The sequence below is a fragment of the uncultured Modestobacter sp. genome, assembly GCF_947486615.1.
Classification (GTDB): domain Bacteria; phylum Actinomycetota; class Actinomycetes; order Mycobacteriales; family Geodermatophilaceae; genus Modestobacter.
In genome coordinates, this window is the sequence record NZ_CANKUD010000006.1 from 228,539 (window position 1) to 286,209 (window position 57,671).

52 protein-coding genes and 1 tRNA gene (1 of these 53 cut by a window edge) are annotated in these 57,671 nt (G+C 73.7%); 39 read left to right on the forward strand and 14 right to left on the reverse strand.

What is annotated here, in order from left to right; genetic code table 11:
* On the reverse strand, window positions 1–734 hold the 5' portion of the coding sequence (gene mqo, locus Q1A09_RS13475) for a malate dehydrogenase (quinone) (RefSeq protein ID WP_299955720.1). It extends 754 nt beyond the left edge of the window; only the first 734 of its 1,488 coding nucleotides appear in the window; it begins with the start codon at window positions 732–734; its stop codon lies off the left edge, out of view.
* Between the two features lie 312 nt (window positions 735–1,046).
* Here mqo and lspA point away from each other — a divergent pair, with 312 nt between their 5' ends.
* The 6 genes from lspA (at window position 1,047) to Q1A09_RS13505 (ending at window position 8,589) form a co-directional block, all read left to right on the forward strand.
* Window positions 1,047–1,616: a signal peptidase II gene (gene lspA, locus Q1A09_RS13480; protein ID WP_299955721.1), complete on the forward strand. Its 570-nt coding sequence runs from the start codon at window positions 1,047–1,049 to the stop codon at window positions 1,614–1,616.
* 76 nt (window positions 1,617–1,692) lie between these two features.
* Entirely contained in the window at window positions 1,693–2,658 is a 966-nt protein-coding gene (locus tag Q1A09_RS13485) for an RluA family pseudouridine synthase (RefSeq protein ID WP_299955722.1), read from the forward strand.
* A gap of 12 nt (window positions 2,659–2,670) precedes the next feature.
* Complete coding sequence (locus tag Q1A09_RS13490; RefSeq protein ID WP_299955724.1) at window positions 2,671–3,468, forward strand: CPBP family intramembrane glutamic endopeptidase; 798 nt, start codon at window positions 2,671–2,673, stop codon at window positions 3,466–3,468.
* A complete protein-coding gene (locus tag Q1A09_RS13495; protein WP_299955726.1) occupies window positions 3,465–3,929 on the forward strand; it encodes a GNAT family N-acetyltransferase in 465 nt (154 codons plus the stop codon). The genes Q1A09_RS13490 and Q1A09_RS13495 overlap by 4 nt, the downstream gene beginning before the upstream one ends.
* Before the next feature lie 211 nt (window positions 3,930–4,140).
* The gene (dnaE, locus tag Q1A09_RS13500) at window positions 4,141–7,710 is read left to right on the forward strand and encodes a DNA polymerase III subunit alpha (RefSeq protein ID WP_299955728.1); all 3,570 of its coding nucleotides are present in this window, start codon (window positions 4,141–4,143) and stop codon (window positions 7,708–7,710) included.
* Window positions 7,711–7,932: 222 nt separating this feature from the next.
* The gene (locus tag Q1A09_RS13505) at window positions 7,933–8,589 is read left to right on the forward strand and encodes a hypothetical protein (protein WP_299955730.1); all 657 of its coding nucleotides are present in this window, start codon (window positions 7,933–7,935) and stop codon (window positions 8,587–8,589) included.
* 99 nt (window positions 8,590–8,688) lie between these two features.
* Here Q1A09_RS13505 and Q1A09_RS13510 read toward each other — a convergent pair whose 3' ends face one another.
* Window positions 8,689–9,618, reverse strand: coding sequence for an LON peptidase substrate-binding domain-containing protein (locus Q1A09_RS13510; RefSeq protein ID WP_299955732.1), 930 nt, complete (start codon window positions 9,616–9,618; stop codon window positions 8,689–8,691).
* A gap of 82 nt (window positions 9,619–9,700) precedes the next feature.
* Between Q1A09_RS13510 and hisD the strand changes: the two genes are divergently transcribed.
* From hisD to hisH, 7 genes are all read left to right on the forward strand, one after another.
* Window positions 9,701–11,005 (forward strand): histidinol dehydrogenase, encoded by a 1,305-nt coding sequence (hisD, locus tag Q1A09_RS13515; RefSeq protein ID WP_299955734.1) that lies wholly within the window; start codon window positions 9,701–9,703, stop codon window positions 11,003–11,005.
* A complete protein-coding gene (locus tag Q1A09_RS13520; protein ID WP_299955735.1) occupies window positions 11,002–12,108 on the forward strand; it encodes a histidinol-phosphate transaminase in 1,107 nt (368 codons plus the stop codon). The genes hisD and Q1A09_RS13520 overlap by 4 nt, the downstream gene beginning before the upstream one ends.
* 4 nt (window positions 12,109–12,112) lie before the next feature.
* Window positions 12,113–12,709, forward strand: a complete 597-nt coding sequence (gene hisB / locus Q1A09_RS13525) for an imidazoleglycerol-phosphate dehydratase HisB (protein WP_299955737.1) — start codon at window positions 12,113–12,115, stop codon at window positions 12,707–12,709.
* Entirely contained in the window at window positions 12,706–12,885 is a 180-nt protein-coding gene (locus Q1A09_RS13530; RefSeq protein WP_299955739.1) for a hypothetical protein, read from the forward strand. Before hisB ends, Q1A09_RS13530 begins: the two co-directional genes overlap by 4 nt.
* A 96-nt stretch (window positions 12,886–12,981) precedes the next feature.
* Window positions 12,982–13,437, forward strand: a complete 456-nt coding sequence (locus tag Q1A09_RS13535) for a GNAT family N-acetyltransferase (protein ID WP_299955741.1) — start codon at window positions 12,982–12,984, stop codon at window positions 13,435–13,437.
* The gene (locus Q1A09_RS13540; RefSeq protein ID WP_299955743.1) at window positions 13,434–14,027 is read left to right on the forward strand and encodes a nucleotidyltransferase family protein; all 594 of its coding nucleotides are present in this window, start codon (window positions 13,434–13,436) and stop codon (window positions 14,025–14,027) included. The genes Q1A09_RS13535 and Q1A09_RS13540 overlap by 4 nt, the downstream gene beginning before the upstream one ends.
* Before the next feature lie 17 nt (window positions 14,028–14,044).
* Complete coding sequence (gene hisH / locus Q1A09_RS13545; RefSeq protein ID WP_299955745.1) at window positions 14,045–14,683, forward strand: imidazole glycerol phosphate synthase subunit HisH; 639 nt, start codon at window positions 14,045–14,047, stop codon at window positions 14,681–14,683.
* A gap of 10 nt (window positions 14,684–14,693) precedes the next feature.
* Here hisH and Q1A09_RS13550 read toward each other — a convergent pair whose 3' ends face one another.
* Genes Q1A09_RS13550 through Q1A09_RS13560 form a run of 3 tightly spaced genes read right to left on the reverse strand, consistent with a single transcriptional unit; the run spans window position 14,694 to window position 16,835 of the window.
* Window positions 14,694–15,398, reverse strand: coding sequence for a class I SAM-dependent methyltransferase (locus Q1A09_RS13550; protein ID WP_299955747.1), 705 nt, complete (start codon window positions 15,396–15,398; stop codon window positions 14,694–14,696).
* Between the two features lie 47 nt (window positions 15,399–15,445).
* On the reverse strand, window positions 15,446–16,219 hold the full coding sequence (locus Q1A09_RS13555; protein ID WP_299955749.1) for an SDR family NAD(P)-dependent oxidoreductase: 774 nt from the start codon (window positions 16,217–16,219) through the stop codon (window positions 15,446–15,448).
* 16 nt (window positions 16,220–16,235) lie between these two features.
* Entirely contained in the window at window positions 16,236–16,835 is a 600-nt protein-coding gene (locus tag Q1A09_RS13560) for a nitroreductase family protein (RefSeq protein WP_299955751.1), read from the reverse strand.
* Between the two features lie 60 nt (window positions 16,836–16,895).
* Between Q1A09_RS13560 and priA the strand changes: the two genes are divergently transcribed.
* Genes priA through hisF form a run of 3 tightly spaced genes read left to right on the forward strand, consistent with a single transcriptional unit; the run spans window position 16,896 to window position 18,807 of the window.
* Window positions 16,896–17,630, forward strand: coding sequence for a bifunctional 1-(5-phosphoribosyl)-5-((5-phosphoribosylamino)methylideneamino)imidazole-4-carboxamide isomerase/phosphoribosylanthranilate isomerase PriA (gene priA / locus Q1A09_RS13565; RefSeq protein ID WP_299955753.1), 735 nt, complete (start codon window positions 16,896–16,898; stop codon window positions 17,628–17,630).
* Window positions 17,627–18,016: a RidA family protein gene (locus tag Q1A09_RS13570; protein ID WP_299955755.1), complete on the forward strand. Its 390-nt coding sequence runs from the start codon at window positions 17,627–17,629 to the stop codon at window positions 18,014–18,016. Before priA ends, Q1A09_RS13570 begins: the two co-directional genes overlap by 4 nt.
* Complete coding sequence (hisF, locus tag Q1A09_RS13575) at window positions 18,013–18,807, forward strand: imidazole glycerol phosphate synthase subunit HisF (protein WP_299955757.1); 795 nt, start codon at window positions 18,013–18,015, stop codon at window positions 18,805–18,807. The genes Q1A09_RS13570 and hisF overlap by 4 nt, the downstream gene beginning before the upstream one ends.
* Before the next feature lie 138 nt (window positions 18,808–18,945).
* On the opposite strand, the gene Q1A09_RS13580 is transcribed toward hisF, so the two are convergent.
* Both Q1A09_RS13580 and Q1A09_RS13585 read right to left on the reverse strand, forming a co-directional pair.
* Entirely contained in the window at window positions 18,946–19,674 is a 729-nt protein-coding gene (locus Q1A09_RS13580) for a bifunctional 2-polyprenyl-6-hydroxyphenol methylase/3-demethylubiquinol 3-O-methyltransferase UbiG (protein ID WP_299955759.1), read from the reverse strand.
* Window positions 19,675–19,732: 58 nt separating this feature from the next.
* Window positions 19,733–20,362: a TIGR03085 family metal-binding protein gene (locus tag Q1A09_RS13585; RefSeq protein WP_299955760.1), complete on the reverse strand. Its 630-nt coding sequence runs from the start codon at window positions 20,360–20,362 to the stop codon at window positions 19,733–19,735.
* 253 nt (window positions 20,363–20,615) lie between these two features.
* Here Q1A09_RS13585 and Q1A09_RS13590 point away from each other — a divergent pair, with 253 nt between their 5' ends.
* The 18 genes from Q1A09_RS13590 to Q1A09_RS13675 all read left to right on the forward strand — a co-directional run bounded on the left by Q1A09_RS13590 (window position 20,616) and on the right by Q1A09_RS13675 (window position 44,423).
* Entirely contained in the window at window positions 20,616–22,412 is a 1,797-nt protein-coding gene (locus Q1A09_RS13590) for an ABC transporter ATP-binding protein (RefSeq protein ID WP_299955762.1), read from the forward strand.
* A complete protein-coding gene (locus tag Q1A09_RS13595; RefSeq protein ID WP_299955763.1) occupies window positions 22,409–24,241 on the forward strand; it encodes an ABC transporter ATP-binding protein in 1,833 nt (610 codons plus the stop codon). The genes Q1A09_RS13590 and Q1A09_RS13595 overlap by 4 nt, the downstream gene beginning before the upstream one ends.
* Before the next feature lie 59 nt (window positions 24,242–24,300).
* A complete protein-coding gene (locus Q1A09_RS13600; protein WP_299955765.1) occupies window positions 24,301–24,726 on the forward strand; it encodes a hypothetical protein in 426 nt (141 codons plus the stop codon).
* A gap of 68 nt (window positions 24,727–24,794) precedes the next feature.
* Complete coding sequence (locus tag Q1A09_RS13605) at window positions 24,795–25,229, forward strand: hypothetical protein (protein WP_299955767.1); 435 nt, start codon at window positions 24,795–24,797, stop codon at window positions 25,227–25,229.
* 198 nt (window positions 25,230–25,427) lie between these two features.
* Window positions 25,428–25,934: a hypothetical protein gene (locus tag Q1A09_RS13610; protein ID WP_299955769.1), complete on the forward strand. Its 507-nt coding sequence runs from the start codon at window positions 25,428–25,430 to the stop codon at window positions 25,932–25,934.
* A 10-nt stretch (window positions 25,935–25,944) separates the two neighbouring features.
* On the forward strand, window positions 25,945–27,600 hold the full coding sequence (locus Q1A09_RS13615) for an FAD-binding dehydrogenase (RefSeq protein WP_299955771.1): 1,656 nt from the start codon (window positions 25,945–25,947) through the stop codon (window positions 27,598–27,600).
* Between the two features lie 24 nt (window positions 27,601–27,624).
* Window positions 27,625–28,419: a hypothetical protein gene (locus Q1A09_RS13620; RefSeq protein WP_299955773.1), complete on the forward strand. Its 795-nt coding sequence runs from the start codon at window positions 27,625–27,627 to the stop codon at window positions 28,417–28,419.
* A gap of 32 nt (window positions 28,420–28,451) precedes the next feature.
* Window positions 28,452–28,826, forward strand: coding sequence for a phosphoribosyl-AMP cyclohydrolase (gene hisI / locus Q1A09_RS13625; RefSeq protein ID WP_299955775.1), 375 nt, complete (start codon window positions 28,452–28,454; stop codon window positions 28,824–28,826).
* Complete coding sequence (locus Q1A09_RS13630) at window positions 28,810–30,327, forward strand: anthranilate synthase component I (RefSeq protein ID WP_299955777.1); 1,518 nt, start codon at window positions 28,810–28,812, stop codon at window positions 30,325–30,327. Before hisI ends, Q1A09_RS13630 begins: the two co-directional genes overlap by 17 nt.
* Window positions 30,324–30,947: a TIGR02234 family membrane protein gene (locus Q1A09_RS13635; RefSeq protein WP_299955779.1), complete on the forward strand. Its 624-nt coding sequence runs from the start codon at window positions 30,324–30,326 to the stop codon at window positions 30,945–30,947. Before Q1A09_RS13630 ends, Q1A09_RS13635 begins: the two co-directional genes overlap by 4 nt.
* A 264-nt stretch (window positions 30,948–31,211) precedes the next feature.
* Window positions 31,212–32,021, forward strand: coding sequence for an indole-3-glycerol phosphate synthase TrpC (gene trpC / locus Q1A09_RS13640; protein ID WP_299955780.1), 810 nt, complete (start codon window positions 31,212–31,214; stop codon window positions 32,019–32,021).
* Between the two features lie 79 nt (window positions 32,022–32,100).
* Window positions 32,101–33,537, forward strand: a complete 1,437-nt coding sequence (gene trpB, locus Q1A09_RS13645) for a tryptophan synthase subunit beta (RefSeq protein WP_299955782.1) — start codon at window positions 32,101–32,103, stop codon at window positions 33,535–33,537.
* Window positions 33,534–34,334, forward strand: coding sequence for a tryptophan synthase subunit alpha (gene trpA, locus Q1A09_RS13650; protein WP_299955784.1), 801 nt, complete (start codon window positions 33,534–33,536; stop codon window positions 34,332–34,334). The genes trpB and trpA overlap by 4 nt, the downstream gene beginning before the upstream one ends.
* Window positions 34,331–35,422 (forward strand): prolipoprotein diacylglyceryl transferase, encoded by a 1,092-nt coding sequence (gene lgt / locus Q1A09_RS13655; RefSeq protein ID WP_299955786.1) that lies wholly within the window; start codon window positions 34,331–34,333, stop codon window positions 35,420–35,422. Before trpA ends, lgt begins: the two co-directional genes overlap by 4 nt.
* 406 nt (window positions 35,423–35,828) lie before the next feature.
* Window positions 35,829–40,514 (forward strand): glutamate synthase large subunit, encoded by a 4,686-nt coding sequence (gltB, locus tag Q1A09_RS13660; protein WP_299955788.1) that lies wholly within the window; start codon window positions 35,829–35,831, stop codon window positions 40,512–40,514.
* Window positions 40,507–41,994 carry a glutamate synthase subunit beta gene (locus tag Q1A09_RS13665; RefSeq protein ID WP_299955790.1) on the forward strand — a complete coding sequence of 496 codons (1,488 nt, stop codon included), beginning with the start codon at window positions 40,507–40,509 and terminating at the stop codon, window positions 41,992–41,994. Before gltB ends, Q1A09_RS13665 begins: the two co-directional genes overlap by 8 nt.
* Window positions 41,995–42,123: 129 nt before the next feature.
* Window positions 42,124–43,539, forward strand: coding sequence for a pyruvate kinase (gene pyk / locus Q1A09_RS13670; RefSeq protein WP_299955792.1), 1,416 nt, complete (start codon window positions 42,124–42,126; stop codon window positions 43,537–43,539).
* Window positions 43,536–44,423 carry an acyl-CoA thioesterase II gene (locus Q1A09_RS13675; RefSeq protein ID WP_299955794.1) on the forward strand — a complete coding sequence of 296 codons (888 nt, stop codon included), beginning with the start codon at window positions 43,536–43,538 and terminating at the stop codon, window positions 44,421–44,423. Before pyk ends, Q1A09_RS13675 begins: the two co-directional genes overlap by 4 nt.
* A 79-nt stretch (window positions 44,424–44,502) precedes the next feature.
* On the opposite strand, the gene Q1A09_RS13680 is transcribed toward Q1A09_RS13675, so the two are convergent.
* Window positions 44,503–46,530 carry an aminotransferase class V-fold PLP-dependent enzyme gene (locus Q1A09_RS13680; protein WP_299955796.1) on the reverse strand — a complete coding sequence of 676 codons (2,028 nt, stop codon included), beginning with the start codon at window positions 46,528–46,530 and terminating at the stop codon, window positions 44,503–44,505.
* Between the two features lie 129 nt (window positions 46,531–46,659).
* Window positions 46,660–46,736: transfer RNA gene (locus Q1A09_RS13685), tRNA-Leu, on the reverse strand.
* A 69-nt stretch (window positions 46,737–46,805) separates the two neighbouring features.
* On the opposite strand from Q1A09_RS13685, the gene Q1A09_RS13690 reads away from it, so the two are divergent.
* The 4 genes from Q1A09_RS13690 to Q1A09_RS13705 all read left to right on the forward strand — a co-directional run bounded on the left by Q1A09_RS13690 (window position 46,806) and on the right by Q1A09_RS13705 (window position 50,049).
* Window positions 46,806–47,429 (forward strand): ANTAR domain-containing response regulator, encoded by a 624-nt coding sequence (locus tag Q1A09_RS13690; protein ID WP_299955799.1) that lies wholly within the window; start codon window positions 46,806–46,808, stop codon window positions 47,427–47,429.
* Window positions 47,430–47,653: 224 nt separating this feature from the next.
* Entirely contained in the window at window positions 47,654–48,985 is a 1,332-nt protein-coding gene (locus tag Q1A09_RS13695) for an ABC transporter substrate-binding protein (protein ID WP_299955801.1), read from the forward strand.
* 102 nt (window positions 48,986–49,087) lie between these two features.
* Window positions 49,088–49,408, forward strand: a complete 321-nt coding sequence (locus tag Q1A09_RS13700) for a hypothetical protein (RefSeq protein WP_299955803.1) — start codon at window positions 49,088–49,090, stop codon at window positions 49,406–49,408.
* A complete protein-coding gene (locus Q1A09_RS13705) occupies window positions 49,405–50,049 on the forward strand; it encodes a hypothetical protein (protein WP_299955805.1) in 645 nt (214 codons plus the stop codon). Before Q1A09_RS13700 ends, Q1A09_RS13705 begins: the two co-directional genes overlap by 4 nt.
* Here the strand turns inward: Q1A09_RS13705 and Q1A09_RS13710 are convergent.
* The 5 genes from Q1A09_RS13710 to Q1A09_RS13730 form a co-directional block, all read right to left on the reverse strand.
* Complete coding sequence (locus Q1A09_RS13710) at window positions 49,968–50,828, reverse strand: ABC transporter ATP-binding protein (RefSeq protein ID WP_299955807.1); 861 nt, start codon at window positions 50,826–50,828, stop codon at window positions 49,968–49,970. The genes Q1A09_RS13705 and Q1A09_RS13710 overlap by 82 nt on opposite strands.
* Window positions 50,825–51,835 (reverse strand): ABC transporter ATP-binding protein, encoded by a 1,011-nt coding sequence (locus Q1A09_RS13715; protein ID WP_299955808.1) that lies wholly within the window; start codon window positions 51,833–51,835, stop codon window positions 50,825–50,827. The genes Q1A09_RS13710 and Q1A09_RS13715 overlap by 4 nt, the downstream gene beginning before the upstream one ends.
* Window positions 51,825–52,823, reverse strand: a complete 999-nt coding sequence (locus Q1A09_RS13720) for a branched-chain amino acid ABC transporter permease (protein ID WP_299955810.1) — start codon at window positions 52,821–52,823, stop codon at window positions 51,825–51,827. Before Q1A09_RS13720 ends, Q1A09_RS13715 begins: the two co-directional genes overlap by 11 nt.
* A gap of 4 nt (window positions 52,824–52,827) precedes the next feature.
* Entirely contained in the window at window positions 52,828–54,198 is a 1,371-nt protein-coding gene (locus Q1A09_RS13725; protein WP_299955812.1) for an ABC transporter permease subunit, read from the reverse strand.
* A gap of 186 nt (window positions 54,199–54,384) precedes the next feature.
* Window positions 54,385–54,789 carry a PaaI family thioesterase gene (locus Q1A09_RS13730; protein WP_299955814.1) on the reverse strand — a complete coding sequence of 135 codons (405 nt, stop codon included), beginning with the start codon at window positions 54,787–54,789 and terminating at the stop codon, window positions 54,385–54,387.
* A 91-nt stretch (window positions 54,790–54,880) separates the two neighbouring features.
* On the opposite strand from Q1A09_RS13730, the gene polA reads away from it, so the two are divergent.
* Entirely contained in the window at window positions 54,881–57,613 is a 2,733-nt protein-coding gene (gene polA / locus Q1A09_RS13735) for a DNA polymerase I (RefSeq protein ID WP_299955816.1), read from the forward strand.
* Window positions 57,614–57,671: the final 58 nt, after the last annotated feature.

The window sequence follows — 57,671 nt, forward strand, 5'->3', positions numbered from 1 at the left end:
CCCGCACCGACGAACAGGAACCGGCTCCGCACGGTGCGCTTCTTGCCGCTGGTGAGGTCGGTGACGGTGGTCGCCCAGCGGCCGTCCCGCTCCCGGCGGACCCTGCGCACCCGGTGCTGCAGGTGCAGCTGCACCCCGCGACCGACGGCGTCGTCCAGCAGCAGCCGGGTGAGCGCGCCGAAGTTGACGTCGGTGCCGGCCAGCGACCGGGTGGCCGCCACCGGCTCGCCGTCGGCCCGGTCGGCCATCATCAGCGGCAGCCACTCGGCCAGGACGGCGGGGTCGTCGGTGAACTCCAGGCCGGCGAACAGCGGCTGCGGGGCCAGCGCCTCGTAGCGGTTGCGCATGTACCGGTGGCCCTCGGTGCCGGTGACGAAGCTGACGTGCGGCACCGAGGTGATGAAGGTCTTGGGGGAGTCGGTCAGCCCGCTGCGCACCAGGTGCGACCAGAACTGGCGGGACACCTGGAACTGCTCGTTGATGCCGACGGCCTTGGCCGGGTCGACCGTGCCGTCGGGGCGGGCCGGGGTGTAGTTCAGCTCGCACAGCGCGGAGTGCCCGGTGCCGGCGTTGTTCCACGGACCGGAGCTCTCCCCGGCCACCTCGGTGCCGGACTCGAACACCTGGACGGTCCAGTCCGGCGCGACGATGCCGAACAGGGCGGCCAGCGTCGCGCTCATGATGCCGCCGCCGACGAGGACTACGTCGGGGTTCGAGGAACCATCCGTGGTCAAGATCTGCCTCCGAGACGTCAAGTGCGTACCGACCCATCGTCGTCCGACCCTCAGGACGACACGGCCCGAACCCGGTGCTCCCCCCGATCTGAGGGGATGAGATGCATCACAACCGCTGTCCCGAGGGTCCTCTGCGCCCAGTCGGAGCGCATCGCGGCGGGAGGACAGCCTCGCACCGCCGGCCGACCGCGGCGCGGGCCTCCTGGGGCGTGCCGCGGTTGCCGGGGCAGCGTGGCAGCCGGCTCCCTCCTGCTCCGCCGCTATCGTCGTCGATGGACGTGGCCACCGGGGCCGCCAGCGGGGAGGACGGCGATGTCCGAGCAGCCCGAGACCTCGACGCCCCCGTCGGCGGACGCACCCACCCCCGCGCGCCGGCCGAAGGCGGCCCTGCTGCTGGGGCTGGCCGCCGGCATCCTGGCCCTGGACCTGGCCACCAAGCTGCTGGTGGTCGCCACGCTGTCCGACCGTGAGCCGCTGCGGCTGCTGGGCGGCGCGGTCTACCTGACCGAGGCGCGGAACACCGGCGCGGCGTTCTCCTTCGCCGAGGGCGCCACCGTGGTGTTCACGCTGATCGCCGTGGCCGTCGCCGTGGTCATCGTCCGCAGCGCCCGCAAGCTGTTCTCCACCGGCTGGGCCGTGGCGCTCGGGCTGGTCCTCGGCGGGGCGCTGGGCAACCTGATCGACCGGGTGTTCCGCGACCCGGGCTTCCTGCGCGGCGGGGTCGTCGACTTCGTCTCGCTGTTCGACCCCTACGGCGAGGTGTGGCCGATCTTCAACGTCGCCGACTCGGCGATCGTCTGCGGTGGGGTGCTGGGAGCGCTGCTCGCCTTCCGCGGCATCGAGTTCGACGGCAGCCGGGCCTCGGACAGCACCGAGGACTGAGCCGTGGCCCCGCCCAGAGGCTCGCCGCGAGCGTGCGAGCGGTGAGGGGGACGGCGTCCTTCTGCACAATGGGGCGGTGACCAGCTCTCCCGGCCCGACCTCGACCGACGGCCGCCGGGGGGAGCTCCGTTCGCTGCCAGTGCCCGACGGGCTCGAGGGCCAGCGGGTCGACCAGGCACTGACCCGGCTGTTCGGGCTCACCCGGGCCGTGGCCGCCGAGCTGGCCGACGCCGGCGCGGTCGTCGTCGACGGGCGGGCCCGGGGCAAGGGCGACCGGCTGTCCGGGGGCAGCTGGCTGGAGGTCGAGCTGCCGCCGCCGCCGGGCGAGCCGGTGGCCCCGCAGCCGGTCGACGGGCTCACCGTCGTCCACGACGACGACGACGTGGTGGTCATCGACAAGCCGGTCGGTGTCGCCGCGCACGGCAGCCCGGGCTGGGACGGCCCGACCGTCACCGGCGGGCTGGCCGCGGCCGGCTACCGGATCAGCACCAGCGGTGCGGCCGAGCGGCAGGGCATCGTGCACCGGCTGGACGCCGCGACCACCGGGCTGATGGTGGTGGCGAAGAGCGAGCGCGCGTACACCCTGCTCAAGGCGGCGTTCAAGGAGCGCACCGTCGACAAGGGCTACCAGGCGCTGGTGCAGGGGCACCCCGATCCGTCCAAGGGCACCATCGACGCCCCCATCGACCGGCACCCCAAGCACGACTGGCGGTTCGCCGTGGTGACCGGCGGCCGGCCCTCGGTCACCCACTACGAGGTGGTCGAGGCGTTCCCGGCGGCCAGCCTGGTCGACGTGCACCTGGAGACCGGGCGCACCCACCAGATCCGGGTGCACTTCTCGGCGCTGCGGCACCCCTGCGTCGGTGACATGACCTACGGCGCGGACCCCACGCTCGCCGCCCGGCTGGGCGTCTCCCGGCAGTGGCTGCACGCCGTCCGGCTGGGCTTCGCCCACCCGGCCGACGGGCGCTGGGTGGAGTTCACCAGCGACCACCCCGCCGACCTGGCCGGGGCGCTGGCCGTCCTGCGCGCCGAGAACTGAGCCCCGCCCCTCGTGACCGCAGCGACCGCCCTGCCCGCCTCCTTCGCCGACTTCGGTCCGGCGCAGCTGGCGGCGGGGATCGTCGCGGTCTACCTGGTCGTCGGGGAGCCGTTCGTGGGCTACGTGCTGCACCGGCGCTTCGAGGGCCGGCTGCGCACCGACCCGGCCGCCCGCCGGTCGTTCTACCGCCGGCTGCTGGTGCTCGAGTGGGGGCTGGCCCTCGTCGTCCTGGTGGTCTGGCTGGCCGCGCCCGGGGTCTCGGCGGGCGAGGTCGGCCTGGTCTGGCCGACCCGCTGGCCGGGCCCGTTCACCTGGGCCGCGGTGCTGGTGCTGGTGCTCCTGGTGCTGCTGTCCACCCGGGCGCTGCGCGGGGGAGCGGTGGCCGGCCCGCCGCCGGAGGCGCTGCGCCGGACCCGACCGGGGGAGGCCCGGCACGCCGAGCCGCCCGGGCACGCCACCCTCGCGCTGCTGCCCCGCAGCCGATCGGAGCGCCGGCTCTTCGGCCTGGTGGGGGTGACCGCCGGGGTGTGCGAGGAGTGGCTGTACCGCGGCTTCTTCCTCGCCGTGGTGGCCGCGCTGGTGCCGGCGCTGCCGGTCGGCCTGCTGGTGCTGGTCGCCGGTGCCGCCTTCGGCCTGGCGCACGCCTACCAGGGGCTGACCGGGGTGCTGACCACCGGCGTGCTGGGCGGCGTCCTGGCCGCGGTCTACCTCGGCACCGGGTCGTTGCTGCTGCCGGTGCTGCTGCACGCGGCGATCGACCTGCGCTTCCTGCTGGTGCCCTCCTCGGCGCTCCCGGCGGCGCTGCGGTGAGCGCACCCCGGGCGACGGTGGCCACCGCCGAGGACTGGCCGGAGGTGACGGCGCTGCGGCACCGGGTGTTCGTGGCCGAGCAGGGCGTCCCCGCGGAGCTGGAGCACGACGACGCCGACACGACGGCCGTGCACGCGGTCGGCCGGGACGAGGCCGGCCGGGTGGTGGCCACCGGCCGGCTGCTGCTGGACGCCGCCGGGCCCGGCCGTGCCGTGATCGGCCGGATGGCCGCCGACGCCGCGGTGCGCGGCCGCGGGCACGGGGCCGCGGTGCTCGCCGCCCTGCACCGGGCGGCCGCGGAGCACGGGCAGGTGGAGGTCGAGCTGCACGCGCAGGCGACCGCGCGCGGCTTCTACGAGCGGGCCGGGTACCGCACCGTCGGTGCGGAGTACCTGGAGGTCGGGATCGCCCACGTCACCATGCGCCGCCGCCTCGACGCGGAGCGCGCGGGGCAGGTGTGACGGAGTGGTCCGGATCGCGGAGACACGTCCTGTCGGACCCTCGGCGTAGGACTCCGGAGGTGCGAGGATCGGAGGACCGGTCACCGCACCGAGCCCAGTCGTAGAGCAGCACCGAACGGCCTTCCCCGCCGGTCACCCAGAACCACCCGCCGCCCCTGCCCACCCGCCGGTGAGCAGGCGGTGTGCACGACCGTGAGGAGCACCCCACAGCATGAGCAGCGCCCCGTCGTCCGAGAACTTCGTGCACCTGCACGTGCACACCGAGTACTCGATGCTCGACGGGGCCGCGAAGCTCGGTGAGGTGACCAAGGCCGCCGCTGCGGAGGGCATGCCGGCGCTGGCGATGACCGACCACGGCAACGTGTTCGGCGCCTACGACTTCTACAAGCAGGCCAACGCCGCCGGGGTCAAGCCGATCATCGGCATGGAGGGCTACTACACGCCCGGCTCCCGGTTCGACCGCGCCCCGTTCGACTTCGGCGACAAGCTGATCGACGAGGAGGGCGACGGCGGGTCCAACCGTGGCAAGGCCGCCTACACGCACATGACCCTGCTGGCCAAGACCACCGAGGGCATGCACAACCTCTTCCGCATCTCCTCGCTGGCCAGCCTGGAGGGCCAGTACCGCAAGCCGCGCTTCGACCGCGACCTGCTGGAGCGGTACGGCAAGGGCCTCATCGCCACCACCGGGTGCCCGTCCGGTGAGGTCAACATGTGGCTGCGGGCCGGCAAGGTCGACAAGGCCCGCCAGGCCGCCGCGGACTTCCAGGACATCTTCGGCAAGGAGAACTTCTACGCCGAGATCATGGACCACGGGCTGTCCATCGAGAAGAAGACCAAGCCCGCCCTGCTGGAGATCGCCAAGGAGCTGGGCATCCCGCTGCTGGGCACCAACGACCTGCACTACACCCACCGCGAGGACGCGCAGGCGCACGACGCCCTGCTGTGCATCCAGACCGGCTCACGGCTCAACGAGCCCAACCGGTTCAAGTTCAACGGCGACGGCTACTACCTGAAGTCCGCCGCCGAGATGCGCGCGCTGTTCCGGGAGCACCCCGAGGCCTGCGACAACACACTGCTGATCGCCGAGCAGTGCGAGGTGCACTTCACCGAGGGCGCCGACCTGATGCCCCGCTTCCCGCTCCCCGAGGGTGAGGACGAGACCTCCTGGTTCATCAAGGAGGTCGAGGTAGGGCTGCACAAGCGCTACCCGGCCGGCATCCCCGACCACGTGCGCAAGCAGGCCGACTACGAGGTCGGGATCATCACCCAGATGGGCTTCCCGGGGTACTTCCTCGTGGTCGCCGACTTCATCAACTGGGCCAAGGACAACGGCATCCGGGTGGGCCCCGGCCGTGGCTCGGCCGCGGGCTCCATGGCCGCCTTCGCCATGGGCATCACCGACCTCGACCCGCTGGCGCACGGGCTGATCTTCGAGCGGTTCCTCAACCCCGAGCGCGTCTCCATGCCCGACGTCGACATCGACTTCGACGACCGCCGCCGCGGCGAGGTCATCCAGTACGTCTCGCAGAAGTACGGCGAGGAGCGGGTCAGCCAGATCGTCACCTACGGCACCATCAAGGCCAAGGCCGCGATCAAGGACGCCGCCCGGGTGCTGGACCGGCCCTACTCGGTGGGCGACGAGCTGACCAAGCTGATGCCGCCGGGCGTCATGGGCAAGGACATCCCGCTGTCGGGGATCTTCGACCCCAAGCACGACCGCTACAAGGAGGCCGGGGAGTTCCGGGCCCGCTACGAGTCCGACCCGGGTGCGGCCGAGGTCGTCGACCAGGCCCGCAAGCTCGAGGGCCTGAAGCGGCAGTGGGGCGTGCACGCGGCCGGGGTGATCATCGGCCGCTACCCGCTGATCGACAGCATCCCGATCATGCGGCGCGAGGCCGACGGCGCGATCATCACGCAGTTCGACTACCCGACCTGCGAGACGCTCGGCCTGCTCAAGATGGACTTCCTGGGCCTGCGCAACCTCACCGTGATCGACGATGCGCTGCGCAACATCGTCATCAACGGCAAGGAACCGGTCGACCTCGACGAGATCAGCAAGGACCTCACCGACCCGAACACCTACGCGCTGCTCTCCCGCGGGGACACCCTGGGCGTCTTCCAGTTCGACGGCGGCCCGATGCGGTCGCTGCTGCGGCTGATGCGGCCGGACAACTTCGAGGACATCTCCGCCGTCGGCGCGCTCTACCGGCCCGGCCCGATGGGCGCGAACTCGCACACGAACTACGCGCTGCGCAAGAACGGCCAGCAGGAGATCACCCCGATCCACCCCGAGCTGGCCGAGCCGCTCGCGGAGATCCTGGGGCAGACCTACGGCCTGATCGTGTACCAGGAGCAGGTCATGGCGATCGCGCAGAAGGTCGCCGGGTACTCCCTCGGCAAGGCCGACCTGCTGCGGCGCGCGATGGGCAAGAAGAAGAAGTCGGTGCTGGACGCCGAGTACGTCGGCTTCGAGGCCGGCATGAAGGCCAACGGCTACTCCGCCGCGGCGGTCAAGACGCTCTGGGACATCCTCGTCCCGTTCGCCGACTACGCGTTCAACAAGGCGCACTCGGCGGCCTACGGCCTGGTCTCCTACTGGACCGCCTACCTCAAGGCCAACTACCCGGCCGAGTACATGGCCGGCCTGCTCACCAGCGTCGGCGACGACAAGGACCGCCGGCCGGTGTACCTGGCCGAGTGCCGCCGGATGGGCATCAAGGTGCTGCCGCCGGACGTCAACGAGTCCTCCTGGGACTTCACCGCCGTCGGCAACGACATCCGGTTCGGGTTGGCCTCGGTGCGCAACGTGGGCACCAACGTGGTGGAGTCGATCGTCCGGGCGCGCGAGGAGAAGGGCGCGTTCAAGGACTTCGCCGACTTCATGCGCAAGATCGACACGGTCGCCTGCAACAAGAAGGTCATCGAGTCCCTCGCCAAGGCCGGCGGGTTCGACTCCCTGGGCCACTCCCGGCAGGGCATCGCGGCGATCCACGTCCAGGCCGTCGACTCCGCGATGAGCCTCAAGCGCAAGGAGGCCGAGGGGCAGTTCGACCTCTTCGGCAGCTTCGGCGAGGACGGCGGCGGTGAGCTCGGCGATCCGCTGAGCGCCGCGCTGGACATCCCGATCCCGACCGCCGACTGGTCCAAGGCCGAGCGGCTGGTCTTCGAGCGCGACATGCTCGGCCTCTACGTCTCCGACCACCCGCTGCACGGCGTGGAGCACGTGCTGACCTCGCACGCCGACACCGCACTCGCCGAGATCATCGCCGGGGGAGTGGAGGACGGTGCGAACGTGACCATCGCCGGCATCCTGACCGCGGTCGGCCCGCGCACCAACAAGCAGGGCGCCCCGTGGGCGATCGCGACCATCGAGGACCTCGAGGCCGGCCTGGAGGTGCTCTTCTTCCCGAAGACGTGGGCCCAGGTGTCGGACAAGGTCGTCCGGGACCAGATCGTGGTGGTCAAGGGGCGGATCAGCCGCCGCGACGACACCCCGTCGCTGTTCGCCTCCGAGGTGACCGTCCCCGAGCTCACCGAGGGGCCGCGCGGGCCGGTGCTGGTCTCCATGCCCGCCGCCCGCTGCACCCCGCCGGTGGTGGAGCGGCTGCGTGAGGTGCTGGGCAGCCACCCGGGCACCACCGAGGTGCAGCTCAAGCTGCTCAACGGCGGCCGGGAGACGGTGCTGCGGCTGGACCAGGGGCTGCGGGTGCGCCCGAGCACCGCGCTGATGGGCGACATCAAGGCCCTGCTGGGGCCCACGAGCGTCGCCCTGCTGTGAAGAAGGTGGAAGGACCCCCGTGCCCCCCACCACTCGCGAGCTCGCGGCGGGACCCCGCACGGGGGCCGGGCCTCATTCCTCGCCCGCTCGGCACGAGCCTCTGGACGGGGCCGCCGGGGCGGGCCACGGGGCGCAGGTGAGGATGGGGCGGTGAGCGATCCTCGTCCGGCCGGTCCGGGTCGGCCGTTCCCCTCCGGTCCCGCGGTGCCGACCGGACGGCCGGTGCCTGCTCCGCCGGTCGCGGTCGGGCCGTCGACGACGAGGCCGGGCTGGCTGCCGGCCCGCCCGGCGGGGACGCCCGGACTGCGGGACAGCCGCGCGGACCTGCGCCCGGCACTGGTCACCGTGCTCGTGCTGGCCGTCTCCGGACTGGTCGCCGGGGGGCTGTGGCTGTGGCTGGCCCCGCGCGCCGACTACCGGGTCACCGACGCGGGCGTCGTCCCGGTGGACGGGCCGGTGTCGGCGGAGATCTTCATGGCCGACGACGGCGTCTTCGTGCTCCTGCTGGCTGCCCTCGGGCTGCTCGCCGGCCTCGCGGGCTGGTTCCTGCTGCGCCGCTACCGCGGGGCACTGACCCTGGCCGCACTGGCCACCGGGTCGCTCGCGGCCGGCGTCGTCGCCTGGCAGCTCGGCGAGCGGCTGGGCGCCGGGCCCACCGAGGCCCAGCTGGCCGAGGTCGGGACGACGGTCACCACCGGGCTCGACCTGGGTGCCGCTGCCGCGCTCGCGGTCGGCCCGTTCTTCGCCGTCCTGGCCTACCTGGTGGCCGCGGTGCTCTCCAGCGAGGACGACCTCGGACGCCCGGACGACCAGCTCGTCCCGGTGACCCCGCCTCGCCCCCCACTGCCGCCGGTCCCGCCACCGGCTCCCCGCCCGTAGCCGGCCGGCGGCCCGGAACCCGTCCACGGTCCGCCCGACCCGGCCTCGTCCAGAGGCTCGCCCCGAGCGTGCGAGGGGTGAGGAGGACGGGGTCCTTCTTCAGTTGGCGGTCATCGGGGTGGCGAACTGGCGCAGCGGCACGGGCACCGCGCCCAGCGTGCGCAGCAGGGTGAGCTCGCGGCGCAGCAGCCGGGACTCCAGCGTCAGCCGGCGGCGGGTGGCCGACTCGGCGAGCAGCGCCTGCCGGTCCTCGGTCGTGAGCAACGCGGCCGAGGCGACCAGGTAGGACAGCCCGCGCGCGTCGTCGCTGACCTCCCGCAGCAGGGCGGCGGTGGCGCTGAGCTCGGCCGGGGTGCCGTCGTCCTCGGGGAGCAGCTCGCCGGGGGTGAGCGCCTCCAGCACCTCGTCGGAGAGCCCGTCGGGGTCCCCGCCCTGGCGGACGGCGACGTCGGCGACGTAGCGGGCGAAGAGGTCCCGGACGTTGCCGGCCAGCACCTCCAGTGACCCGCGGGCCACCTCGCTGACCACCTCCTCGGGCACGATGCCCGCCGCGGACTCCGGTCCGACCAGACCGTCCGCGTTGCCGGCGGCCTCCTCGGCGGCCTCCTCCTCGTCCAGCCACTCGACGACGGCCTGCAGGTACGGCGGCTCGGCGCCGTCGGCGTCCTGCCCGCCGTCGGGCGGCACGATCACGTCCAGCAGCCGGAACCGGTCGCTGCCCACCGCGACCAGCCGGTAGCCGCCGTCGCTCTGCGGCGCGATGACCCGCACGACCGCGGTGCAGCCCACGTCGTAGAGCGCCTCGGCCGGGGCGACCCGCTCGACCTCCCAGCCCTGCCGGATGGCGACCACGCCGAAGCGCCGCTGGGCGCCCTCGGGCCGGGCGGTGAGGTCGACGACCAGCCGGCGGTAGCGGGGCTCGAAGATCTGCAGCGGCAGGACCACACCGGGGAACAGCGGGGTCTCCAGCGGGAACAGCGGGATGACCTCGCGCCCGCTCGCGCCCGCCCCTGCGCCTGGCTCAGCCACGCGGCGAGCCTACGGGCAGCAGGGCCGCTGCACCGGAGCGTCTACGGTTGGGTGTTCTCCCGCTCGTACCCGGAGGTGCTCCGTGCTGTCCCGCATCGACCTGCGTGGGTCCGCTCTGCCCGGGCCGCGTGAGCTCGCCCAGCTGCTGCCCCGCGCCGGCACCGACATCGACTCGGTGCTGTCCGTCGTCCGCCCGATCTGCGAGGACGTGCGGCTGCGCGGCGCCGAGGCGGTCCGCGAGATCACCGCCCGGCTCGACGGCGTCGACGTCCCGCACCTGGCGGTGCCGCAGGCCGCGCTGGACGAGGCGCTGGCCACGGTCGACCCCGCGGTCCGCGCCGCCCTGGTCGAGGCGATCGCCCGGGTGCGCAAGGTGCACGCCGACCAGCGCCGCACCGACGTCACCACCGACGTCGTCCCCGGCGGCATGGTCACCGAGCGCTGGGTGCCGGTGCGCCGGGTCGGCCTGTACGTGCCCGGCGGGCTCGCCCCGCTGCTGAGCTCGGTGGTGATGAACGTCGTGCCGGCGCAGCTGGCCGGCGTCGAGTCGATCGCGGTGGCGAGCCCGCCGCAGCGGGACAACGGCGGGCTGCCCGACCCCGGCGTCCTGGCCGCCTGCGCCCTGCTCGGCGTGACCGAGGTCTACGCCGTCGGCGGCGCGCAGGCGATCGCCGTCTTCGGCTACGGCGCCGGGCCCTGCCAGCCGGTCGACATGGTCACCGGGCCGGGCAACGTCTACACGACCGCGGCCAAGCGGCTGCTGCGCGGGCTGATCGGGATCGACTCCGAGGCCGGGCCGACCGAGGTCGCCGTGCTGGCCGACGACACCGCCGACGCCGGGCACGTGGCCGCCGACCTGATCAGCCAGGCCGAGCACGACCCGCTGGCCGGTGCGGTGCTGGTGACCACCAGCGAGCAGCTCGCCGACGACGTGGTCGACCTGCTGCCCGGGCTGGTCGCGGCCACCAAGCACACCGAGCGGATCACCACCGCGCTGGGCGGCAGCCAGTCCGGCATCGTGCTGGTCGAGGACCTGGAGACCGGCCTGGCCGTGGTCGACGCCTACGCCGCCGAGCACCTGGAGATCCAGACGCGGGACGCTCGCGAGGTGGCGATGCGGGTGCGCAACGCCGGTGCGGTCTTCGTCGGCCCGTGGGCGCCGGTCTCCCTGGGCGACTACTGCGCCGGCTCCAACCACGTGCTGCCCACCGGTGGCTGCGCGCGGCACTCCAGCGGGCTGAGCGTGCAGTCGTTCCTGCGCGGCATCCACCTGATCGAGTACGACGAGCAGGCGCTGGCCGACGTCGCCGGACACATCGACGCGCTCGCGGGTGCGGAGGACCTCCCCGCCCACGCGGCCGCCGTCCGGGCCCGGCAGCGTCGATGACCGGTCTCGAGGAGCTGCCGCTGCGCCCGGAGCTGCGGGGGAAGTCCGCCTACGGGGCACCGCAGCTCACGGTCGCGCACCAGCTCAACACCAACGAGAACCCCCACCCGCTGCCCGCGGGGCTGCTGGCCGACCTGGGCACCGCCCTGGCCGAGGCCTCGCGAGGGCTCAACCGGTACCCCGACCGCAACGCCGAGGCGTTGCGCACCGACCTGGCCAGGTACCTGACCCGCACCAGCGGCGAGCAGGTCGGCGTCGACCAGGTGTGGGCGGCCAACGGCTCCAACGAGGTGATCCAGCAGCTGCTCCAGGCGTTCGCCGGTGCGGGCCGTACGGCACTGGGCTTCACGCCTTCCTACTCGATGTACCCGGTCTACTGCACGGGCACCAACACCGCCTGGGTCGAGGGGCACCGCCGTCCGGACTTCACCCTGGACGTCGACGCCGCGGTCGCCCAGGTGCGCGAGGTGCGCCCCGACGTCGTCTTCGTGACCAGCCCGAACAACCCGACCGGTACCGCGGTCGACCTCGAGACGATCGCCGCGCTGTACGAGGCGACCACCGGCGTGCTGGTGGTGGACGAGGCCTACACCGAGTTCGCCCGCACCGGCACCGTGTCGGCGCTGTCGCTGTTGCCCGGGCGGCCGCGGCTGGTCGTCAGCCGGACGATGAGCAAGGCCTTCGGCATGGCCGGGCTGCGGCTGGGCTACCTGGCCGCCGACCCGGCGGTGGTCGAGGCCGTGCAACTGGTGCGGCTGCCGTACCACCTCAGCTCGCTCACCCAGGCCGCCGCGCGGGCCGCGCTGGCGCACACCGACGAGCTGCTGGCCACCGTCGAGGCGGTCAAGGCCGAGCGGGACCGGATCGTGGCCGCGCTCCCGGCGATGGGGCTGACCAGCGTGCCCAGCGACGCGAACTTCGTGCTGTTCGGGCACCTCGCCGACTCGGCGGCCGCCTGGCAGGCGCTGCTGGACCGCGGCGTCCTGGTGCGCGACGTCGGGCTGCCCGGCTGGCTGCGGGTCACCGCCGGCACCACCGAGGAGACCGACGCCTTCCTCACCGCCCTGGGTGAGGTGGCCCCGGCCCACCGCCTGGGAGACTGAGCGCATGAACCGCACTGCACGCGTCGAGCGGGCGACCAAGGAGACCACGCTCGTCGTCGAGCTCGACCTGGACGGCACGGGCGTGGCCGACGTCGCCACCGGGGTCGGCTTCTACGACCACATGCTCACCGCGCTGTCCAAGCACAGCGGGATCGACCTGACCGTGCGCGCCGACGGCGACCTGCACATCGACGCCCACCACACCGTCGAGGACGTCGCCATCGCCCTGGGGCAGGCGTTCGCCGAGGCGATGGGCGACAAGCGCGGCATCACCCGGTACGGCGACGCCACCATCCCGATGGACGAGGTGCTGGTGCAGGCCGCCGTCGACCTGTCGGGGCGCCCGTACTTCGTGCACGCCGAGCCCGAGAACATGACGCCGATGATCGGGCCGGACTACCCGACGTCGCTGACCAAGCACGTGCTGGAGTCCTTCGCGTTCAACGCGAGGATTAGCCTGCACGTGCGGGTGCTCTACGCCGGCCGCGACGCCCACCACATCGTGGAGGGGCAGTTCAAGGCGCTGGCCCGGGCGCTGCGCACCGCCGTCGCGCTGGACCCGCGGGTGACCGACGTGCCGTCCACGAAGGGCGCTCTGTGACCTTCGGGGTCGCGCTGCTGATCGTCGGCGGCTTCCTGCTCGGCGGTGCCTTCAGCATCTTCAAGGCCGACTCCGACGCCAAGGGCCGCACCAGCGGGCAGCTGGTCTTCGCCAGCACCCTCCTGGTGGCGGCCCTGCTGGCCACCGCCAGCGGCATCCTCTACCTGGTGGGCTGAACGCCGGTCCTCCCCGCGGTGCGGGGAGGGGGCCGGTGCTCCGCCGAGTCGGGCGCGGACTCCCGGACTGTCGGCGTCGTGCGGCAGGCTGCGCGCATGGACCTCCGTCTCGCCCTGGTCACGCCCGAGAACGTCGTCGAGGCCTGTCGTCTGGAGGTCCGACCGGAGCAGCAGGGCGTGGTCGCGCCGGTCGCGGTGTCCCTCGCCGAGGCCTACGCCAGCCCACGGATCGCGTGGCCGCGGGTGGTCACCGACGGCGACGGCGGGCCGGTCGTGGGGTTCGTGATGGGCGGCTTCGACCCGGACAACGAGGTCCCGGCGTTCCGCTGCGGCATCTGGCGGCTCACCGTGGCGGCGGCCGCGCAGGGTGCCGGCGTCGGCCGGTTCGCTGTCCAGGCGGTCGCCGAGGAGGCCCGCCGTCGTGGCAATGACCGGCTGACGGTGCTCTGGGTCCGGCACGACAACGGGCCGGAGGGGTTCTACCGGCACCTGGGCTTCCGTCCGACGGGGGAGCTGTTCGGTCAGGTGCTCGGCGAGCTGGCGCTGCGGTGACCGAGGACGAGCAGCGTTTCCTCGACCTGGTCCTCGCCAACCCGACGGTCGCCGCGGTGCTGGAGCGGGCGCCGTCCCTGGGGGTGTCGGACTGGTGGCTCACGGCCGGGGTGCTGTTCCAGTCGGTCTGGAACGGGCTCACCGGGCGCGCCCCGGGGGAGGGCGTCCGGGACGCCGACCTCTTCTACTTCGACGCCGACACCTCCTGGGACGCCGAGGACGCCGTCCTCCGCCGCGGTGCGGAGCTGTTCGCCGACCTGCCGGTGCCGGTGGAGATCCGCAACGAGGCACGGGTGCACCTCTGGTACGCCGACCGGTTCGGCGTACCCGCGCCCGCGCCGTTCCGCGACTGCCGGGACGCGATCGACGCTTTCGCGGCGGTCTGCTGCTGCGTCGGCGTGACGGCCGACGCCGGTGGGCTGCGCGTCTACGCCCCGCACGGCTACGGCGACCTCTTCGACATGGTGGTGCGGACCAACGGCGGCCCGGCGCCGCGCGACGTCTACGAGGGCAAGGCCGCCCGCTGGCGCCACGAGTGGCCACAGCTCACAGTCCTGCCCTGGGAACACTCCGGGCCCCCGCGCGGCTGATGGGTAGCGTGGCAGCTGTGAAGAAGGTCGTCGTCCTGGACTACGGATCGGGCAACCTGCGGTCGGCGGAGCGTGCGCTGACCCGGGTCGGCGCCGACGTCACCGTGACCGCCGACCCGCAGGCGGCGCTGGACGCCGACGGCCTCGTCGTCCCCGGGGTGGGCGCCTACGCCGCCTGCATGGACGGCCTCCGGGCGGTCGACGGGCCGAAGGTGATCGGCCGCCGGCTGGCCGGCGGGCGTCCGGTGCTGGGCATCTGCGTGGGCATGCAGATCCTGTTCGAGCGCGGCGTCGAGCACGGCCAGGACACCGAGGGGTGCGGTGAGTGGCCCGGGGTGGTCGAGCAGCTGCAGGCGCCGGTGCTGCCGCACATGGGCTGGAACACCGTGCAGCCGCCGGAGGGCTCGACGCTGTTCGCCGGCCTGACCGACCAGCGCTTCTACTTCGTGCACTCCTACGGCGTGCGTGAGTTCCCGCTGGCCGAGGTCGGCGTGACCGGGCGGCTGACGCCGCCGTCGGTCACCTGGGCCGAGCACGGTGACCGGTTCGTCGCCGGAGTGGAGAACGGACCGCTGTCGGCCACCCAGTTCCACCCGGAGAAGAGTGGCGACGCCGGCGCCCAGCTGCTCACCAACTGGCTCGACACCCTGGACTGACGGGCCTCGATCAGGGCAGGGCGAGCAGTCGGAGAGCGAGGAACCCAGGGCGCCTGCTGAGCTCCGCGTGCTCGGCGGGCCACTTCCGGCGCATGCTCTCGGGCGGGCGCGGCTCGACGAGCCGCTGGATGACGAATCCCGCGTCCGTCGCCGCGGCGCAGAAGTCGGACAGCGGTTCGCGCCAGAAGCGCACCTCCTGGTCACCCGAGGCGAACGCCCACGTGTCGGTCTCCAGCGCACGGTCGAAGTAGGAGCCGCCCTTGCGGAGCCAGTCGGTGGTCGGGTGCTGCGTGGAGACGACGGCGGCCCCGCCGGGGCGCAGCACCCGGTGCAGCTCGGTGAAGGCAGCCTGCCGATCCTCGACGTAGTGGATGGCGAGCGCGCACACCACCAGGTCGACGGCGTCGTCCGGGTAGGGGAGCGGCTGGTCCAGCCGGGCCAGGTCGATCCGGGCCCGGTTCCCGACCCGTGCCCGGGCCAACTCGACCATCGCCGCGCTGGCGTCGAACCCGATGACCTCGGCGCCGCGCGCCAGCAGCGCCTCCGCGTACAGGCCGGGACCACACCCGGCGTCCAGCACCCGCCGGCCCGCGACGTCCCCGAGCAGGTCGAGCACCGCCGGCCGGTCGTAGTGCGCGTTGTAGGCGTTGTCCTCGGCGTGGGCGCGGAACTCGTCGGCCACCCGGTCGTAGAAGCGCCACAGCTCGTCGGCCACCCGGCGACCGTAGCCAGGAACCGGACCCCGGGGCGGTGATCGCGCCCTCAGCTGCGCAGGTAGGACGCCCCGTTGACGTCGATGATCGTGCCGGTGGAGAACCGGGCCCCCGGCGAGGCGAGCCAGAGCACCGCTGAGGCGACCTCCTCCGGCCGGGCCACCCGACCGTAGGGCGACTGCGCGCGGACGGCGTCCCCACCCGGTCCGTCGAGCACCTCGCGGGCCATCTCGGTCTGCACGAAGCCCGGGGCGACCGTGCCGACCGAGATGCCGTGCGGGGCCAGGGCGAGGGCCATGGACTGGCCGAAGGCGTTCAGCCCGGCCTTCGAGGCGCCGTAGGCAGGGGTGTTCGGCTCTCCGCGGAAGGCGCCACGACTGGAGACGTTGACCACTGCGCCACCGCCGGCGGCGATCAGGTGCGGCAGCGCGCGGAAGGTGGCGTTGGCCGGGCCGAGCAGGTTCACCGCCAGGGTGCGCTCCCAGGTCTGCTGCCACTGCGCGTAGTCGACCTCCAGCGGCGGGTGGGCGGTGAAGACCGCGGCGTTGTTGACCAGCACCTGCAAGCCGCCCAGTGCCTCGGCGGCCTCATCGACGGCGCGGCCGATCGCCTCGGCGTCGGCGACGTCGGCGGTGACCACGGTGTGGCCCTCGCCGGGCAGCTCGTCGCGGACCGCCTCGGCCTGCTCCCGGGAGGTGTTGGCGTGCACCGCCACCCGGTCGCCCTGCGCGGCGAAGGCCAGTGCGATGGCCCGGCCGATGCCGCGGGAGGCGCCGGTCACCAGGACGGCGCGGGAGGTCGTCGACTGCTCGTTCGAGGTCACGGGGGGAGTCAACCAGTCACCAGGTGCCCCGGTGCACGACCTCGTCCAGCCCCCGCCGGCCACGCTTGAGGGAGGGCGACCGCCTGTCCTCGGCGCCGGGGTAACCGACCGAGACGCAGCCGATCGGGGTGTAGGCCGCCGGCACGCCGAACGCATCGCGGAAGCCGTCGATCCGCTCGGGTGGCACGCCGAAGAAGCAGGCCCCCAGGCCCTCGTCGACCGCGGTGAGCAGCATGAGCAGCGACGCCATCCCGGCGTCGACGTCCCAGTAGGGCACCGGCCAGCGGGCCTCGTCCCGGTCGGTCCAGCCCTTGTCCGGCTCGGCGTACCGCTCCAGGTAGGCGGCCTTGTGCGAGAGCGGCACGATCAGCAGTGGTGCCCGGCGCATCCGGCTCAGCCAGCCGTCGGGGGCGCCGCCGTCGGTGGTCGCGGCCCAGAACCGGTCGCGCTCCTCCGGCGTCTCCAGCACCAGGAACGCCCAGCCCTGGCTGAACCCGGCCGAGGGTGCCCGGATCGCGTGCTCCAGCAACCGCTCGCGGACCTCGGCCGGCACCGGCCGGTCGGGGTCATAGTCGCGGACCATGCGGCGGCGGCGGACGGCGTCCCGGAACTCCATGCCGCCACCCTGCCGCAGCGGTCCGACAGGACCGTCAGTGGCGTTCCCTAGGCTGGACCCGTGCCGAAGCTGGAGCTGCTCCCCGCCGTCGACGTCGCCGACGGCCTCGCCGTCCGTCTGGTCCAGGGGGAGGCCGGCAGCGAGACCTCCTACGGCGACCCGCTCGAGGCCGCGATGGCCTGGCAGCGGGACGGCGCCGAGTGGGTCCACCTGGTCGACCTCGACGCCGCCTTCGGCCGCGGTTCCAACCGCGAGCTGCTGGCCCGTGTGGTGGGCGCCCTGGACGTCGACGTGGAGCTCTCCGGCGGCATCCGGGACGACGAGTCGCTGGCCGCCGCGCTGTCCACCGGCTGCAAGCGGGTGAACCTGGGCACCGCCGCGCTCGAGTCGCCGGAGTGGTGCGCGCGGGCCATCGCCGAGCACGGCGACCGGATCGCCGTCGGCCTGGACGTGCGCGGCACCCGGCTGGCCGCCCGCGGCTGGACCAAGGAGGGCGGCGAGCTGTACGAGACCCTCGCCCGGCTGGACGACGAGGGCTGCGCCCGGTACGTGGTCACCGACATCACCAAGGACGGCACGCTGCGCGGCCCGAACCTGGAGCTGCTGCGCGAGGTCTGCGCCGCCACCCCGCGCCCGGTGGTGGCCTCCGGCGGCGTCAGCTCGCTGGAGGACATCCGCGCCCTGGCCGGGCTGACCGGCATCGGCGTCGAGGGTGCGATCGTCGGCAAAGCGCTCTACGCCGGCCAGTTCACCCTCCCCGAGGCGCTGGCGCTGACCGCCGAGGTGGCCGGATGAGCGCCGTCCGGCTCGGCTCTGGGGCGCCCTGGGAGACGGTCGTCGGCTACAGCCGGGTCGTCGCAGCCGGCGACTCGGCGTGGGTGAGCGGCACGACGGCCACGGTCGACGGTGCGGTTGTGCACCCTGGTGATGCGGCGGCCCAGACGCGGGTGGCGCTGACCGGCGTCCAGCGTGCGCTGGCCGACGCCGGCTTCGCCCTCGGCGACGTGGTCCGCACCCGCGTGTACGTCACCGACATCAGCGAGTGGGAGACGGTCGGGCGGGTGCACGGGGAGTTCTTCGGCGACGTGCGGCCGGCCACCTCGATGGTGCAGGTGGCCGCGCTGATCGACCCGGCGATGCTGGTCGAGGTCGAGGCGGACGCCGTGCGGGGTGCGGCATGAGCCTGGCCGTGCGGGTGATCCCGTGCCTGGACGTCGACGCCGGCCGGGTGGTCAAGGGCGTGAACTTCGTCGACCTGGTGGACGCCGGCGACCCGGTGGAGATGGCCCGGGTCTACGACGCCGAAGGCGCCGACGAGCTCACCTTCCTGGACATCACCGCGTCCTCCGGCAGCCGGGAGACCACCTACGACGTCGTCCGGCGCACCGCGGAGAGCGTGTTCATCCCGCTCACCGTCGGTGGGGGCGTGCGCAGCGTCGCCGACGTCGACAAGCTGCTGCGGGCCGGCGCGGACAAGGTCGCGGTGAACACCGCGGCGGTCGACCGTCCCGAGCTGATCGCCGAGATCGCCGACCGGTTCGGCAACCAGGTGCTGGTGCTCAGCCTGGACGCCCGCCGGGTGCGCGACGGGGCGCGCACCGACTCCGGCTTCGAGATCACCACGCACGGCGGACGCCGCGGCACCGGCCGGGACGCCGTCGAGTGGGTGGTGCAGGCCGCCGAGCTGGGCGTGGGCGAGGTGCTGCTCAACTCCATGGACGCCGACGGCACCCGGGCCGGCTTCGACACCGAGCTGATCTCCGCGGTCCGCCGCGAGGTCACCGTCCCGCTGATCGCCAGCGGGGGAGCGGGCGCGGTCGACCACTTCCCGCCGGCGGTCGCGGCCGGCGCGGACGCGGTGCTCGCCGCCAGCGTCTTCCACTTCGGCCAGCTGCGGGTCGGCGACGTGAAGGCCGGGCTCGACGCCGCCGGCGTGCCCATCCGGCACGAGGCCGACCGCCCGCTCGCCTGAGCCAGGGGCGGCTCTCGCCGCCTCGGTGGTGGGCTGCGCCGTCTCGTCTGGCCGCCCGCCGGGACATCAGTGCCGCTCGGGCCGTTGCGGTCCGTTGGAGGCGGGGTGTCCGTCGTGAGCCAGCCGTGCCGGGAGCGGTCAGTCCGGGCGGTGGGCGATGACGACGAGCTCGCGGCCCGGCCGGTCAGGGGCGTCCCGGACGTCGTCGACGACCAGCCCGGCCGCAGTCACCGACCCCACCAACTCGGCACGGGTGCGGAAGCGGAGCGTGGAGTCCGACGTCAGCACGGCGCCGTCGCTGCCGAAGACGAAGGTCCACCGGAAGGAGACCAGGTCGCCCCGCACCGCCAGCACCTCCACCCACGTCTCGACCGGGCCGATGCCAGGCACGACCGCCGAGGTGTACGACCGTTCCCGGTCCCACTCCTCCCACGCCCGCCGAGCCGGGTCCCGACTCTCGAACGCCAGCCGGCCGCCCGGCCGGAGGGCGTGGCGGGCCGCGTGCAGCGTCGCCGTCCACTCGGCGTCGGTGCCGAAGACCTGCGCCACGTTCGCGGTCATGGTCACCAGGTCGACGGCGAGTGGCGGCAGCGTGGAGACGTCGCCGACCACCCACTCGACCAGCTCGGCAGCCGGCTTCCGCCGCGCTACCGCGATCGACGCCGCAGCCGGGTCGAGCGCCGTGACCGCCACACCGCGGTCGGCGAGCAGGCAGGCGAAGGTGCCCGTGCCGCACCCGATGTCGAGTACGGCTCGCGCCCCGACCTCGTCGACCAGCGCCGCGTACGGCTCGAGGTCGGAACGGTCGGGGTCCAACGGGTCGTACACCTCGGCGAGTCGCGGGTCGGCGAAGATCGGGTCCACCACGCGGCGACCGTAGGCGCCCCCGCGCCGGCTGCCCAGCCGGTTTCCCGGCGTCGCCGGATCAGTCGACGACGAGGTCCACGCAGGCGACGTCGCGGCGGCCGCTCACCCAGAGCAGCACCTCCAGCGGGGCACCGACCACCGTGGTCGTCGGCTCGCCGTCGTGCAGTCGCCGCTCGCTGCCGGCTGCGCCGTCCGGCACGTCGCTGCGCCGCACCAGCAGGCCACCGGCCGGCCGGGAGGACGCCCGGCCGCGGGCCAGGAAGGGCACCGTCCGCCACAGCTGGTCCTGCACGGCGCGCGGCAGGTCCCGCGGCGCCCAGCCCGGCTGTGCCCGCCGGACGTCCTCGTGGTGGATGACGAACTCGGCGGTGTTGGCCAGCCGGTCCACGGCCGGCCAGGCGGTCGGGACCCAGGAGGGCGGACCGGACCGGACGCCGGCCACCAGCTGCTCGAAGGGCGCCCGGCTGCGTGCGTGGGTGTGCACCCGCTCGGTCCACCGGGTGAAGGGGCCACCCAGTGCGTAGCCCGGCATGGCGTCCGGACGCCGGTCGCGGACCACCAGGTGGGCGGCGATGTCCTGCGTCGTCCACCCCGCGCAGCAGGTGGGCTGGTCGGGCCCGAGCTGGTCGAGCAGATCAGCCAGCGCGGCTCGCTCCGACTGCGACACGGGCACGGCAGAGGTCGGCACGCACCGAGGCTATGCCAGCCGCGGCTCCCGGGGGCAGGCAGCAGAAGCCCACACCGCGCGGCACCGATCCGCCGAGCGGCCATGTTCGCCGACATGTCCGCTCGGGGCGTCGGCCTCGGCCGCACGGGGCGTCGTCCGGCGCGGCCGGGTCCGCCGACACGGCCGCGCCGGCAGTCATTCGAAAGCCGTTAGGAGGGGTAACCAAGTCGCGTAGGCTGGGGCCACCGATCGCACCACCCACCGGAGGACACCTGTGCCGCGCCGCAGAGAAGCCGTTGTCCGGCGCGGGCTCGGGCACGTCCGCCGGGCCATCCGGGAGCAGCCCGGCATCTTCACCCTCGCCCTGCTGGGCAGCAGCCTCTACGGCGGCATGACGGTGGCCAGCGCCTACGTCATCGGCGGCATCACCGACCGGGTGCTGCTGCCGGCCTTCGACGAGGGGGCCACCACCACCGCGGCGCTGAGCCTGGCCGCCCTGGCGATCCTGGTCGTCGCCGTCCTCAAGATCGTCGGGATCATCGGCCGGCGGCTGTTCGCCGGGATGATGACCTACCGGCTGCAGGCCGACTACCGCCGCCGGGTCACCGGCCAGTACCTCCGGCTGCCGCTGTCCTGGCACCAGCGGCACCCCACCGGTCAGCTGCTGTCCAACGCCAACTCCGACGTAGAGTCCGCCTGGTTCTTCGTCTCCCCGCTGCCCTTCGCCTGCGGCGCCCTGGTCATGATCGCCATCACCGCGGTCGCGCTGGTGCTCACCGACCCGCTGCTGGCGATCGTCGGTCTGGTCGTCTTCCCGCTGGTCTTCGTGATCAACGCGGTCTACAGCCAGGTGATGTCCCCGCGGATGGCCCGGGCCCAGCAGCTGCGCGCCGAGGTCAGCGAGATCGCCCACGAGAGCTTCGACGCCGCGCTGGTGGTGAAGACCCTGGGTCGCGAGTCCAGCGAGACCACCCGCTTCGCGGCCAAGGCCGACGAGCTGCGCGACGGGCTGGTCGCCGTCGGCCGGGTCCGCGGCCTGTTCGACCCGATCATGGAGGCGCTGCCGAACCTGGGCACCCTCGCCGTCCTGCTGGTCGGTGCCGAGCGGGTGGCCGGCGGTGCCGCCGAGGCCGGCGACCTGGTGTCGATCGCCTACCTGTTCACCCTGCTCGCCCTGCCGATCCGGGCGATCGGCTGGGTGCTCGCCGACCTGCCCCGGGCGATGGCCGGCTTCGACCGGGTCACCCCGGTGCTCGAGGCGACCGGGGAGATCCCGCACGGCCCGGACGCCGCCCCCGGCGGCGACCGCGGCGCCGAGCTCGGCCTGCGCGAGGTCGGCTACCGGTTCGAGGGCGCTGCCCGTCCCACCCTGGACGGCGTCACCTTCGACGTCACCGCCGGCCGGACGCTGGCCGTCGTCGGCCCCACCGGGTCGGGCAAGTCCACCCTCGCCGGACTGCTCGTGCGGCTGACCGACCCCGACACCGGCGCGGTGCTGCTGGACGGCGTCGACCTGCGCACCGTGCGGGAGGGCGAGGTGAGCAGCCAGGTCGCCTTCGTCGCGCAGTCCACCTTCCTGTTCGACGACACCGTCCGGGACAACATCACCCTCGGCGGCCCGTTCTCCGACGAGCAGGTGCACGAGGCGCTGCGGATCGCCGCCGCCGACGACTTCGTGGCCCGGCTGCCCGACGGCCTGGACACCCGGGTGGGGGAGCGCGGTGCCAGCCTCTCCGGCGGTCAGCGCCAGCGGCTCGCGCTGGCCCGCGCCGTCGTCCGGCGGCCACGTTTGCTGGTGCTGGACGACGCCACCAGCGCGGTCGACCCCTCGGTGGAGGCCCGCATCCTGGACGCGCTGCGGGCCAGCGACCGCCCGGCGACGGTGGTCGTGGTGGCCTACCGGCAGGCCACGATCGCGCTGGCCGACGAGGTGGTCTGGATCGAGAACGGCCGGCTGGTCGCCCGCGGCAGCCACGAGCAACTGCTCGCCCAGGTGCCCGGTTACGTCCGCCTGGTGCGCGCCTACCAGGCCGAACCGGCCGAGCCCGCGCGCACGGAGGTGCCCGCGTGAGCGACGAGCCGCTGCTGACCGCCGACCGTCGGTCGGAGAGCGCCACCGCGACGCTGCGCCGCGGGCTGCGGATGATGCCGGAGTTCCGCCAGGGGCTGCCGGCCACCTTCGCCCTCGCCCTGGTCGCCACCGCCGGCCGGGTGGTCGTCCCGATCGCGGTCCAGCAGACGCTGGACAACGGGCTGAACGCCCCCGGCGGACCGGACATCCCGCTGGTCCGCGAGCTGGTGGCCGTCTGCGCCCTGGTCGTGCTGGTCACCAGCGTCGCGGTGTACCGGATGAACGTGCGGCTGTTCCGCACCACCGAGACGGCGCTGGCCGGGCTGCGGGTGCGGGCCTTCCGGCACGTGCACGACCTGTCGGTGCTGCACCAGCAGGGGCAGCGCCGCGGGTCGCTGGTCTCCCGGGTCACCAGCGACGTCGACCAGCTGTCGGTGTTCATGCAGTGGGGCGGCGTCCTGGGCCTGGTCAGCCTCGGCCAGCTGGTGGTCGCCACCGTGGTCATGGCCTTCTACTCCTGGCAGCTGACCTTGCTGGTCCTGGTCTGCTTCATCCCGCTGGCGGTGCTGGTCAAGTACTTCGCCCGCCGGCTCGCCGAGGTGTACGGCGTCGTCCGGGAGCGGGTCGGCGACGTGCTGGGCGCGGTCTCCGAGTCGGTCATCGGCGCCCCCACGGTGCGGGCCTACGGCGTCCGGGCCCGGACGGCGGCGCGCATCGACCGCGCCATCGACCGGCACTACGAGGCCTCGGTGCACGCCCAGAAGGTCACCGCCGCGGTGTACGTCAGCGGTGAGTTCGTCGCCGCCCTGGCCAACGCCGCCGTGGTCGTGGTCGGCGTGCTGCTGGGCATCGCCGGGGACATCTCCGCCGGCACCCTGGTCGCCTTCCTCTTCCTGGTCACCCTCTTCGTCGCCCCGGTGCAGACCGCCAGCGAGGTGCTCAACGAGGCGCAGAACGCCGTCGCGGGGTTCCGCCGGGTGCTCGACGTGCTCGACACCGAGCCCGACGTGCAGGACCCCGAGGACGGCCGGGCGCTGCCCGACGGCCCGCTGGACGTGCGGTTCGATCACGTCGGCTTCGCCTACGCCGAGGGCGCCCGCAAGGCCCTGGACGACGTCGACCTGACCATCCCCGCCCGCACCCGGGTCGCCATCGTCGGGGAGACCGGCTCGGGCAAGACCACCTTCGCCAAGCTGGTCACCCGGCTGATGGACCCCACCGAGGGTCGGGTGCTGGTCGGCAACGGGCGGGACGGCGGGGCGACCGGCATGGTGCCGCTGACCGAGGTCGCCTTCGCCTCACTGCGCGAGCGGGTGGTGATGGTGCCGCAGGACGGCTTCCTCTTCGACGCCTCGGTCGCGGCCAACGTGCGGTACGGCCGGCCGGGCATCTCCGACGCCGAGGTGGCCGCGGCCTTCGTCGAGCTCGGGCTGGGTGACTGGCTGGCCGGTCTGCCCGACGGGGTGGACACCCCGGTCGGACAGCGCGGTGAGTCGCTGTCGGCGGGGGAGCGGCAGCTGGTCGCCGTCGCCCGCGCCTACGTCGCCGACCCCGACCTGCTGGTGCTCGACGAGGCCACCAGCGCGGTCGACCCGGCCACCGAGATGCGGCTGACCCGGGCGCTGGACGCGCTCACCGACGGGCGCACCACGCTGACCATCGCGCACCGGCTCTCCACCGCGGAGCGGGCCGACGAGGTGCTCGTCGTCGACGCCGGCCGGGTGGTGCAGCGCGGCACGCACGACCAGCTCGTGGACGCCGACGGCCCGTATGCCCGGCTGCACGCCTCCTGGCGCCGCAGCTCGGGCCGGCAGGCCGAGCCGGTCTGACCGGACCTGCTCCGGCGTGGAGCAGGGGGTCGATGGTGGGCGGGACCTACGCTCCGGCGGTGTCCACCCGCGCGCCCGTAGCCGGCGCTCCGGTCCACCGGCAACCACCGGTGGCCGCCGCGGTCGCCGTCGCGCTGGCGGTCCTCGCCGCCGGGTCGGTGTTCGCGCTCAGCGCCTGGTGGGTGCTGGACGCCGGGACGTTCGAGGTCTTCTACTACATGGGCCTCCCGACCTCCCTGGCGATCCTGCTGCTGCTCGGCGCAGCTCTCCTGGGCACGGGCCGGTCCTGGCTGGCGGTGTGCCTGCCCGGCGTCCTGCTCGCCGGCCTCGGTGGCTGGGTGCTGACCTGGGGGACGAGCTCGCTGGGCCTGGTGGTGCTGTCACTGTTCAGCGCTGCGTGCGCGGGCGCCGCGGTGTGCTCGGTGCTTCCCGCCGTCCGGCGCTGGGTCACCGTCCGGCGGCTGGCGCGGCCGGGCGGCGCGTGAGCGCGGCTGCCTGGTCCGCTGCGGCGGGGCGGGCCCGCCGACCGCCCACTGAGCTCTAGGTTCACCCCGTGCACGCCGCGTCAGACGTCCCCGTCCGCCGCCGCCCACCGGTCGCGGTGTTCTTCGCCGTCCCGCTGGCGGTGCTCAGCGCCCTGGCGGTCGCGCTCTTCGCGCTGCTCGCGCTGGCGTTCTCCAACGGCAGCTTCGACGGCGGTGGCTGGCTGGTCGTCGCCGTCCCGGTGCTGCTGTCGGTCTGGCTGCTGGTCGGGGCGCTGCTGCTCCTGCTGGGCCGCAGCTGGCTGGCGGTCTTCCTGCCCGCCGCGGCGCTGGTCGCCCTGCTGGGCTGGGTGATCGTCGCGGAGGGGCTGATCGCGGACTCCGACGGCCTGCTGCCGTTGATCTGGGCGCTCCCGGCCGGGACGGCGCTGCTGGCCGCGCTGCCCGGCGTTCGCGGCTGGGTCGCCGCGCGCCGAGGCGCCCGGCTGTCCGCAGAGCGCGGCTGACCACCGGTCGCCGGTGGGGCCCCCGGCGTCCTGGGTGTGCCCGAGACGGCTGAGCAGGTCCCGCTGACCGCACTGCCCGCCGGCCCCGTGCGGCTCGGCTGGTCGCCCGCGGCGCGGAGCTGGGCCGACCGGTCCGCTCAGCCTCCTCCCAGCTGACGTGCATGCCCGGCCCAGGGCACCCGTCCTAACCTGCCGGGCATGCCGTCCACCTCCAGCCGCCGCCGTGGACCGGCGGCTCCCCAGCACCGTCCACGCCGTCCGATCGGGCGCGGCTTCGCGACCGCGCCCCCGGCACCGGTCCGGCCGGTACAGGCGCCGTTCGCCGCCGTCTTCGGCCTGCTCGTCGCCGCCGAGGACGCCTACCTCGGCTGGCTGCTCTGGGACGCCGACCCCGGCTGGGGTTGGTACCTGCTGCTGCCCGCCCTGCTGGCGGTGGCGGCGGTCGCCGGCGCGGTGCTGGTGCACCGGGGCCGGGCGCTGGGCCGGGTGAGCGGCTCGGCGGTGCTCGCGACGGCCTGCGTGCTGCCGATGCTGGGCCTGCTCGGGCTGGCGCTGTTCTTCGCCGCCCTCGGTGGCGGTCAGGCCGCGTGGTGGGCGCTGCTGCTGCTCATCGGCCCGGTGGGCGGGCTGGTGCTGGCGCTGCAGCAGCCGGTCCGGCAGTGGAGCGCTGCGCGCCCGGCCCGGTCGGGGGCCGGCGCCCGCTAGCGTGCCCGGCGTGAGCAACGACGCTGACGTCATCGTGGTGGGCGCGGGGCTGGCCGGACTGGTCGCCACCGCCGAGCTGGCCGACGCCGGGAAGCGGGTGCTGCTGCTGGACCAGGAGCCGGCCGCCTCCCTCGGCGGGCAGGCGCACTGGTCCTTCGGCGGGCTGTTCCTCGTCGACAGCCCCGAGCAGCGCCGGCTGCGGGTCAAGGACTCGCTGGAACTGGCCCGGCAGGACTGGCTGGGCACCGCGGGCTTCGACCGCGAGGAGGACCAGTGGCCCCGCCAGTGGGCCGAGGCCTACCTGCAGTTCGCCGCGGGGGAGAAGCGGGCCTGGCTCCGCGAGCAGGGCGTGCGGTTCTTCCCGGTGGTCGGCTGGGCCGAGCGCGGTGGGTACACCGCCACCGGGCACGGCAACTCCGTCCCCCGGTTCCACATCACCTGGGGCACCGGGCCCGGCGTCCTGGCCCCCTTCCTCCGCCGGGTCGCCGACGCCACCGCGCGCGGGTTGGTCACCGTGCGGCACCGGCACCGGGTCGACGGCCTGGTGCTCACCGGCGGCGCGGTCACCGGCGTGCGCGGCGCTGTGCTGGAGCCCAGCGACGTCGCGCGGGGGGAAGCCAGCTCGCGCACCGAGGTCGGGGAGTTCGAGTACGCCGCGCAGGCCGTCGTCGTCACCTCCGGGGGCATCGGCGGCAACCACGACCTGGTGCGGAAGAACTGGCCGGCCCGGCTCGGCCCGGTGCCGAAGAAGCTGCTCTCCGGCGTCCCGGCGCACGTCGACGGCCGGATGCTGGAGATCACCGAGGACGCCGGCGGCCGGGTGGTCAACCCCGACCGGATGTGGCACTACACGGAGGGGATCGCCAACCACTCACCGATCTGGGCCCGGCACGGCATCCGGATCCTGCCCGGCCCGTCCTCGATGTGGCTCGACGCCACCGGCTCCCGGCTGCCCGTGCCGCTGTTCCCCGGCTTCGACACCCTCGGCACGCTGGCGCACATCGGCACCACCGGCCACGAGCACACCTGGTTCCTGCTCACGAGGAAGATCGTGGAGAAGGAGTTCACCCTCTCCGGCTCCGAGCAGAACCCCGACCTGACGGGCAAGGACCTCAAGCTGCTGCTCACCCGGGTGCGCTCGGGCGCGGCGGCACCGGTGCAGAAGTTCCTGGACGACGGCGAGGACTTCGTCGTCGCGCGCACCCTGCCCGAGCTGGTCGCCGGGATGAACCGGCTGACCGGGGACTCCCCGCACGTCGACCTGGCCACCGTGGAGCGCGAGGTCGTCGCCCGGGACCGGGAGATCGCCAACACCTTCACCAAGGACCTCCAGGTGACGGCGATGCGCCAGGCCCGCACTTTCCTGGGCGACAAGCTGATCCGGGTCGCCGCGCCGCACCGGCTGCTGGACCCCGACGCCGGCCCGCTGATCGCCGTCCGGTTGAACGTGCTCACCCGCAAGTCCCTCGGTGGGCTGGAGACCGACCTGTCCGGCCGGGTGCTGCGGGCCGGTGGCGAGCCGTTCCCGGGGCTCTACGCCGCCGGTGAGGTCGCCGGGTTCGGTGGCGGCGGGATGCACGGCTACCGCTCGCTGGAGGGCACCTTCCTGGGCGGCTGCATCTTCTCCGGGCGGGTCGCCGGCCGCGCGGTGGCCGCCGCCCTGTGACAGTGGTGGCATGAGGACGACGGCGTGACGGAGGACCCTCGCCCGGCCGAGGACTCGGACGGCGTGGACTGGAACGCGGTGCCCTACCAGGGCCCGCCCCGCTACGCCCCGCCGATGGACCCACCGGTGGCCTCCGGCCAGGCCCCCTACCCGCCGCCCCACCACGGCCAGCCCCCGTACGGCCAGCCCCCGTACGGCCAGCCCCCGTACGGCCAGCCCCCGTACGGCCAGCCCCCGTACGGCCCGCCGCCCTACGGCCCGCCGCCCTACGGCCCGCCGTCCTACGGCTCGCCGTCCTACCCGCCGCCCGAGCAGTGGCCGGCGCCGTACGCCGGGCAGCCGTACGCCGGGCAGCAGCCGCCCGGCCGGCCCGTGGACCCGCGGCCGGTCCCTGTCGTCGTCGGGACGGCGCTCGGCTTCGCCGCCGGCGCGCTGCTGCTGATGTGCACGCTGTTCCTCGCCGCCTTCGCCGCGCTGCTCACCGTCGTCCGCCGGCCCGACGGGATGGCCGGCACCGGCGTCGTCGTCCTGCAACTGGTCCTGGCCGCGCTGCTGGTCACCGGCGCGGCCCTGGCGCTGGCCGGCCGCTGGCAGTGGCTGGTGCTCGCCGACGGTGCGCTGGTCGTGCTGTCGCTCTGGTGGCTGGTCGGCTCCGGCAGCGGGCAGCTGCTGGACACCGCGCCGACCGTGGCGCTCCCTCTCGTCTTCACGCTGCTGGCCGGAGCCTCCGGCGTGCTGGTCGCGCTGCCGGCGAGCCGGGCCTGGGCGCAACGCCGCACCGGCGCGGCTCCCCGGCCCCCGGCCGCCCCCGGGCCCTGACCGGGCGGGGGAGCGGTGGGACGATCAGCGGCATGTCCGCCCCCGCCACCGGCCCCCGGCTCGACCCCGAGGTCGCCACGCTGCTCCGCCGGGACCCCGCCGGGCTCGTCGCCGCCGTCGCCCAGCAGCACGACACCGGCGAGGTCCTCATGGTCGCCTGGATGGACGACGAGGCCCTGCGCCGCACGCTGACCAGCGGCCGGGCCACCTACTGGTCGCGCAGCCGCGAGGAGTACTGGGCCAAGGGCGAGACGTCGGGCCACCGGCAGTGGGTGCGCGAGGTCCGGCTCGACTGCGACGGCGACGCACTGCTGCTGCTGGTCGACCAGGAGGGCCCCGCCTGCCACACCGGCGAGCGCAGCTGCTTCCACCGCCCGCTGGAGGTGCAGCGTGCCGACGTTCGGTGACACGGTGCCCAGCCGCGCCGAGTTCCTGGCGCGCGAGGGCGTGGGGACGGCGATGGTCCCGGTCACCCGCCGGCTGCTCGCCGACAGCGAGACCGCGGTCGGCGTCTACCGCAAGCTGGCCGGCAACCGCCCCGGCACGGTGCTGCTGGAGTCCGCCGAGCAGGGCAAGCAGTGGTCGCGCTACAGCTTCGTCGGCGTCCGCAGCGCCGGCGTGCTCACCGAGCAGGACGGGACCACCGCCTGGCTCGGCGACCCGCTGCCCGGGCTCACCGACGACCTGCCCACCGACCCGCTGGCCGCCGTCCGCACCCTGGCCCGCCGGTTCCGCGCACCGCGCGGCGCTGTCGACGACCTGCCGCCGCTGACGGGTGGGCTGGTCGGCTACCTCGGCTACGACGTGGTGCGCCGGCTCGAGCGGCTGCCGCAGAGCGCCGCCGACGACCTGGGCATGCCGGAGCTGGCGATGATGCTGGTCACCGACCTCGCCGTCCTCGACCACACCGACGGCACGGTGCTGCTCATCGCCAACGTGCTCGACGGCTCGGCCGCCGGCTACGACGACGCGGTGACCCGGCTGGACGCGATGGCCGCCGACCTCACCAAGGCCGTGCCGCCGGGCGTGGCCACCCTGACCACCGCTGACGCGCCGCCGGTGGTGAGCAACATGGCGGCGGGGGAGTACGAGGCCGGGGTCGAGCGGGTCCGCGAGCACGTCCGGGCCGGCGACGTCTTCCAGACCGTGCTCAGCCAGCGGTTCGAGCTGGCCACCGACGTCGACGCACTCGACCTCTACCGGGTGCTGCGGGCGACCAACCCCTCGCCCTACATGTACCTGCTCCGCTTCGCCGGCCGGCAGTCGCCCTTCGACGTGGTCGGCTCCTCACCGGAGGCGCTGGTCACCGTGACCGGCGACCGGGCGATCGTGCACCCGCCGGCCGGGACCCGCCCGCGCGGCGCCACCCCCGAGGACGACGTCCGGCTCACCGAGGAGCTGATGGCCGACCCCAAGGAGCGGGCCGAGCACGTGATGTTGGTCGACCTGGCCCGCAACGACCTGGGCCGGGTCAGCGTGCCGGGCACCGTGGAGGTGGCCGACTTCATGCGGGTCGAGCGCTACAGCCACGTCATGCACCTGGTGTCCACCGTGGCCGGTCAGGTCTCGCCGGGCCGGGACGCCCTGGACGTCTTCGACGCGACGTTCCCCGCCGGCACCGTCTCCGGGGCGCCCAAGCCGCGGGCGATGGAGGTCATCGAGTCCCTCGAGCCCACCCGGCGCGCGCTCTACGCCGGCACGGTCGGCTACCTGGACGCCAGCGGCGACATGGACATGGCGATCGCCATCCGGACGGCGGTGCTGCACGACGGGCGGGCGTACGTGCAGGCCGGTGCTGGGGTCGTCGCCGACAGCGACCCGGCCGCCGAGGAGGCCGAGACCCGGCACAAGGCCCGGGCGGTGCTCTCGGCGATCGCGACGGCCGAGGGGCTGCGGGAGCTGCGGTGAGCGCGCCCGCGCGCCCACCGCGCGCCGAGCGCCGGGAGCTCACCCTCGCGCTGCTCGGCTGCACGCTCGCCGGCGCGCTGTCGCTGTCGGCGTCGGGCCAGCCCTGGGCGGACGTGACCATCACCCGGCCCGCGCCGCTGCCGCCCACCGAGACGGTGCTCACCGGCAGCCAGGCCGCGCCGCTGGTGTCCGCCTGCGGGCTGCTGCTGCTCGCCGCCGCGGTGGCCGTCATCGCCGTCCGCGGTGCCGGTCGGGTGGTCGTCGGGCTGCTGGTCGCCGTGGCCGGCGGGGTGCTCGGCTGGTCGGGGCTGCGCGGGCTGACCGGCCAGCTGGACCTCGACGGCACCGACGTGGGCGCCACCGTCGGGCTGGGCGGCTCGCAGGTCACCACGGACGCGGTCACCACCTGGCCGGCGCTCACCCTGGTCGCGGGCCTGCTCGGGGTGCTCGCCGGCGCGCTGGTGGTGCTGCGCGGCCGCGGCTGGCCGGGGATGGGCCGCCGGTACGAGCGCGCCGGGGCGCCGGCCGCGCCGCCCCGGGCCGCCCGGCCGGAGACGGCCGAGGACCGGCACCAGGCGGCCTGGCGGTCGCTGGACCGCGGGGACGACCCGACCGTCTGACGCAGGCCCCGCCGCCGCGGCCGCCCGCTCGAGCGGCCATGTCGGCGAACACGGCCGCCCCGCGGGACGGGAGACGGAGGCAGGGCGACCATGTCGGCGACCATGGCCGGTCGGCGACCCGAGCCACGTTTACACCCGGGCCGCGCGGGCGGTGCACCGCCCCCCGCCCGCTGGCCGGACCGGCACGTCTCTACAGTGATCTGCGCTGTCCGAGTGGTGCGGTACAGGGCCGGTGCCACATGCTGAGGGGTCCGAGGAGGGGTCGTGAGCGTCCTCGACGACATCGTCGCCGGCGTCCGTGAGGACGTCGCTGCCCGGCAGGCCGCCACCCCGCTGGCCGAGGTGCAGGCCGCGGCCCGCGAGGTCCGGCCGGCTCTGGACGCCCAGGCCGCACTGCGTGCCCCCGGCGTCGGGGTGATCGCGGAGGTCAAGCGGCGCAGCCCGAGCAAGGGCGCGCTCGCCGACATCACCGACCCGGCCGCGCTGGCCGTGCAGTACGCCGCCGGCGGAGCCCGGGTGATCAGCGTGCTGACCGAGGGGCGCCGGTTCGGCGGCTCGCACGCCGACCTGGCCGCGGTGCGCGCCGCGGTCGACGTCCCGGTGCTGTGCAAGGACTTCGTGGTCAGCAGCTACCAGGTGCACGAGGCCCGGGCGCACGGTGCCGACGTCGTCCTGCTGATCGTCGCCGCCCTCGACCAGCCGGTGCTCACCGGCCTGCTCGAGCGGGTCGAGTCCCTCGGCATGACCGCCCTGGTCGAGGTGCACAGCGAGGCAGAGGCCGACCGCGCGCTGACCGCCGGGGCGACCGTGATCGGCGTCAACGCCCGCGACCTGACCACGCTGTCGGTCGACCGCTCGACCTTCGAGCGGATCGCCCCCGGTCTGCCCAGTGAGGTGGTCAAGGTCGCCGAGTCCGGCGTCCGCGGCCCGCACGACCTGATCAGCTATGCCGGCGCCGGCGCCGACGCGGTGCTGGTCGGCGAGGGCCTGGTCACCGCCGGCGACCCGCGGCAGGCGGTCGCCGACCTGGTCACGGCCGGCTCGCACCCGGCGACCCCACGCGCCTCCCGCTGACACCGACCTCCCTGCAGGGGCCCGCCGCGAGGCAAGAGCGGTGGGGGGCAGGGAGGTCCTTCCGCCTACGCTGGAGGGCATGACCCTCTCCGCGCACGCCCCGGCCCCTGACGTCCCCGACGCCAGTTCCCGAGACGACGGGGCGCGCCCGGAGTGGCCGGACGCCACCGGCCACTTCGGCGTCTACGGCGGCCGGTTCGTGCCGGAGGCGCTGATCGCCGCCCTCGACGAGCTCACCGAGGCCTACGAGGCGATGCGGGTCGACCCCGCCTTCCTCGCGGAGTTCGCCCGGCTGCAGCGGGACTACACCGGCCGGCCCAGCCCGATCACCGAGGTGCCGAAGTTCGCCGAGCACTGCGGCGGCGCGCGGGTGCTGCTCAAGCGCGAGGACCTGAACCACACCGGCTCGCACAAGATCAACAACGTGCTGGGTCAGGCGCTGCTGACCAAGCGGATCGGCAAGCAGCGGGTGATCGCCGAGACGGGCGCCGGCCAGCACGGGGTGGCCACCGCCACCGCCGCGGCGCTGATGGGGCTCTCCTGCACCGTCTACATGGGCGAGGAGGACACCCGCCGCCAGGCGCTCAACGTCGCCCGGATGCGGCTGCTCGGCGCCGAGGTCATCCCGGTCACCACCGGCTCCCGCACGCTCAAGGACGCGATCAACGAGGCGTTCCGCGACTGGGTGACCAACGTCGAGACCACCAACTACGTCTTCGGCACCGTCGCCGGCCCGCACCCCTTCCCGGCGATGGTCCGGGACTTCCAGCGGGTGATCGGCGACGAGGCCCGCGCCCAGCTGCTCGAGCGCGAGGGCCGGCTGCCCGACGTCGTCCTGGCCTGCGTGGGCGGCGGGTCGAACGCGATCGGGATCTTCACCGCCTTCGTGCCCGACGACGGGGTGCGGCTGGTCGGCCTGGAGGCCGGCGGCGACGGCGTCGAGACCGGGCGGCACGCCGCCACGATCACCGGCGGGGACCCCGGCGTGCTGCACGGCGCGCGGTCCTACCTGCTGCAGGACGTCAACGGGCAGACCATCGAGTCGCACTCGATCTCCGCCGGGCTGGACTACCCGGGCGTGGGGCCCGAGCACTCCTTCCTCAACGACATCGGGCGTGCGGAGTACCGGCCGGTCACCGACGCGCAGGCGATGGAGGCCTTCGCGCTGCTGTGCCGCACCGAGGGCATCATCCCGGCGATCGAGTCCGCGCACGCGCTGGCCGGGGCGATGCAGATCGGCCAGGAGCTCGGGTCGAGGGGGACCGGTGGGCGGGGGGATGAGCCTCCCGTGCTGCTGGTGAACCTCTCCGGCCGCGGCGACAAGGACGTCGAGACCGCCAGCGCCTGGTTCGGGCTGGGTGAGCAGACCGCCCCCACGGACGGCGACGAGCGCGCCGTGGAGGCCGGCCGCGGCGCCGAGCCCGGTCCGGGACTGGACGAGGACCAGCGCGCCACGGACGGTGCGGTCAGCAACGACGAGGCCGTCGCCGGCCCGGACGCGGGGGAGCAGGCGTGAGCGCCCTGCAGGAGCGGATCGCCGCGGCGCGGGCCGAGGGCCGGGCCGCACTGGTCGCCTACCTGCCCGTCGGGTACCCCGACGTGGACACCTCGATCGCGGCCATGGTCGCCGCCGTCGAGGGCGGCGCCGACGTCGTCGAGGTCGGGGTGCCCTACTCCGACCCGGGGATGGACGGCCCGGTCATCCAGGAGGCCGTGGACGTCGCCGTCCGGGCCGGGGTGGGGCTTCCCGACGTGCTGCGGGCGGTCAGCGCGGTGGCCGAGGCCGGCGCGGTGCCGGTGGTGATGAGCTACTGGAACCCGATCGAGCGCTACGGCGTCGACCGGTTCGCCGACGACCTCGCCGCGGCCGGCGGCGCCGGCGTAATCACCCCCGACCTGATCCCGGACGAGGCGGGCGCCTGGCTGGCCGCCAGCGAGCGCACCGGCCTGGACCGGGTGTTCCTCGTCGCGCCGTCGTCGACCGACGTCCGGCTGGCCAGCACCCTCGCCGCCTGCCGGGGCTTCGTCTACGCCGCCTCCACGATGGGCGTCACCGGCACCCGCGCCACGGTCGGCGACGCCGCCGAGCGGCTGGTCTCCCGGACCCGGGCGGTCGCCGGCGACCTGCCGATCTGCGTCGGGCTGGGTGTCTCCGACGGCGACCAGGCCGCCGAGGTGGCCGGCTTCGCCGACGGCGTGATCGTCGGCTCGGCCTACGTGCGCACCCTGCTCGAGGGGCGGGGTCCCGACGGCGTGCGTGTCCTGTCCGAAGAGCTCGCCGCCGGCGTCCGACGTGCGAAGGTGCGGGCATGACCGTGCTCGCTGCGATCCCGAGCCCGGCCCAGGCCGTCTGGGAGATCGGACCGTTCCCGCTGCGCGCCTACGCGCTGTGCATCATCGCCGGCATCGTGGTGGCCGCCTGGCTCGGCGAGCGCCGCTGGGTCGCCCGCGGCGGTGCCCCCGGCGACGTGCTGGACATCGCCGTCTGGGCGGTGCCCTTCGGCATCGTCGGTGGCCGCATCTACCACGTGATCAGCACCCCCGAGCCGTACTTCGGGGAGGGCGGGGACCCGCTGCGGGCCTTCGCCATCTGGGAGGGCGGCCTGGGCATCTGGGGCGCCATCGCCTTCGGCGGGCTCGGCGCCTGGATCGGCTGCCGCCGGCGCGGCATCCCGCTGCCGGCCTGGGCCGATGCGCTGGCCCCGGGCATCGTCCTGGCCCAGGCGGTCGGCCGGCTGGGCAACTGGTTCAACAACGAGCTGTACGGCGGCCCCACCGACCTGCCCTGGGCGCTCACGATCCACCGCTGGGACGCCTCCGCCGGGCAGGCGCTGGCCGGTCCTGACGGGTCCGCGCTGGTGCTGGGCACCTTCCACCCCACGTTCCTCTACGAGCTGCTGTGGAACGTCGGGGTGGCGCTGCTGGTCATCTGGGCCGACCGCCGCTTCCGGCTCTCCCACGGGCGGGCGTTCGCGCTCTACGTCGCCGCCTACTGCGCCGGCCGGGTGTGGATCGAGGCGCTGCGGATCGACACCGCCGAGCAGTTCTTCGGCATCCGGCTCAACGTCTTCACCTCGATCGTCGTGGGGCTGCTCGCGGTGGCCTACCTGTTCGCCCAGCGTGGCCGGCCGCGGGAGGTCATCACCCGCGGCGCCGACCAGGCGGCGAAGGAGCAGGCCGCGAAGGGGCAGCCCGCGGGCGCCGGGCGGGCCACCGCCGACGCCCCGGCAGGTGCGGCAGCGACCGGCAGCACAGCCACGGCCAGCACGGCCACGTCCAGCACGGCCACGGCCGACGGCGCGCCTGCCGGCGAGGGTGCCGCGACACCCGCCTCCCGGTCGGGGGAGCCCGACGACGCGTCGGGGGACCGCCGCCCGGGTACGCCGCCCCCGGCGGGCTGACCGCCGCCCGGCGGGCCCGGGCCGGCCACCCCTCCGGCCCCGGCGACGTCCCCGCGTCGTCACCATGGTGAGACCTGCGCGACATGTCGCTGAGGTGTCGCCGCTGTGTACGCTCGTCGTCGGCCGACCAGTGATCCTGGGCCGGCCGGCGACGTCGGAACCGGGCCAGCGCTGCCCCGCACACGACCACCCCCGCGGACACCACACCCCGCGGGCGCGCGGGGAGCAGGGACCGGCTCGACGTACCGTGTCCCGCCGGCCCCGATGCCCCACCCGTCGGACCGCTCCGGTCCTCCCCGCACCGCCCCACCCGCTTCGACACGACCCGGCGGGGTCTGCGTGACCCCCCGCACCAGCGCCACCGCCCCGGCGGCCGGCGCCGCGGCCAGCCGACGACGGGAGTGACATGTCCGACCTCGCCGCCCTGCCCCAGTCCGCCGGGGCCCTGCCGTCCCCGGACGCACCAGGCACCGCCGTCCCGTTCTCCGCCCTGCCGGCCGCCACGGGTCTCTACGACCCGGCGCGGGAGCACGACGCCTGTGGCGTCGCCTTCGTCGCCGACGCGCGGGGACGCCGCTCCCGGTCGATCGTGGCCGCCGGCCTCACCGCGCTGCACAACCTCGACCACCGCGGCGCCGCCGGCTCCGAGCCGAACTCCGGTGACGGGGCGGGCATCCTCACCCAGGTCCCCGACGCCCTGCTGCGCGGCAGCGTCGACTTCGACCTGCCGCCGCTGGGCGAGTACGCCGTGGGCATCGCCTTCCTGCCGGCCGACGAGGCCGAGCGCGCCTCCGTCGTCGACGCCGTCGCCGGCCTCGCCGCCGAGGAGGGCCTGACCGTCCTGGGCTGGCGCGAGCTGCCGGTCGACCCCGACGGCGCCGACCTGGGCCCGACGGCGCGAGCGGTCATGCCGCACTTCGCCCAGCTGTTCGTCGCCGAGACGATCGGCGCGCGGGCCGACGCGAAGGCCTTCGGCGGCACCGCCGCCCCGCACGGGGTCACCCGGCTGGAGCGGCGGTCCTTCGTGCTGCGCAAGCGGGTCGAGCGCGCCGCCCGGGACGCCGGCACCAGCTGCTACATCGCCTCGCTGTCCTCCCGCACGATCACCTACAAGGGCATGCTGACCACCGACCAGCTGCCCGCGTTCTTCCCCGACCTCCAGGACGAGCGCTACGAGTCGGCGATCGCGCTGGTGCACAGCCGGTTCTCCACGAACACCTTCCCGAGCTGGCCGCTGGCCCACCCGTTCCGCTTCATCGCGCACAACGGCGAGATCAACACCATCAAGGGCAACCGCAACCGGATGCGGGCCCGCGAGGCGAAGCTGGAGACCGAGCTCTTCGACGGCCCGGCGGGACCTGCCAGCGAGCTCGGGCTGGAACGGATCTTCCCGGTCACCGCCAGCGACTTCAGCGACTCGGCCACCTTCGACGAGGTGCTCGAGCTGATCCACCTGTCCGGCCGGTCACTGCCGCACGCGGTGCTGATGATGATCCCGGAGGCGTGGGAGAACCACGACGAGATGGACGCGGCCCGCCGCGCCTTCTACCGGTTCCACTCCTCGATCATGGAGCCCTGGGACGGCCCGGCCTGCGTCGCCTTCACCGACGGCACGCTGATCGGCGCGGTCCTGGACCGCAACGGCCTGCGCCCCGGTCGCTGGTGGCGCACCAAGGACGACCTGGTCGTGCTGGCCAGCGAGGCCGGCGTGCTGGACATCCCGGCCGGCGACGTGGTGGCCAAGGGCCGGCTGCAGCCGGGCCGGATGTTCCTCGTCGACACCACCGCCGGCGCGATCGTCTCCGACGAGGACGTCAAGGGGGCGCTGGCCGCCGAGGCTCCCTACGACGACTGGCTGCACGCCGGCCTGGTGCACCTGCCGTCGCTGCCCGAGCGGCGCCGCTCCCGGCCCAGCCACGAGTCCGTCGTCCGCCGGCAGCAGCTGTTCGGCTACACCGAGGAAGAGCTGCGCATCCTCGTGCAGCCGATGGCGGCCAGCGGTGCCGAGCCGATCGGCTCGATGGGCACCGACACCCCGATCGCCTCGCTGTCGGACCGCTCACGGCAGCTCTACGACTACTTCACCCAGCTGTTCGCCCAGGTCACCAACCCGCCGCTGGACGCCATCCGCGAGGAGCTGGTGACCAGCCTGGGCCGCACCTTCGGGCCCGAGCAGAACCTGCTGGACGCCACCCCGGCGTCCTGCCGGCAGGTGTTCCTGCCCTACCCGGTGATCGACAACGACGAGCTGGCCAAGATCCTGCACATCGACGACGACGGCGACCTGCCGGGCTTCGCCGCGGTGCGGATCACCGGCCACTTCGACGTCAACGGCGGTGGCCCGGCGCTGACCCAGGCCATCACCGACCTGCGCACCAAGGTGAGCAAGGCGATCGCCGCCGGCGCTCGGGTCATCGTGCTGTCCGACCGGGACTGCGACGAGAAGCGCGCGCCCATCCCGTCGCTGCTGATGACGGCCGCCGTCCACCACCACCTGGTGCGCGAGCGCACCCGGATGGAGGTCGGCCTGGTCGTCGAGTCCGGTGACTGCCGCGAGGTGCACCACGTCGCGCTGCTGCTGGGCTACGGCGCGGCCGCGGTGAACCCCTACCTGGCCTTCGAGAGCGTCGAGGACCTGATCCGCACCGGCACGCTCACCGGCGTGCAGCCCGCCGCCGCCGTCCGCAACGTGGTCAAGGCCATGGGCAAGGGCGTGCTCAAGGTGATGAGCAAGATGGGCATCAGCACCGTCGGCTCGTACACGATGGCGCAGATCTTCGAGACCGTCGGCCTGTCCAAGGCCGTCGTCGACGAGTACTTCACCGGCACCTCCGCCACCCTGGACGGCGTCGGGCTGGACGTGCTCGCCGAAGAGGTGGCGATGCGGCACCGCCGCGCGTACCCGAGCAACCCGACCGAGACCGCGCACCGGCGGCTGGAGACCGGTGGGGAGTACCAGTGGCGCCGCGAGGGCGAGGTGCACCTGTTCAACCCCGAGACGGTGTTCCTGCTCCAGCACGCCACCCGGTCCCGGCAGTACGACGTCTTCCAGCGCTACACCGACACCGTCGACGGGCTCTCGGCCGAGGCGGCGACGCTGCGTGGCCTGTTCGCGCTCAAGACCGGTGAGCGTCCCGCCGTGCCGATCGACGAGGTCGAGCCGGTCAGCGAGATCGTCAAGCGGTTCCAGACCGGCGCGATGAGCTACGGCTCGATCTCCGCCGAGGCGCACGAGACCCTGGCGATCGCGATGAACCGGCTGGGCGGCCGGTCCAACACCGGTGAGGGCGGCGAGGACCCCGACCGGTTCACCCCCGACGCCAACGGCGACCTGCGCCGCAGCTCGATCAAGCAGGTGGCCAGCGGCCGGTTCGGCGTCACCAGCGAGTACCTGGTCAACGCCGACGACATCCAGATCAAGATGGCCCAGGGCGCCAAGCCCGGCGAGGGCGGCCAGCTGCCCGGCAGCAAGGTCTACCCGTGGGTGGCCCGCACCCGGCACTCCACCCCGGGCGTCGGCCTGATCAGCCCGCCGCCGCACCACGACATCTACTCGATCGAGGACCTCAAGCAGCTCATCCACGACCTGAAGAACGCCAACGACCAGGCGCGGGTGCACGTCAAGCTGGTCGCCGAGTCCGGCATCGGCACCGTCGCCGCCGGGGTCAGCAAGGCCAAGGCGGACGTCGTCCTGGTCTCCGGCTTCGACGGCGGCACCGGTGCCGCGCCGCTGACCTCGCTCAAGCACGCCGGCATCCCCTGGGAGATCGGCCTGGCCGAGACGCAGCAGACACTGCTGGCCAACGGGCTGCGCGACCGGATCGTCGTCCAGGTGGACGGGCAGATGAAGACCGGCCGCGACGTCATCGTCGCCGCGCTGCTGGGCGCCGAGGAGTTCGGCTTCGCCACCGCGCCGCTGGTGGTCGAGGGCTGCGTGATGATGCGGGTCTGCCACCTCGACACCTGCCCGGTCGGCATCGCCACCCAGAACCCGGAGCTGCGCAAGCGGTTCACCGGCAAGGCCGAGTTCGTGGTGACCTACTTCGAGTTCCTGGCCCAGCAGGTCCGCGGGTACCTCGCCGAGCTGGGCTTCCGCTCGATCGACGAGGCGGTGGGCCACGCCGAGCTGCTCGACGTCACCCCGGCGGTCGACCACTGGAAGGCCTCGGGGCTGGACCTGCGACCGATCCTGGCCGTGCCGGAGCTGCCCGAGGGCACCCCGCGGCGCAAGGTCCGCGACCAGGACCACGGCCTGGACGTCGCCCTGGACCAGACGCTGATCCAGCTCTGCGAGGGCGCGCTGCTCGATGCCCGCCCGGTGCACCTGGAGCTGCCGGTGCGCAACGTCAACCGCACCGTCGGCACGATGCTCGGCGCGATGGTCACCCGCCGCTTCGGTGGCGAGGGGCTGCCCGACGGCACCATCGACCTGACCTTCACCGGGTCGGCCGGGCAGTCCTTCGGGGCGTTCCTGCCGCGTGGGATCACCATGACCCTGGTCGGCGACGCCAACGACTACGTCGGCAAGGGCCTGTCCGGTGGGCGGATCGTCGTCCGCCCCGCCCCGGAGGCCAGCTTCGCCGCCGAGGACAACGTCATCGCCGGCAACGTGATCGGCTACGGCGCCACCGGTGGCGAGCTGTTCCTGCGCGGCCGGGTGGGGGAGCGGTTCTGCGTCCGCAACTCCGGTGCCCTCGCGATCGTCGAGGGCGTCGGTGACCACGCGCTGGAGTACATGACCGGCGGCACCGCGGTCATCCTCGGGCCGACCGGCCGCAACATCGCCGCCGGCATGTCCGGTGGCATCGGCTACGTGCTCGACCTCGCCCGGCACCGGGTCAACACCGAGATGGTGGACGTCGAGGAGCTGGACGTGCACGGCTCGCAGTGGCTGCGCGAGGTCCTGCAGCGTTACCGGGAGGCCACCGACTCATCGGTGGCCACCAGCCTGCTGGCCGACTGGGGCCGGTGGTCCGGGCGGATCAGCGTCGTCATGCCGCGGGACTACCGGCGCGCGATGGAGGCCCGGCGGGCCGCCGAGGCCGCCGGGTACGACGTGGACCGAGCTGTCATGGAGGCGGCACGTGGTTGATCAGACCGGTTTCCTCAAGTACGACCGGCAGATGCCGCCGCGGCGGCCGGTCGACCTGCGCCTGCTCGACTGGCGGGAGGTCTACCTGACCCGCGACACCGGCGAGGACGCCGTCTTCCCGGTGGCCGCGGTGCGGGAGCAGGCCGCGCGCTGCATGGACTGCGGCATCCCGTTCTGCCACCACGGCTGCCCGCTGGGCAACCTGATCCCGGAGTGGAACGACCTCGCCCGCCGGGACGACTGGCAGGAGGCGATCGAGCGGCTGCACGCCACGAACAACTTCCCCGAGTTCACCGGGAAGCTCTGCCCGGCGCCGTGCGAGTCCGCCTGCGTGCTCAACCTGGAGAACTCACCGGTCACGATCAAGCAGATCGAGTGGGAGATCATCGACCAGGCGTTCGTCAACGGCTGGGTCACCCCGCAGCCGCCGGCGGAGCTGACCGGCAAGAAGGTGGCCGTCATCGGCTCCGGGCCGGCCGGGCTGGCCGCCGCTCAGCAGCTGACCCGGGCCGGGCACGAGGTCACCGTGTACGAGCGGGACGACCGGATCGGCGGGCTCATCCGCTACGGCATCCCCGAGTTCAAGATGGAGAAGCGCCACCTGGACCGCCGGCTGGACCAGATGCGCGCCGAGGGCACCCGGTTCGTCACCGACGTGCACGTCGGCGGCACCGGCGAGGGTGCGCTCACCGTCGAGGCGCTGCGGGCCGAGCACGACGCCGTCGTCCTGGCCATCGGCACCCCGGTCGCCCGCGACCTGCCGCTGCCCGGCCGCGAGCTGGACGGCGTGCACTTCGCCATGGAGTACCTGCCCTTCGGCAACCGTGAGGCCCTCGGCGAGCTCGACGACCCGCCGCTGTCGGCCAAGGGCAAGCACGTGGTGATCATCGGCGGTGGCGACACCGGTGCCGACTGCCTGGGCACCGCGCACCGGCAGGGCGCGGCGAGCGTGGCCCAGCTGGACTACAAGCCGGCACCAACGGGCACCCGGCCGCAGGACAACCCCTGGCCGACCTACGAGATGGTGCTGCGGGTCTCCCCGGCGCACGAGGAGGGCGGCGAGCGGCTGTTCGCCGTCAACACCGAGGCGTTCCTGGGGGACGAGCAGGGACACGTCCGCGGCATCCAGGTGACCGAGATCGAGCTGGTGGACGGTCAGCGCGTCCCGGTGCCGAACAGCACCCGGGAGCTGCCCGCCGACCTGGTGCTGCTCGCGCTGGGCTACACCGGGCCGGAGACCACCGGGCTGGTCGAGGGGCTGGGCTGCGGCGTCGACGAGCGCGGCCGGGTCACCCGGGACGGCGACTACATGTCCAGCGTGCCGGGCGTCTTCGTGGCCGGGGACATGGGCCGCGGCCAGTCACTGATCGTCTGGGCCATCGCGGAGGGCCGCGCCGCGGCCGCGGCCGTCGACACCTGGCTGACCGGTGAGTCGATGCTGCCCCGCCCGGTGACCCCGGACGCCGTCCCGCTGCGCTGAACCGATCGCCGGCCACCGGTCGGCGCTGGTCACCGGGGGGATGAGACGTCCCTGACGACTACCGCCCCTCGGGGGGACACGACGGACCCGGTCCGCTGTGTCCGCCCGAGGAGCGACTAGTTTTGCCTCATGTCTCGTCGCGCCAAGATCGTCTGCACGCTGGGCCCGGCCACCGGCTCCCTGGAGCAGATCACCGCCCTCGTCGAGGCCGGCATGGACGTCGCCCGCCTCAACTTCAGCCACGGCAAGCACGCCGACCACGAGACCGCCTACCGCCTCGTGCGCCAGGCCTCGGACAAGGTCGGCCGCGCCGTCGCCATCCTCGCCGACCTGCAGGGCCCCAAGATCCGCCTCGGTACGTTCGCCGACGGCCCGGTCGTCTGGGAGACCGGCGCCCGCGTCTGCATCACCGTCGACGACGTCGAGGGCACCGCCGAGCGCGTCTCCACGACCTACAAGGACCTCGCCAACGACGCCCGGGTGGGCGACCGGCTGCTCGTCGACGACGGCAAGCTCGCGCTGACCGTCGTCGAGGTCAACGGCCCCGACGTCTTCTGCCTGGTGCTCGAGGGCGGGCCGATCTCGAACAACAAGGGCCTGTCGCTGCCCGGGGTCGCTGTCAGCGTGCCGGCGATGTCGGAGAAGGACGCCGAGGACCTGCGCTTCGCGCTCTCCCTGGGCGTGGACTTCGTCGCGCTGTCCTTCGTCCGGCACGCCCGCGACGTCGAGCTGGTGCGCGAGATCATGCACCAGGAGGACGTCGTGGTGCCGGTGATCGCCAAGCTGGAGAAGCCGGAGGCGGTCGAGAACCTCGAGGCGATCGTCGAGGCGTTCGACGGCGTCATGGTCGCCCGCGGCGACCTGGGCGTGGAGCTCCCGCTCGAGCAGGTGCCGCTGGTGCAGAAGCGCGCGGTGCAGGTGGCCCGTGAGTACAACAAGCCGGTCATCGTGGCCACGCAGATGCTCGAGTCGATGATCGAGAACTCCCGGCCGACCCGCGCCGAGGCCTCCGACGTCGCCAACGCCGTGCTCGACGGCGCCGACGCGGTGATGCTGTCGGGGGAGACCTCGGTGGGCAAGTTCCCGATCGTCGCGGTGAAGACGATGGAGCGGATCATCGACGCCATCGAGACCGACGAGATCCTCAGCCCTGCGGTGACCCGGGCGCCCGGCTCGCGCCCCGGCGCGATCGTGCGCGCGGCCAAGGACATCGGGGAGGCCCTCGACGTGGCCGCCCTCGCCGCGTTCACCTCCACCGGCAAGAGCGCCCAGCGGCTGGCCGCGCTGCACACCCGGCTGCCGATCCTCGCCTTCACCAACGACCCGCGGGTGCGCAGCCGGCTGGCGCTGTCCTGGGGCGTGGAGACCTTCATCGTGCCCACCGTCGAGCACACCGACGACATGGTCGCCCAGGTCGACTTCTCGCTGCTGTCCATCGGCCGGCTCAAGGAGGGTGACCAGGTCGTGGTCGTGGCGGGTTCCCCGCCGAACACCGCCGGGTCCACCAACCTAATCCGCGTCCACGAGGTGGGGACCGAGGCGTGACGGCCGGGGTCGCGCAGCCGGGGGAGACCCCGGCTGCGGAGCTGATGCTGGTCCTGGACCTGGAGGAACGCGGTCCGGACCTCTACGTCGGCACGACCCCGAGCACTCCGCTGCAGCGGATCTTCGGCGGCCAGGTGGCGGCCCAGGCCCTCACCGCGGCCAACGCGAGCGTGCCGGCGGGGCGGACGGTGCACTCGCTGCACTCGTACTTCCTCCGCCCGGGCGACCCGCACGAGGAGATCCGCTACGAGGTGGACCGGATCCGTGAGGGCCGGTCGTTCAGCACCCGGCGGGTGGTGGCGCGCCAGACCCGCAAGGGCGAGGACGTCGCCATCTTCGCGCTGACCGCCGACTTCACCGCCGGCGAGCGCCCGGTGGTCGAGCACTCGCTGCCGATGCCGCAGGTGCCCGGCCCCGAGGGGCTGCCCGGCCTGGCCGAGGTCGCCGCCGCGCACCCGGCGCAGGGCAAGGCGTCGCAGGCGATCGGGCGTGCGGTGGAGCAGCGCTACCTCAGCGACCCGTTCGACCCGGCTCCCCGGCTGCCCCCGCACACCGCGTTCCGGGTGTGGTTCCGGGTGGCCGGCCGGCTGCCGGACGACGATGCGGTGCACGCCGCGGCGCTGACCTTCGTCAGTGACCTGACCCTGCTGTCGGCCGGGCTGGCCCGGATCGGTGGTGGGTGGGGCGGCTCGGTGGTCGGCGCCAGCCTGGACCACGCGGTGTGGTTCCACCGGCCGGTGCGGGCCGACGAGTGGTTCCTCTACGAGACCGACAGCCCGGCGGCCGCCAGTGGACGGGCGCTGTGCTTCGGGCAGATCTGGGCCGCCGACGGCACCCACGTGGCCACCGTCGCCCAGGAGGGCCTCATCCGCTCCCTCGGCTGATCCGCCGTCGGCCCGGTCGCCGGTGCGCAGTCGTCGGGGTCTCCGCGCGGATGGAGACCCCGACGACCGCGCAGCTGCGTCAGTCGGGCAGCCGGTCGGCCGCAGGCGGGAGGTCGGCCTGGGCGGTCGCCTGCGCGGCTGTCTCGTCCCAGGCAGCGGGCGTCTCGACGGTCGGGCTCTCGTCCGCCGGGGGCTCGTGTGCCGGGTCCCGGGGGGCAGCCGGCTCGCCGGCCCGTGCCTCGTCGTCGGCGCCGGTCGGGTCGGCGCCGGTCGGGTCGGCGGTGGCCCGGTCGAGGGCGCCGAAACCGGTCGGGCTCGTCCCACCGGCGTCGCCCTCGTCCGGGACCGTGCCGGCGGCGACACCGGTGGCGACCGGCTCGGCGCCGACCGCCTCGCCAGCGGCCTGGTCGCTCCCGGTCTGATCGCCTCCTGTGGACTGGTCCACGCCGGCCGCTGTCTCCACGGCGACTGCCTCTGCGGCGACTGCCTCTGCGGCGACTGCTTCTGCGGCGACTGCTTCTGCGGCCGCTGCCTCAACGGCCGCGGCCCGCTCCACCGCTGCCTGCTCGGCCTGTTCCCGGGCGCGCTGCTCGGCGGCCTGACGCTCGGCGAGCTCGCGGGCGCGCTGCTCGGCCTGCTGCTCGGCGAAGTCGTTGGCCAGCCAGTCGTGGCCCTCGCAGAGCAGTGCCCAGGCACGCTCGACGTGCACGCGGGTCGTCGCCGGGGCGCCGATCGCCACGCGCAGCACCGCCCGGCCGCCGACGGTGGTGTGGGTCAGGAAGACCTCGCCGCCGTCGTTGAGCCGGTCCAGCAGGGTCATCGTCGCGACGTCGGCGTCCACACCGGCCGGCCAGCGGGGCTGCAGGCAGACCAGGGACAGCGGGTGCGGGGCCACCACGTCGAAGCGGTCGTCGTCCCGGGCCCAGCCGGCCAGCTCCTGCGCCATCGCGACGTGGCCGCGGATGTGCTCGCGCAGCCCCTCGGCGCCGTACCAGCGCACCACGAACCAGAGCTTGAGCGCCCGGAAGCGGCGTCCGAGCTCGATCTGCCAGTCGCGGTAGTCGACGACCGCACCGGTGTCGGTGGCCGCGTTGCGCAGGTACTCCGGGAGGATCGCCAGTGCCCCGGTGAGCGCGGCCCGGTCGGCGACCCAGAACAGCGTCGCGTCGAACCCGGTGAGCAGCCACTTGTGCGCGTCGGTGGTGTAGCTGTCGGCCCACTCGACACCGGCCTGCAGCGCACGCAGCTCCGGGACGACGGCGCTGACACCGGCGTAGGCGGCGTCCACGTGCAGCCACACGCCGAAGCGCTGGCACACCGCGCCGAGCTCGGCGAGCGGGTCGATGGCGGTGGTCGACGTCGTCCCGACCGTGGCGCAGACCAGGACCGGGACGAACCCACGGGCCACGTCGCGCTCCAGTCGCTGGGCCAGGGCGCGGGGGCTCATGGCCAGGTCGGCGTCCACCTCGACGACGCGGATCGCGTCGGTGCCCAGCCCCGCGATGCGGGCGGCCTTCTCCATCGAGCTGTGCGTCTGGGCGGAGACGTAGACGGTGTGGTCCTCCGGGCGCACGCCCTGGCGCAGGGTGGCGCCCTTGCTGGCCCGGTGCAGCGCGGCGAGCAGCGCGACCAGGTTCGCCCCGGAGCTGGAGTCCTGGACGACGCCCCCGCCGGTGCCGGTGGACCGGAAGGACTCCGGCAGGCCCATCAGCTCGGCGAACCAGTCCATGACGTGCTGCTCGAGCTCGGTGGCCGCCGGGCTGGTCACCCAGGACATCCCCTGCACGCCCAGACCGGCCGACACCAGGTCGCCGAGAACGGAGGGGCCGGAGGTGTTCGCCGGGAAGTAGCCGAGGAAGCCCGGGTGCTGCCAGTGCGTGATCCCCGGCAGCACGACCCGGTCCAGGTCGCCCAGGACGGCGGAGAACGGCTCGCCCTGCTCGGGGGCCGCCGGGGGCAACGCGGCGCGGACGTCGCCGGGGGAGACCTGCGAGCGGACCGGGACCGACCCCGGGTCGTCCCGCAGTCGCGACCAGTAGTCGGCGATCCAGTCGACGACCTCGTGGCCGTGCTGGCGGAACTCCTCAGGGGTCATGTGGCCGGTCACTGGGCCACCGTATTGAGCGGTGACACCGGACGTGGCGTCGGGTGGGCCGACGACGTCGCGGCTCCCGGCCCGGCGTCCGAACGCGCACGGCGACGGTGTGACCCGTTGCACCTGGCGGTGGTCGTGGTGTGGTGCCCCCGGTGCGACTCGAACGCACACTGCGCGGGTTTTGAATCCGCTCCCTCTGCCGATTGGGGTACGGGGGCCAGCTCAACCGGGTGAGCGGTGAGCCTATCTGGCGGGGAACTGCCACCACCGGCCGATAGGATGATCGGGTGAGCAACGCACCGACCCGGGTCCTCATCGCAGAGGACGAGGCACTCATCCGCCTCGACCTCAAGGAGATGCTGGAGGAGGAGGGCTACGTCGTCGTCGCCGAGGTGGGCGACGGCCAGGCCGCCGTCGAGCAGGCGCAGCAGCTGCGGCCCGACCTCGTCGTCCTCGACGTCCAGATGCCCGTCCTCGACGGCATCGCCGCGGCCGAGCAGATCGCCGCTGCGCGCATCGCGCCGGTGATCGTGCTGACCGCCTTCAGCCAGCGCGAGCTGGTGGAGCGCGCCCGGGACGCGGGTGCGATGGCCTACCTGGTCAAGCCGTTCTCCAAGAACGACCTGGTGCCCGCCATCGAGGTGGCGGTCGGCCGGTTCCAGGAGATGCACGCCCTGGACGCCGAGGTCACCGATCTCAAGGAGCGGCTGGAGGCCCGCAAGGTCGTCGAGCAGGCCAAGGGCCGGCTGATGTCCGAGCGCGGCATGACCGAGGCCGAGGCGTTCCGCTGGATCCAGCGCACGGCGATGAACGAGCGCACGTCGATGAAGGCGCTGGCCCAGGCGATCCTGGCCACCGCCGCCGCGCCCACCGGTGGCAGCGAGCCGGCGGGCGAGCCCGCCGGCTCCTGAGCGCCTGCGCCGGGGTGGTGCCCCGGCGTGTTCCAGAGATGTGTCGGCGCGTCCCACGGTGTGGCGACCGTGCATCGCGCACATCACAACGTCATCACGGTGCGACCGAGCCCGGCCCCACCCCCTCAGGTGGCGGTTAGGTTCTCCGCACTGATCGGCCCCCCGACCGGTGTTCCAGCCTGCCGGGGGGCGAAGGACGTACACACCTCTCTGGGAGTTCCTTGATGCGCACAGGCACGTTCGCCCGCGCGACCGCCCTCTCCGGTGCTGCCCTGCTCGCTCTGACCGCCTGTGGCGGCAGCAGCGACGACGGCGGCGACACCGGCGGGGACGCGAGCGGCGAGAAGCAGGTCAACGTCTACGGCACCGACGGCAACATGGGCGACCCCCTCGGCGAGGACTTCAGCGAGGACGGCGCCCTGGCCGACATGAAGGGCACCACGCCGCTGACCGAGCTCGCCGGGGACTTCACCGACCGGCTGCTCGAGGTCGACCCCGACCTCGGCACCACGTTCAACTACTCGGGCGAGACCTACGACGCCATCGTGATCAGCGCGCTCGCCGCCCAGCTGGCCGGCAGCAACCAGGCCACGGTCTGGGCGCCCTACGTCAATGGCGTGACCTTCGGCGGCGAGAAGTGCGACTCCTTCACCGCCTGCATGGAGATCATCAACGCCGGCGGCAACCCCGACTACGACGGCATCACCGGTCCGCTGAGCTTCGCCGAGCCGGGCGAGCCCGCCGAGGCGAGCTTCGGCATCCTGCAGTTCGAGGACGACAACACCATCGACCCGGCGAACAACCGCTACGTCCTCGCCGGTGACGAGAGCAACGCGGCCACCGACGAGGGCCCGGCCGCGGCCGCGCCGGGTGCCACCGGCGACCAGTTCGTCGTCGGCACCCTGCTGCCCGAGACCGGCGACCTCGCCTTCCTCGGCCCCCCGGAGATCGCCGGCGCCCAGCTCGCGGTGCAGGAGATCAACGAGGCCGGCGGCGTGCTCGGCCAGGAGGTCCGCCTGGAGCAGGGTGACTCCGGTGACACCTCGACCGACATCGCGACCCAGACGGTCGACCGGCTGCTGCAGTCCGGCGTGAACGTCATCGTCGGTGCGGCCTCCTCGAGCGTCAGCCTCACCGTCATCGACACCATCGTCGGTGCCGGCGTGGCCATGTTCTCCCCGGCGAACACCTCCGACCAGTTCACCGACTACGCGGACAACGGGCTGTACTTCCGCACGGCGCCCGCTGACACGCTGCAGGCCCGGGCACTGGCCGACCTGATCGCCGAGGACGGCGCCAACACCGTCGGGATCCTGGCCCGCAACGACTCCTACGGCAACGGCCTGGCCGACAACACGATGGCCAACCTGATCGCCGACGGCCTGCCCGAGGACTCGGTGCGGAAGGTCATCTACGACCCCACCGCGGCGAACTTCACCTCGGAGGTCCAGCAGATGGCCGAGTTCAACCCGGACGCGATCGTGGTCATCGGCTTCGACGAGTCCTCGCGCATCATCCAGGGCCTCAACGCCGAGGGCGTCGGCCCGCAGCGCTGACCCCGCACCGGCGCTGATCGCTCAGCGCTGACGCACCGCTCCACACTGCGGCCCGGCACCCGGAAGGGTGCCGGGCCGCAGTGCGTCGAGGGGACTCGGCCGGTGGACCGTGCCCCGCTGCTCGACCGCTACCGCGAGCTCGTGCTCCACGAGCTGCCCCGCCGCGCCCGCGCCGAGCAGGAGGTGGTGACCGCCGACCACCGCTTCGGCCGGATCGTGCTCGACCACGCCGTCGGCGGCCGGTGGTACGACTCGCTCGACCGCCGACGTGGGCCGGCGTTCACCCAGCTCGACAACGGTCAGCTACGGGTCGCGGTCGCGGTGGCCGAGCGGATCGCGGTCGAGGGCGACCCGCTGCTGCGCGAGCTCGACGAGCAGAGCCTGCGCTGGCGGGGCAAGCGCGCCGGGCGTCGCCGCCCGTGAGCGCCGTGGCCGTGGCCCACCTGCTGGTCGTGGGCGGCTACGCGGGCTTCCAGTGGACCGTGCGGGCGCTGGTGTACCCGCAGCTCATCGCCGCACCGCCCAGCGCCTTCGTCGCCTACGAGCAGAGCCACTCCTGGTGGGTCGCCCGGGTGGTCGGGCCGTTGTTCGCCGGCCAGCTGGTCACCACCGGCTGGCTGCTCCTGGACCGGCCCGACGACCTCGCCACGACAGGCGTGCTGGCCAGCGCCGCCTGCCTGGCCGTCGTCCTGGCGGTCACCGGCGCAGCCGCCGTGCCCCGGCACCGCCGGCTGGCCGCCGGGTTCGATGCCGGCGCGTACGCCGGCCTGCTGCGCACCGACAGCATCCGGGTGCTGGCGGCCACCGCGAACGTGGCGGCCAGCGCCTGGGCCGTGCTCGGCGGACCCCGCCCGGAGACGACGCAGCACGGTGCTGCTCCGCCCGTGCCCGGAGACGCAGCACGGCGCCGTCCCGAGCGGGACGGCGCCGTGCCTTCGGTGCAGGGCCCGAGCGTGCGCGGGCCAGGGGAGTGGACCGCCGGCTACTGGACCTTCGCCAGCGTGCCCAGGTACAGCTCGATGACCTTCGGGTCGTTCATCAACGACCGGCCGGTGTCGGTGTAGGCGTTGCGGCCCTGGTCGAGCACGTAGCCGCGGTCGCAGATCTGCAGGCACCGCCGGGCGTTCTGCTCGACCATGATGATCGAGACCCCGGTGGCGTTGATCCGGCGGCAACGGATGAAGACCTCGTCCTGCAGGGCAGGGGAGAGGCCCGCCGACGGCTCGTCGAGCAGGAGCACCGACGGGTCCATCATCAGCGCGCGGCCCATGGCGACCATCTGCCGCTCACCGCCGGAGAGCGACCCGGCCTTGCCCTTGCGCCGCTCGCCGAGGAGCGGGAAGAGGTCGACGACGTAGTCGAAGCGCTCCTTGAACGTCTTGGGCCGCAGGTACACGCCCATCTGCATGTTCTCTTCGATGGTGAGCGAGGGGAACACGTTGTTGTTCTGCGGCACGTAGCCGACACCGAGCTGCACCAGCCGGTGCGCGGGTGCCGAGGTGATGTCCTCCCCGCGCAGCGTGACCGACCCGGATCGCACCGGGATGAGGCCGAACAGCGCCTTCAGCAGGGTGGACTTGCCCGCGCCGTTGGGCCCGATGATGCCCACCAGCTCGCCGTCCTGCAGGTAGAAGTCGCAGCCCCGCAGGATGTTCACGCCGGGCACGTAGCCGGCGATCAGCTCGTCGGCGCGCACCAGGGCGCCCTCGGCGAGCTTGACGTGCTCCTCGCGGGTCGCCGCCTTCTCCGCGGCGGAGAGCTCGCCACCGCCGGCGGCCGGCCCGTGGCCGGACCCGACCTGGGACATCGGGTCCTCGCCGGCCGGGTCGTCCAGGGTGCTCATCGCGTCGTCCTCTTGCCGTCGGTGGTGTCCGCGCTGTGCCGGCCGCGTCGTTCCTCGGCGAGGGCGGCCTCGTCCTCGGCGAGCATCCGGTCCTCGTCCTCGACCGTCAGCGGGGCGTCGTGGTGGGCGCCCAGGTAGGCGTCGACCACGGCCTTGTTCTGGGAGATGGACTCCGGCGGGCCCTCGGCGATGACCTGGCCGGCGGCCATGACCACGACCCAGTCGCTGATGTCGCGGACGACGTCCATGTCGTGCTCGACGAAGATGACCGTCATGCCCTCCTCGCGGAGGTCCTTGACGTGCCCGAGCAGGCTCTGGGTGAGCGCGGGGTTCACGCCCGCCATCGGCTCGTCGAGCATGACCACCTTGGGCTCGCTCATCAGCGCCCGGGCCATCTCCAGCAGCTTGCGCTGGCCGCCGGAGAGGATCCCGGCGAAGTCGTCCTTCTTGGCGTCGAGCTTGAACCGGCGCAGCAGCTCCATCGCCCGCTCGGTGTTCGCCTTCTCCTGCGCCCGCCACGTGCCGGGCAGCAGGGCGCGGGCGAAGCTCTCGCCGCGCTGGCCCTGGGCGCCGAGCAGCATGTTCTGCAGCACGGTCAGCCGGGACAGCGCCTTGGTCAGCTGGAAGGTGCGCACCACACCGAGCCGGGCGACCTGGTGCGGGGACAGCTTGCCCAGCGGGCGGCCGTCGAAGGACCAGGTGCCGGTGTTGGGCTGGTCGAACCCGGTGAGCAGGTTGAACAGCGTGGTCTTGCCTGCACCGTTCGGGCCGATCAGGCCGGTGATCCCGCCGCGCTGGATCTCCAGGTGGTCGACCGAGACGGCGGTGAGCCCGCCGAAGGTGCGGGTCACGCCGTCGACGACGATCGCCGGGTCGGGCTTGGCGACGCCGACCTCCCAGGGGAGGTCGCGCAGCGCTGCCTGGGCCAGCCGCTGGGGGGCGGCCTGCCCGGACAGCTCGTCGGGGCGCGCCGCGTGGGCGCCGTGCGAGCCGATGTCAGCGGGCATCGAGCATCACCTCTCGTCGGTCACCGAAGATGCCCTGGGGCCGGAAGACCAGCAACAGGATGAGCCCCAGCCCGACCAGCACGAAGCGGATCTGCGCCACGTCGGTGGAGGTGAGCAGCTCGTCGGGGATCACCCCGTTGGAGATCAGCGCCCGCAGGCCGGTGTCGGCGAACTGCAGGATGAACAGCAGCAGCATCGACCCGATGACCGGGCCGAGCACGCGGGCGGCGCCACCGAGGATCAGCGCCGCGTAGGCCAGGAACGTGTTGGGGTTCTGGTACTGGTCGGGGTTGGCCGACCCGGTGTTCACCGCGTAGACCATGCCGCCGAAGGCACCGAAGACACCACCGAGCACCAGCGCCTGCAGCTTGTAGGCGTACACGTTCTTGCCCAGGGCCCGGACGGCGTCCTCGTCCTCCCGGATCGCCTTGAGCACGCGGCCCCACGGGCTGCGCATGAGCTGCCAGACGAGCAGGCTGAAGAGGATCACCAGGAGCCAGCCGACCGCGGCGACCCACAGCTCGCCGCCGCTCCAGCTGGTGCCGAGGATGTCGTAGCGGCGTCCGGTGTCCCAGGGGGCCAGGTCGATGAAGTCACGGTTGAACGCCGACAGACCCCGGGTTCCACCGGTGACCGGGGTGGCCGAGACCGACCGGAAGACCAGCCTGAGCCCTTCCGCCGTCGCGATCGTGACGATGGCCAGGTAGTCGGCACGCAGCCGGAGCGTGGGCAGGCCCAGAAGCAGGGCGAGCACCACCGCTGCGGCCACGCCGACCAGGACGCCGACCCAGAAGGGCAGCCCCCACTGGCTCACCGAGATGGCGATGCCGAAGCCGCCGAGCATCGCGAAGGCGATCTGCCCGAAGTTGAGCAGCCCGGTGTAGCCGAAGTGGACGTTGATGCCGATGGCCAGCAGGGCGAAGAAGATCGCCTGGAAGCCCAGCGCCGCCTTGCCGGCGATCGCGAACGCGTTGATGAGTTCCGACATCGGGTCAGCCGATCCGGGCCCGGCTGCCCAGGATGCCCTGGGGGCGGATCACGAGGATGACGATCAAGAGGAGCAGGCCTCCGACGTACTTCATGTCGTCCGGGATGACGAGGGTGGACATCTGTACGAAGACACCGACGATGACGCTGCCGACCAGGGCGCCGTAGGCCGTCCCCAGTCCGCCCAGCGTGACGCCGGCGAACATCAGCAGCAGCAGGCGGAAGCCCATGTCCCACTGGACCTGGTCGTTCAGCCCCAGCAGCACACCGCCCAGGGTGGCCAGCGCGCCGCCCATCATCCAGACGACCAGGATCACCCGGTTGACGTCGATGCCGGAGGAGGCGGCGAGGTCGCGGTTGTCCGAGACCGCCCGCATGGCCTTGCCGATCTTGGTGCGCTGCAGCATGAGCGCCACCAGGACCAGGACGACGACGGAGATGATGATCGAGGCCAGCGACCGGTTGGTCATGGTGAAGACGCCGTAGTCGACCGAGCGCTGGCTCTGGAAGTCGCCGTAGGGGTTGGACGCGCCGCCGTAGACGATCTGGATCAGGTAGCGCAGCAGCAGCGACAACCCGATGGAGACGACGAGGGCGGCGACCAGGCCGGTGCCGCGGCGGCGCAGCGGCCGCCACAGTGCAAGTTCGTTGAGTGCACCCACGGCCGCTCCGACGACCAGGGCGATGATCGTGGCAGGGATCAGCGGGACGTCGCCGCGGACGTTGATGAACCAGGCGACGACCGCACCGATGGTGACCAGCTCGCCGTGCGCGAAGTTGGTCAGCCCGGTGGTGCCGAAGATCAGCGAGAGGCCGACCGCGCACATCGCGATCACCAGGCCGAACCGGAGCCCGTCGACCAGCAGCTGGATCGCGCGGATGTTGCCGCCGCCCGAGCCGGCCGAACCGTCGACCAGCCCGAAGTTCACCGGCTGCGAGCGGCCGTCGGCCACCTGCACGGTGCGGGAGTCCCCGTTGCCGAGCTCGACGCCCTCGGGGAGCGCCTCGGCGTCCAGGCTGATGGTGTAGCTGCCGGCCCCGGGCAGGTCGATGGCGAAGCGGCCGTCCTCGTCGGTCTCGACCGCGTCGACCTCCTCGCCGTCGGCGGTCTCGACGGTGACCTCGACGCCCTCGATCGGGCCGCTCCGGCTGGTCTGCAGCGTGCCGACCAGCTGCTCACCGACCGCCGAGGCGACACCGGGCACGAGGGTGGCGAAGGCCATCCCGAAGGCGGCGACCAGCAGGGCCAGGACCAGGGGACGGCGACCGCTGCGCCACCTGCGGGCTCCTCGACGGGCTGCTCGCGGTCCGCCCGGTGCCTCCCGGGTGGAACTGCGTTCCCCGTACCTCGTGGAGCGGTGGGGCGCGTGCGTCACTCGACCTCCCAGCCGTTGGATGTGAGCCGGGACAGTAACCCACCCCTGTTACGGGGATCGACCTGCTGGGACACACCGTGACCCATCTGCGACACGCCGACCTGGTAGGCCGGCACGGCGGAGGCCGTCGTGGACCCGTCGTGGGCAACGGATCGGCGTGGGAGGCCGTCGCGGCCCCACGCGGTCTCAGCGGGCCGGTCGGACCATGCAGGTCAGGCGGGCGGTCGCCGTCGCGCGGCCCGCCTCGTCAGTGACCTCGACCAGGTAGGTGGCCAGCGTCCGCCCGCGCCGGGCCGGCGTGCACACCGCCGTGACGACGCCGGCGGAGGCGCCGCGCAGGTAGCTGGCGTTGAGCTCGATGCCGACCACGTTGCCGCCCTGACCGGCGTGCAGCATCGCCGCCCACGACCCGACGCTCTCCACCAGCGCGCAGGTGGCGCCGCCGTGCAGCAGTCCGAAGGGCTGCTCGTTCCCGGCGACCGGCATGGTCGCGACCAGCCGTTCGGGGTCCCAGTCGGTGATCTGGATGCCGAGCTTCTCGTCCAGCGGGCCCTGGGTCTGCGGCAGCCATCCCGGTCGCATAGTGCTCATGAGCGGACGGTAACCGCCGGCCCTGCTGCAGGGGCCCGCGCTGAGCTCGCGAAGCGTGGGGGGCAGCAGGGTCCTTCTAGGATCGGCGGCGATGTCCGCTCCTGCTGCTGCCCCCGCGTCCGCTCCCGCCGACGGCGCCCGTCCGCGGCTGCTGCTCCTCGACGGCCACTCGCTGGCCTACCGGGCCTTCTTCGCGCTCCCGGTGGAGAACTTCTCGACCACGACCGGTCAGCCGACGAACGCCGTCTACGGCTTCACGTCGATGCTGATCAACGTGCTGCGCGACGAGCAGCCCAGCCACCTGGCGGTGGCCTTCGATGTCAGCCGCAAGACGTTCCGCAGCGAGATCTACGCCGACTACAAGGCCAACCGCTCGGAGAGCCCGACCGACTTCCGCGGCCAGGTCAGCCTGGTGCAGGAGGTGCTCGGCGCGCTGCACGTGCCGGTGATCACCGCGGAGAACTACGAGGCCGACGACGTCATCGCCACGCTCACCGTGCAGGCGGTGGAGCAGGGCATGGACGTGCTGATCTGCACCGGCGACCGGGACGCGCTGCAGCTGGTGAACGAGCACGTGACCGTGCTCTACCCGCGCAAGGGCGTCTCCGACCTCACCCGGTTCACCCCGGAGGAGGTCGAGACCAAGTACGGCCTGACCCCGACCCAGTACCCGGACTTCGCCGCGCTCCGGGGCGACCCGAGCGACAACCTGCCGAGCATCCCGAGCGTGGGCGAGAAGACCGCCGCGAAGTGGGTGCGCGAGTACGGCTCCCTGGACGCCCTCGTCGATCAGGTCGACACCGTCAAGGGCAAGGTGGGGGAGAAGCTGCGCGAGCACCTCTCCTCGGTGCTGCAGAACCGGCGGCTCACCGAGCTCGACCGTGCCGTGCCGCTGGAGCTCGGGCCGGCCGACCTCGCCGTCCAGCCCTGGGACCGCAACGAGGTGCACACCCTCTTCGACAACCTGCAGTTCCGGGTGCTGCGCGACCGGCTCTTCGCCACCCTCGCCACCCCGGAGCCGGAGGTCGACGGCGGCTTCGAGGTCACCGCCGACCGCCTCGCCCCGGGTGAGCTGGCCGGCTGGCTCACCGCGCACGCGCGCACCGGGCACACCGGCGTCGTCTTCCGGGGCACGTGGGGCCGGGGTGCCGGTGAGCTGACCGGTCTGGCGCTGGCCGCCGCCGACGACCACGCCACCTTCGTCGACCTCGGCCCCGACCTGGACGCCGCCGACGAGCAGGCGCTGGCCGGCTGGCTGGCCGACCCGGCGACGCCCAAGGTGGTGCACGAGGTCAAGGGCCCGCTGCTGGCGATCTGGAACCGCGGCTGGGACCTGCAGGGCATGGTCAGCGACACCGCGCTGGCGGCCTACCTGGTCAACCCCGGGCAGCGGTCGTTCGACCTCGGCGACCTGGCGGTGCGCTACCTGCGCCGCGAGCTCAAGGACGCCGCGGAACCGGAGGGCCAGCTGACCCTCGACGGGCTCGGCCCCTCGGAGGAGGACGTCGCCGCGGCTGCCGCGCACGCCGACGTCCTCAAGGCGGTGGCGGTCAACGACCTGTCCGACGCGCTGGAGCAGGTGCTCGGGCAGAAGGGCGGCGACCAGCTGCTCGGCGACATCGAGCTGCCGCTGACCCGGGTGCTCGCGGCCATGGAGCACCGGGGCATCGCCGCGGACCTGGAGTTCCTGCACGAACTGCAGCGCGAGTTCGCCGCCGCGGTGACCGAGGCGGCCGACGAGGCGTACGCGGTCATCGGCAAGGAGATCAACCTCGGTTCGCCCAAGCAGCTGCAGGCGGTCCTCTTCGACGAGCTCGGGCTGCCCAAGACGAAGAAGAACAAGACCGGCTACACCACCGACGCCGAGGCGCTGACCTCGCTGCTGGCCTCCACCGGGCACCCGTTCCTCGAGCACCTGCTGCGGCACCGCGACGTCACCCGGCTGCGCACCGTCATCGACGGGCTGATCCCGATGGTCGACGAGGTCGGGCGGGTGCACACCACCTACCAGCAGACGATCGCGGCCACCGGCCGGCTGTCCTCGACCGACCCGAACCTGCAGAACATCCCGATCCGCAGCGCCGAGGGTCGGCGGATCCGCCAGGCGTTCGTCGTGGGCTCGGGTTACGAGTCGCTGATGACCGCCGACTACAGCCAGATCGAGATGCGGATCATGGCCCACCTCTCCGAGGACGCCGGGCTGATCGAGGCCTTCACCTCGGGGGAGGACCTGCACTCCTTCGTCGCCTCCCGGGCGTTCGGCATCCCGATCTCCGACGTCGACCCGGAGATGCGCCGCCGGATCAAGGCGATGAGCTACGGCCTGGCGTACGGGCTGAGCGCCTACGGCCTGGCCCAGCAGCTGCGGATCACCCCGGAGGAGGCGCGCGGGCAGATGCACGCCTACTTCGAGCGCTTCGGCGGCATCCGCGACTACTTGGACGGCGTCGTCGACGACGCCCGGCAGACCGGCTACACCGAGACGACGCTGGGCCGGCGCCGCTACCTGCCCGACCTGACCAGCGACAACCGGCAGCGCCGGGAGATGGCCGAGCGGATGGCGCTCAACGCCCCCATCCAGGGCTCGGCCGCCGACGTGATCAAGGTGGCCATGCTCAACGTGGAGCGGGCGATCGAGGCCGAGGGCCTGCGGTCCAGGATGCTCCTGCAGGTGCACGACGAGCTGGTGCTCGAGGTGGCTGCCGGGGAGCACGAGGTGCTGGAGGCGCTGGTGCGCCGGGAGATGGCCGGTGCCGCGCAGCTCTCGGTGCCGCTGGAGGTCTCGGTCGGCTTCGGCACCAGCTGGGACGCCGCCGCCCACTGAGGAAGGACCACCCTGCCCCCCACCGCTCGCAAGCTCGCGGCGGGCCCCTGCAGGGTGG

Bases quoted from the DNA above. Each gene is read 5' to 3' on its own strand.
- Q1A09_RS13720 (WP_299955810.1), bottom strand. From the start codon at position 52,823: ATGTCGGAACTCATCAACGCGTTCGCGATCGCCGGCAAGGCGGCGCTG.
- Q1A09_RS13610 (WP_299955769.1), top strand. From the start codon at position 25,428: ATGCCGTCCACCTCCAGCCGCCGCCGTGGACCGGCGGCTCCCCAGCAC.
- dnaE (WP_299955728.1), top strand. From the start codon at position 4,141: ATGAGCAGCGCCCCGTCGTCCGAGAACTTCGTGCACCTGCACGTGCAC.
- Q1A09_RS13695 (WP_299955801.1), top strand. From the start codon at position 47,654: ATGCGCACAGGCACGTTCGCCCGCGCGACCGCCCTCTCCGGTGCTGCC.
- lspA (WP_299955721.1), top strand. From the start codon at position 1,047: ATGTCCGAGCAGCCCGAGACCTCGACGCCCCCGTCGGCGGACGCACCC.
- Q1A09_RS13560 (WP_299955751.1), bottom strand. From the start codon at position 16,835: ATGGAGTTCCGGGACGCCGTCCGCCGCCGCCGCATGGTCCGCGACTAT.
- lgt (WP_299955786.1), top strand. From the start codon at position 34,331: ATGACCGTGCTCGCTGCGATCCCGAGCCCGGCCCAGGCCGTCTGGGAG.
- gltB (WP_299955788.1), top strand. From the start codon at position 35,829: ATGTCCGACCTCGCCGCCCTGCCCCAGTCCGCCGGGGCCCTGCCGTCC.
- hisB (WP_299955737.1), top strand. From the start codon at position 12,113: ATGAACCGCACTGCACGCGTCGAGCGGGCGACCAAGGAGACCACGCTC.
- Q1A09_RS13535 (WP_299955741.1), top strand. From the start codon at position 12,982: ATGGACCTCCGTCTCGCCCTGGTCACGCCCGAGAACGTCGTCGAGGCC.
- pyk (WP_299955792.1), top strand. From the start codon at position 42,124: ATGTCTCGTCGCGCCAAGATCGTCTGCACGCTGGGCCCGGCCACCGGC.
- Q1A09_RS13715 (WP_299955808.1), bottom strand. From the start codon at position 51,835: ATGCCCGCTGACATCGGCTCGCACGGCGCCCACGCGGCGCGCCCCGAC.
- trpB (WP_299955782.1), top strand. From the start codon at position 32,101: ATGACCCTCTCCGCGCACGCCCCGGCCCCTGACGTCCCCGACGCCAGT.
- Q1A09_RS13520 (WP_299955735.1), top strand. From the start codon at position 11,002: ATGACCGGTCTCGAGGAGCTGCCGCTGCGCCCGGAGCTGCGGGGGAAG.
- Q1A09_RS13570 (WP_299955755.1), top strand. From the start codon at position 17,627: ATGAGCGCCGTCCGGCTCGGCTCTGGGGCGCCCTGGGAGACGGTCGTC.
- hisF (WP_299955757.1), top strand. From the start codon at position 18,013: ATGAGCCTGGCCGTGCGGGTGATCCCGTGCCTGGACGTCGACGCCGGC.
- hisI (WP_299955775.1), top strand. From the start codon at position 28,452: ATGTCCGCCCCCGCCACCGGCCCCCGGCTCGACCCCGAGGTCGCCACG.
- Q1A09_RS13710 (WP_299955807.1), bottom strand. From the start codon at position 50,828: ATGAGCACCCTGGACGACCCGGCCGGCGAGGACCCGATGTCCCAGGTC.
- polA (WP_299955816.1), top strand. From the start codon at position 54,881: ATGTCCGCTCCTGCTGCTGCCCCCGCGTCCGCTCCCGCCGACGGCGCC.
- Q1A09_RS13730 (WP_299955814.1), bottom strand. From the start codon at position 54,789: ATGAGCACTATGCGACCGGGATGGCTGCCGCAGACCCAGGGCCCGCTG.